The sequence below is a fragment of the Streptomyces sp. NBC_00322 genome, assembly GCF_036147535.1.
GTDB lineage: Bacteria > Actinomycetota > Actinomycetes > Streptomycetales > Streptomycetaceae > Streptomyces.
The window spans coordinates 2,246,300-2,303,492 of sequence record NZ_CP108019.1 but is presented as its reverse complement, the minus strand read 5'-3'; the positions used below and the strand labels follow the sequence as shown (position 1 = coordinate 2,303,492).

At 69.5% G+C, this 57,193-nt stretch carries 52 protein-coding genes (1 of these 52 only partly in view); 29 read left to right on the top strand and 23 right to left on the bottom strand.

Features of this window, described 5'->3' with window-relative positions:
* Nucleotides 1–389, top strand: partial view of an aconitate hydratase AcnA gene (gene acnA / locus OG905_RS10425; protein WP_328667451.1) — the 3' end only. Its footprint begins 2,326 nt before the window's first position; 389 of the gene's 2,715 nt are visible here — the last part of the coding sequence; its start codon lies beyond the left edge, outside the window; its stop codon occupies nt 387–389.
* Nucleotides 390–478: 89 nt separating this feature from the next.
* On the opposite strand, the gene OG905_RS10420 is transcribed toward acnA, so the two are convergent.
* Complete coding sequence (locus OG905_RS10420) at nt 479–4,315, bottom strand: GH92 family glycosyl hydrolase (protein WP_328667450.1); 3,837 nt, start codon at nt 4,313–4,315, stop codon at nt 479–481.
* 574 nt (nt 4,316–4,889) lie between these two features.
* Here OG905_RS10420 and ngcE point away from each other — a divergent pair.
* The 11 genes from ngcE to OG905_RS10365 all read left to right on the top strand — a co-directional run bounded on the left by ngcE (nt 4,890) and on the right by OG905_RS10365 (nt 18,130).
* Nucleotides 4,890–6,338: an N-acetylglucosamine/diacetylchitobiose ABC transporter substrate-binding protein gene (gene ngcE, locus OG905_RS10415; protein WP_328667449.1), complete on the top strand. Its 1,449-nt coding sequence runs from the start codon at nt 4,890–4,892 to the stop codon at nt 6,336–6,338.
* Nucleotides 6,339–6,387: 49 nt separating this feature from the next.
* On the top strand, nt 6,388–7,311 hold the full coding sequence (locus OG905_RS10410) for a carbohydrate ABC transporter permease (protein WP_328667448.1): 924 nt from the start codon (nt 6,388–6,390) through the stop codon (nt 7,309–7,311).
* Between the two features lie 2 nt (nt 7,312–7,313).
* Nucleotides 7,314–8,231, top strand: a complete 918-nt coding sequence (locus tag OG905_RS10405; RefSeq protein WP_328667447.1) for a carbohydrate ABC transporter permease — start codon at nt 7,314–7,316, stop codon at nt 8,229–8,231.
* 146 nt (nt 8,232–8,377) lie between these two features.
* Nucleotides 8,378–8,845, top strand: coding sequence for a MarR family winged helix-turn-helix transcriptional regulator (locus OG905_RS10400; RefSeq protein ID WP_328667446.1), 468 nt, complete (start codon nt 8,378–8,380; stop codon nt 8,843–8,845).
* Nucleotides 8,846–8,847: 2 nt separating this feature from the next.
* Nucleotides 8,848–9,294, top strand: coding sequence for a hypothetical protein (locus tag OG905_RS10395; RefSeq protein WP_328667445.1), 447 nt, complete (start codon nt 8,848–8,850; stop codon nt 9,292–9,294).
* A 234-nt stretch (nt 9,295–9,528) separates the two neighbouring features.
* Complete coding sequence (locus OG905_RS10390; RefSeq protein WP_328667444.1) at nt 9,529–10,728, top strand: ROK family transcriptional regulator; 1,200 nt, start codon at nt 9,529–9,531, stop codon at nt 10,726–10,728.
* A gap of 122 nt (nt 10,729–10,850) precedes the next feature.
* A complete protein-coding gene (locus tag OG905_RS10385; protein WP_328667443.1) occupies nt 10,851–11,963 on the top strand; it encodes a substrate-binding domain-containing protein in 1,113 nt (370 codons plus the stop codon).
* A 182-nt stretch (nt 11,964–12,145) separates the two neighbouring features.
* Nucleotides 12,146–12,934 carry an ATP-binding cassette domain-containing protein gene (locus OG905_RS10380; protein WP_142213160.1) on the top strand — a complete coding sequence of 263 codons (789 nt, stop codon included), beginning with the start codon at nt 12,146–12,148 and terminating at the stop codon, nt 12,932–12,934.
* The gene (locus tag OG905_RS10375; RefSeq protein WP_328667442.1) at nt 12,931–14,220 is read left to right on the top strand and encodes a sugar ABC transporter permease; all 1,290 of its coding nucleotides are present in this window, start codon (nt 12,931–12,933) and stop codon (nt 14,218–14,220) included. The genes OG905_RS10380 and OG905_RS10375 overlap by 4 nt, the downstream gene beginning before the upstream one ends.
* 165 nt (nt 14,221–14,385) lie before the next feature.
* Nucleotides 14,386–16,299: a 1-deoxy-D-xylulose-5-phosphate synthase gene (gene dxs / locus OG905_RS10370; protein WP_328667441.1), complete on the top strand. Its 1,914-nt coding sequence runs from the start codon at nt 14,386–14,388 to the stop codon at nt 16,297–16,299.
* Between the two features lie 313 nt (nt 16,300–16,612).
* Nucleotides 16,613–18,130 carry an amino acid permease gene (locus OG905_RS10365; protein ID WP_328667440.1) on the top strand — a complete coding sequence of 506 codons (1,518 nt, stop codon included), beginning with the start codon at nt 16,613–16,615 and terminating at the stop codon, nt 18,128–18,130.
* A gap of 71 nt (nt 18,131–18,201) precedes the next feature.
* On the opposite strand, the gene OG905_RS10360 is transcribed toward OG905_RS10365, so the two are convergent.
* From OG905_RS10360 to OG905_RS10335, 6 genes are all read right to left on the bottom strand, one after another.
* On the bottom strand, nt 18,202–18,588 hold the full coding sequence (locus OG905_RS10360) for an NTP pyrophosphohydrolase (protein ID WP_328667439.1): 387 nt from the start codon (nt 18,586–18,588) through the stop codon (nt 18,202–18,204).
* Between the two features lie 94 nt (nt 18,589–18,682).
* Nucleotides 18,683–20,809, bottom strand: coding sequence for a 3-hydroxyacyl-CoA dehydrogenase NAD-binding domain-containing protein (locus tag OG905_RS10355; protein WP_328667438.1), 2,127 nt, complete (start codon nt 20,807–20,809; stop codon nt 18,683–18,685).
* The gene (locus OG905_RS10350; RefSeq protein WP_328667437.1) at nt 20,806–22,026 is read right to left on the bottom strand and encodes a thiolase family protein; all 1,221 of its coding nucleotides are present in this window, start codon (nt 22,024–22,026) and stop codon (nt 20,806–20,808) included. Before OG905_RS10350 ends, OG905_RS10355 begins: the two co-directional genes overlap by 4 nt.
* A 434-nt stretch (nt 22,027–22,460) precedes the next feature.
* Entirely contained in the window at nt 22,461–23,735 is a 1,275-nt protein-coding gene (locus tag OG905_RS10345; RefSeq protein ID WP_328667436.1) for a ribonuclease D, read from the bottom strand.
* Between the two features lie 78 nt (nt 23,736–23,813).
* The gene (locus OG905_RS10340) at nt 23,814–24,476 is read right to left on the bottom strand and encodes a helix-turn-helix transcriptional regulator (protein WP_108153209.1); all 663 of its coding nucleotides are present in this window, start codon (nt 24,474–24,476) and stop codon (nt 23,814–23,816) included.
* Nucleotides 24,477–24,844: 368 nt separating this feature from the next.
* Nucleotides 24,845–25,525 (bottom strand): DUF3000 domain-containing protein, encoded by a 681-nt coding sequence (locus OG905_RS10335; protein ID WP_328667435.1) that lies wholly within the window; start codon nt 25,523–25,525, stop codon nt 24,845–24,847.
* A gap of 92 nt (nt 25,526–25,617) precedes the next feature.
* On the opposite strand from OG905_RS10335, the gene hemE reads away from it, so the two are divergent.
* Complete coding sequence (hemE, locus tag OG905_RS10330; RefSeq protein ID WP_328667434.1) at nt 25,618–26,682, top strand: uroporphyrinogen decarboxylase; 1,065 nt, start codon at nt 25,618–25,620, stop codon at nt 26,680–26,682.
* A gap of 19 nt (nt 26,683–26,701) precedes the next feature.
* Nucleotides 26,702–27,829, top strand: a complete 1,128-nt coding sequence (locus OG905_RS10325; protein ID WP_328667433.1) for an acyltransferase family protein — start codon at nt 26,702–26,704, stop codon at nt 27,827–27,829.
* A 21-nt stretch (nt 27,830–27,850) separates the two neighbouring features.
* Here OG905_RS10325 and OG905_RS10320 read toward each other — a convergent pair whose 3' ends face one another.
* Together OG905_RS10320 and OG905_RS10315 are read right to left on the bottom strand one after the other, a co-directional pair.
* Entirely contained in the window at nt 27,851–29,224 is a 1,374-nt protein-coding gene (locus OG905_RS10320; RefSeq protein ID WP_328682157.1) for an FAD-dependent oxidoreductase, read from the bottom strand.
* Nucleotides 29,225–29,257: 33 nt separating this feature from the next.
* The gene (locus OG905_RS10315) at nt 29,258–30,196 is read right to left on the bottom strand and encodes a DUF4349 domain-containing protein (protein WP_328667432.1); all 939 of its coding nucleotides are present in this window, start codon (nt 30,194–30,196) and stop codon (nt 29,258–29,260) included.
* Between the two features lie 128 nt (nt 30,197–30,324).
* On the opposite strand from OG905_RS10315, the gene hemG reads away from it, so the two are divergent.
* Together hemG and hemQ are read left to right on the top strand one after the other, a co-directional pair.
* The gene (gene hemG / locus OG905_RS10310; RefSeq protein WP_328667431.1) at nt 30,325–31,767 is read left to right on the top strand and encodes a protoporphyrinogen oxidase; all 1,443 of its coding nucleotides are present in this window, start codon (nt 30,325–30,327) and stop codon (nt 31,765–31,767) included.
* Nucleotides 31,768–31,771: 4 nt separating this feature from the next.
* Complete coding sequence (hemQ, locus tag OG905_RS10305) at nt 31,772–32,485, top strand: hydrogen peroxide-dependent heme synthase (protein ID WP_328667430.1); 714 nt, start codon at nt 31,772–31,774, stop codon at nt 32,483–32,485.
* Here the strand turns inward: hemQ and OG905_RS10300 are convergent.
* The 7 genes from OG905_RS10300 to OG905_RS10270 all read right to left on the bottom strand — a co-directional run bounded on the left by OG905_RS10300 (nt 32,434) and on the right by OG905_RS10270 (nt 39,956).
* Nucleotides 32,434–34,125: an alpha/beta hydrolase gene (locus OG905_RS10300; RefSeq protein WP_328667429.1), complete on the bottom strand. Its 1,692-nt coding sequence runs from the start codon at nt 34,123–34,125 to the stop codon at nt 32,434–32,436. The two genes, hemQ and OG905_RS10300, sit on opposite strands and share 52 nt — an antisense overlap.
* Before the next feature lie 88 nt (nt 34,126–34,213).
* The gene (locus tag OG905_RS10295; protein ID WP_328667428.1) at nt 34,214–34,975 is read right to left on the bottom strand and encodes a TIGR04222 domain-containing membrane protein; all 762 of its coding nucleotides are present in this window, start codon (nt 34,973–34,975) and stop codon (nt 34,214–34,216) included.
* 64 nt (nt 34,976–35,039) lie between these two features.
* The gene (locus OG905_RS10290) at nt 35,040–35,795 is read right to left on the bottom strand and encodes a DUF4142 domain-containing protein (RefSeq protein WP_328667427.1); all 756 of its coding nucleotides are present in this window, start codon (nt 35,793–35,795) and stop codon (nt 35,040–35,042) included.
* A 94-nt stretch (nt 35,796–35,889) separates the two neighbouring features.
* Nucleotides 35,890–36,903: a TIGR04222 domain-containing membrane protein gene (locus tag OG905_RS10285; RefSeq protein WP_328667426.1), complete on the bottom strand. Its 1,014-nt coding sequence runs from the start codon at nt 36,901–36,903 to the stop codon at nt 35,890–35,892.
* Between the two features lie 5 nt (nt 36,904–36,908).
* On the bottom strand, nt 36,909–38,225 hold the full coding sequence (locus OG905_RS10280) for a DUF692 domain-containing protein (RefSeq protein WP_328667425.1): 1,317 nt from the start codon (nt 38,223–38,225) through the stop codon (nt 36,909–36,911).
* A gap of 145 nt (nt 38,226–38,370) precedes the next feature.
* Nucleotides 38,371–39,132 (bottom strand): DUF4142 domain-containing protein, encoded by a 762-nt coding sequence (locus OG905_RS10275; RefSeq protein ID WP_328667424.1) that lies wholly within the window; start codon nt 39,130–39,132, stop codon nt 38,371–38,373.
* Between the two features lie 107 nt (nt 39,133–39,239).
* The gene (locus OG905_RS10270) at nt 39,240–39,956 is read right to left on the bottom strand and encodes a peptidyl-tRNA hydrolase (protein WP_328667423.1); all 717 of its coding nucleotides are present in this window, start codon (nt 39,954–39,956) and stop codon (nt 39,240–39,242) included.
* Nucleotides 39,957–40,037: 81 nt separating this feature from the next.
* On the opposite strand from OG905_RS10270, the gene OG905_RS10265 reads away from it, so the two are divergent.
* Nucleotides 40,038–40,712 (top strand): AIM24 family protein, encoded by a 675-nt coding sequence (locus tag OG905_RS10265; protein WP_328667422.1) that lies wholly within the window; start codon nt 40,038–40,040, stop codon nt 40,710–40,712.
* 212 nt (nt 40,713–40,924) lie between these two features.
* Nucleotides 40,925–41,104 (top strand): hypothetical protein, encoded by a 180-nt coding sequence (locus OG905_RS10260; RefSeq protein ID WP_328667421.1) that lies wholly within the window; start codon nt 40,925–40,927, stop codon nt 41,102–41,104.
* 183 nt (nt 41,105–41,287) lie between these two features.
* On the opposite strand, the gene OG905_RS10255 is transcribed toward OG905_RS10260, so the two are convergent.
* The gene (locus OG905_RS10255) at nt 41,288–42,118 is read right to left on the bottom strand and encodes a polysaccharide deacetylase family protein (protein WP_328667420.1); all 831 of its coding nucleotides are present in this window, start codon (nt 42,116–42,118) and stop codon (nt 41,288–41,290) included.
* A gap of 126 nt (nt 42,119–42,244) precedes the next feature.
* Nucleotides 42,245–42,757 (bottom strand): MarR family winged helix-turn-helix transcriptional regulator, encoded by a 513-nt coding sequence (locus OG905_RS10250; protein ID WP_328667419.1) that lies wholly within the window; start codon nt 42,755–42,757, stop codon nt 42,245–42,247.
* Between the two features lie 115 nt (nt 42,758–42,872).
* Here OG905_RS10250 and OG905_RS10245 point away from each other — a divergent pair, with 115 nt between their 5' ends.
* Nucleotides 42,873–43,358, top strand: a complete 486-nt coding sequence (locus tag OG905_RS10245) for a cupin domain-containing protein (RefSeq protein ID WP_328667418.1) — start codon at nt 42,873–42,875, stop codon at nt 43,356–43,358.
* Between the two features lie 142 nt (nt 43,359–43,500).
* Nucleotides 43,501–44,823: a S1 family peptidase gene (locus OG905_RS10240; protein WP_328667417.1), complete on the top strand. Its 1,323-nt coding sequence runs from the start codon at nt 43,501–43,503 to the stop codon at nt 44,821–44,823.
* Nucleotides 44,824–44,889: 66 nt separating this feature from the next.
* Here the strand turns inward: OG905_RS10240 and OG905_RS10235 are convergent, their stop codons facing one another.
* Complete coding sequence (locus OG905_RS10235; RefSeq protein WP_328667416.1) at nt 44,890–45,387, bottom strand: MarR family winged helix-turn-helix transcriptional regulator; 498 nt, start codon at nt 45,385–45,387, stop codon at nt 44,890–44,892.
* Between the two features lie 97 nt (nt 45,388–45,484).
* Between OG905_RS10235 and OG905_RS10230 the strand changes: the two genes are divergently transcribed.
* Nucleotides 45,485–45,898 (top strand): organic hydroperoxide resistance protein, encoded by a 414-nt coding sequence (locus OG905_RS10230; RefSeq protein WP_266482246.1) that lies wholly within the window; start codon nt 45,485–45,487, stop codon nt 45,896–45,898.
* 78 nt (nt 45,899–45,976) lie between these two features.
* Here the strand turns inward: OG905_RS10230 and OG905_RS10225 are convergent, their stop codons facing one another.
* The 3 genes from OG905_RS10225 to zapE all read right to left on the bottom strand — a co-directional run bounded on the left by OG905_RS10225 (nt 45,977) and on the right by zapE (nt 48,718).
* The gene (locus tag OG905_RS10225) at nt 45,977–46,870 is read right to left on the bottom strand and encodes a PPK2 family polyphosphate kinase (RefSeq protein WP_328682155.1); all 894 of its coding nucleotides are present in this window, start codon (nt 46,868–46,870) and stop codon (nt 45,977–45,979) included.
* A 316-nt stretch (nt 46,871–47,186) separates the two neighbouring features.
* Nucleotides 47,187–47,612 (bottom strand): OsmC family protein, encoded by a 426-nt coding sequence (locus OG905_RS10220; RefSeq protein WP_142213114.1) that lies wholly within the window; start codon nt 47,610–47,612, stop codon nt 47,187–47,189.
* 35 nt (nt 47,613–47,647) lie between these two features.
* Nucleotides 47,648–48,718 carry a cell division protein ZapE gene (gene zapE / locus OG905_RS10215; protein ID WP_443043920.1) on the bottom strand — a complete coding sequence of 357 codons (1,071 nt, stop codon included), beginning with the start codon at nt 48,716–48,718 and terminating at the stop codon, nt 47,648–47,650.
* A gap of 37 nt (nt 48,719–48,755) precedes the next feature.
* On the opposite strand from zapE, the gene OG905_RS10210 reads away from it, so the two are divergent.
* From OG905_RS10210 to OG905_RS10175, 8 genes are all read left to right on the top strand, one after another.
* Nucleotides 48,756–49,520 (top strand): pyrimidine reductase family protein, encoded by a 765-nt coding sequence (locus OG905_RS10210; RefSeq protein WP_328667415.1) that lies wholly within the window; start codon nt 48,756–48,758, stop codon nt 49,518–49,520.
* Between the two features lie 106 nt (nt 49,521–49,626).
* A complete protein-coding gene (locus OG905_RS10205) occupies nt 49,627–50,097 on the top strand; it encodes an indole-3-glycerol phosphate synthase (RefSeq protein WP_328667414.1) in 471 nt (156 codons plus the stop codon).
* A 44-nt stretch (nt 50,098–50,141) separates the two neighbouring features.
* Nucleotides 50,142–51,539: a UDP-N-acetylmuramate--L-alanine ligase gene (gene murC, locus OG905_RS10200; protein WP_328667413.1), complete on the top strand. Its 1,398-nt coding sequence runs from the start codon at nt 50,142–50,144 to the stop codon at nt 51,537–51,539.
* Nucleotides 51,540–51,560: 21 nt separating this feature from the next.
* Entirely contained in the window at nt 51,561–51,968 is a 408-nt protein-coding gene (gene msrB, locus OG905_RS10195; RefSeq protein ID WP_328667412.1) for a peptide-methionine (R)-S-oxide reductase MsrB, read from the top strand.
* Between the two features lie 153 nt (nt 51,969–52,121).
* Nucleotides 52,122–53,105 carry a branched-chain amino acid ABC transporter permease gene (locus OG905_RS10190; RefSeq protein WP_328667411.1) on the top strand — a complete coding sequence of 328 codons (984 nt, stop codon included), beginning with the start codon at nt 52,122–52,124 and terminating at the stop codon, nt 53,103–53,105.
* 13 nt (nt 53,106–53,118) lie between these two features.
* Nucleotides 53,119–54,111: a branched-chain amino acid ABC transporter permease gene (locus OG905_RS10185; protein ID WP_328667410.1), complete on the top strand. Its 993-nt coding sequence runs from the start codon at nt 53,119–53,121 to the stop codon at nt 54,109–54,111.
* Nucleotides 54,101–54,979 carry an ABC transporter ATP-binding protein gene (locus OG905_RS10180; protein ID WP_328667409.1) on the top strand — a complete coding sequence of 293 codons (879 nt, stop codon included), beginning with the start codon at nt 54,101–54,103 and terminating at the stop codon, nt 54,977–54,979. The genes OG905_RS10185 and OG905_RS10180 overlap by 11 nt, the downstream gene beginning before the upstream one ends.
* 4 nt (nt 54,980–54,983) lie before the next feature.
* Nucleotides 54,984–55,736, top strand: coding sequence for an ABC transporter ATP-binding protein (locus OG905_RS10175; RefSeq protein ID WP_328667408.1), 753 nt, complete (start codon nt 54,984–54,986; stop codon nt 55,734–55,736).
* Between the two features lie 31 nt (nt 55,737–55,767).
* Here the strand turns inward: OG905_RS10175 and OG905_RS10170 are convergent, their stop codons facing one another.
* On the bottom strand, nt 55,768–57,015 hold the full coding sequence (locus OG905_RS10170; protein ID WP_328667407.1) for an ABC transporter substrate-binding protein: 1,248 nt from the start codon (nt 57,013–57,015) through the stop codon (nt 55,768–55,770).
* Nucleotides 57,016–57,193: the final 178 nt, after the last annotated feature.

The following is a 57,193-nucleotide window of genomic DNA, read 5'->3' as shown; positions in this document are numbered from 1 at the left end:
CGCTGGTGATCCTCGCGGGCAAGGAGTACGGCTCGGGCTCGTCCCGCGACTGGGCCGCCAAGGGCACCGCGCTGCTCGGCGTCAAGGCCGTCATCGCCGAGTCGTACGAGCGCATCCACCGCTCGAACCTCATCGGCATGGGCGTCCTGCCGCTGCAGTTCCCGGAGGGCGCTTCCGCCGCCTCCTTCGGCCTGAGCGGCGAGGAGACCTTCTCCTTCACCGGCGTGAGCGAGCTGAACAACGGCACCACGCCGCGCACGGTCAAGGTCACCACCGACACGGATGTGGAGTTCGACGCGGTCGTCCGCATCGACACCCCCGGTGAGGCGGACTACTACCGCAACGGCGGCATCATGCAGTACGTGCTGCGGAACCTGATCCGCAACTAAGCACGGCAGTACGGCAGTAAGGCGAAAGGGCCGCATCCCCCGCGACGGGGATGCGGCCCATTCGTTTGCCCTTTCGTCGGCCCTCGCTGTCAGGAGAGCAGTTCGACCTCTGCGAGCGTCGCCGAGCCCGTCGCCACGAGCCGGTACTTCGCGTAGCTGCCCGGGGCACCGACCGTGAAGACGCGGGTCTGCCTGTCCCAGGCGAAGCTCTGGCCGGACCGTTTGTCCAGGTCCTTCCAGGTCGTCCCGTCCTGCGAGCCCTGCAGCACCCACCCGGCCGGGGCCTTGGCCCGTGCCGACGAGGTGAGCGTGTACTGCACCGCCCGGGTCCCCGGCGCCACCGGCAGCTCGGCCGTCTCGAACGCGGCCTCGGTCGCCGAGGCGTTGTCGAAGAGCGGGCCGCTCCCGGTGATCGCATCGCGGCGGGGGGAGGGCGCCTTGTCGTCCTGGGTGATGGAGACCGGGGCGGCATTCTTGCCCGAGCCCCACGAGGACGGCTTCGAGCCCATGGAGAACTCCAGCGTGCCGCCCCGCGCGATCAGCTCGTGCGGAAGGGCGGTGGAGTTCCACGCCTTGCCGTTCACCCGCAGGCTCTGCACGTAGATGTTCCGCGTGCTGTTCTTCGGGGCCTTGACCACCAGATCGTGGCCGTTCTCCAGATGGACCGTCGCCTTCGTGAACAGCGGCGACCCGATCGCGTACTCGCCACTGCCCATCACCAGCGGGTAGAAGCCGAGCGCGGAGAAGAGATACCAGGCCGACTGCTCGCCGTTGTCCTCGTCGCCGTGGTAGCCCTGCCCGATCTCGCTGCCGGTGTAGAGGCGGGAGAGCACCTCGCGCACCTTCTCCTGGGTCTTCCAGGGCTGGGAGGCGGCGTTGTACATGTACGTGACGTGGTGGGCGACCTGGTTGGAGTGGCCGTACATGCCCATCCGGACGTCACGGGCCTCCGTCATCTCATGGATGACGCTGCCGTAGGAGCCGACGAACTCCGGCGAGGCCGTCTCGGGGGTGGAGAAGTACCCGTCGAGCTTCTCGCCGAGGGCCGCGCGGCCGCCGTAGAGATTGGCGAGGCCGCGGCTGTCCTGGGGGGCGGTGAAGGCATAGCCCCAGCCGTTGGTCTCGGTGTAGTCGTATCCCCACACCCGCGGGTCGAACTGCCCGGAGGGAACCCGCCAGTCGCCCTTGAGGTCGCGGCCCTGGAAGAAGCCGGCCTTGGAGTCGAAGAGGGTGACGTAGTTCCGGGCCCGGTTGAGGAAGTAGGCGGACTCCTCCTGGTAGCGGGCCTTCTTGGTCTTCTTGTAGAGCGCCTGGCCCATCTTCGCCAGGCCGTAGTCGTTGAGATAGCCCTCCAGCGACCAGGACAGGCCCTCATGGGTCTGCGTGGAGGCGTAGCCGAGGAACGGCGAGGTCTCCATGCCCTTGCGGCCCACACCCGACGCGGGCGGCACCACGGTCGCGTTCTTGAGCGCCGCCTCGTACGCCGCCTCGGCGTCGAAGTCCACGCCCTTGACGTACGCGTCGGCGAAGGCCACGTCCGAGCTGGTGCCGGTCATCAGGTCCGCATAACCGGGTGAGGACCAGCGCGAGATCCAGCCGCCGTCCTTGTACTGCTGGACGAAGCCGTCCACCAGCTCGCCCGCCTTCGTCGGGGTGAGGAAGGAGTACGCGGGCCAGGTCGTGCGGTAGGTGTCCCAGAAGCCGTTGTTGACGTACACCTTCCCGTCGACGATCTTCGCGCCGGTACGGGTCGGGGTGTCGGGTCCGGTCATCGGCGAGAACGGGCTCGCGTACTGGTGCTTGGGCCGGCTCTTGGTGCCGGTGTTCTCGAAGCCGGAGTTCGGATACAGGTACAGCCGGTACAGGCTGGAGTAGAGGGTGGTCAGCTGGTCGTGGTTCGCGCCCTCGACCTCCACCGTGCCCAGCAGTTCGTCCCAGGCGTCCTGCGCGCGGTCCCTCACCCGCTCGAAGCGGGTGCCCTGCGGGATCTCGTCGGCGAGGTTCTTCTTCGCCTGGTCGACGCTGATGAGCGACGTGGCGATACGGAGACCGACGGTGCGGTCCTCGCCCGCGCTGAAGCGGAGATGGCCGCTGACGCCCTCCGAGCCCGAGGCGGTGACCGGCGCGTCGAAGACGCCGTACACGAAGAGCCGCGTCGCGCCGGTGGACAGTCCGCTCTTGACGTCCGAGAAGCCGGTGAAGGAGCTGGTGGCCGGATCGAGGGTCAGGCCGCCTTCCCTGGTGACGTTGTCGAAGATGACGCTCGCGTCGTCACCGGGATAGGTGAAGCGCATCATCGCCGCGTGGTCGGACGGGGTGATCTCGGCCTTGAGGCCGTTCTCGAAGGTGACCCCGTAGTAGTGCGGACGAGCGGTCTCCTTCTCGTGCCGGAAGGGCAGGGCTCGCTTGGCCCGGTCGGTGTCCGGGGTGCCCGCCGCCGCCGAGGGCATCAGCTGGAAGGTCTGCCGGTCGCCCATCCAGGGGCTCGGCTCATGGCTGGCGCTGAAGGCCTGCACGGTGGGCAGATTGTCCGCGTTGTTGCCGCGCGCGTACTCGTACAGCCAGCTCTTGGACTCGGAGTTGGTCGCCGGCGTCCAGAAGTTGAAGCCGTGCGGGACGGCGGTCGCGGGGAAGGTGTTGCCGCGGGAGAAGGACCCGCTGGAGTTGGTGCCGCGGACGGTCGAGGCGTAGTCCGAAAGATGGGCGAGCCGCTTCTCGGGAGCCTTCGGCTTCAACGAGACGTCGTCGATCCAGCCCTGGAACTTCGCCGGGCCCTTGGGGGAGTCGTACGCCACCAGGATCCGGTCGACCGTCCGGCCGGAGGCGACCGCGCCGATCCTGGACGAGACCTGGTTCCACTGGTTGACATAGAGCCGCTTGGCCGCGCCCTGGCCCTGCGGAGTCAGCAGACCGCCGTGGGAGTCGGTGGCCCGAAGGTCACTCAGATAGGTGCCGTCCGTGAACGCGAGGTCCACGGACACGTTCGTGGCCGGGTAGCTGAGATCCGTCTCCGGCAGGGAGGGGAAGATCCGGTACGAGAGCTCGGTGTCGCGGCCCACGGCCGTGTTGACGTCGAAGACCTTGTTGTACGAGTAGGCCCGGCCGTCCGCCTTGTGGGTGCCGGCGTACTTCAGCGCCCGCTTGCCGGTGAACCCGACGTTGGACTTGGCGGTGGGGGAGCCGCTGGGCCCGCGGTCGACCTGGCTGCGCATGTCGTCGGGCGTGGGCGTGCTGGTGTCGCCGTTGGAGAACTGCACATCGGCGAGCTGGGTGAGGCCCGCGCCGTTGTTCTTGGTGATCTCCAGCCGATAGTGCGCATAGGCGGTGGCGTTCGCGCCGTCGGCGATGTCGTAGGTCTTGGTCTCGAAGCGCTTCTCGAAGGTCTGGCCCGCACGCGAGTCCAGGACCTTCCACTCCTTGCCGTCGGCCGAGCCCTTGAGGGTCCAGTCCTTGGGGTCGCGCTCTGCGGCGTCATTGGCCGAGGTCATGGCATACGTGACGACCTTGACCGGGGCGTCGGTGTCGAACTCGATCCAGGCGGTGGGCTCGAAGGCCAGCCATTTGGTGCCCGGCTGCAGATCGACCAGGTTCTCCTTGGTCTCGCCGGCTCCGGTGTTCTCGGCGCTGGCGCGAAGCTCTGTCACCTTATCGGTGATATTGCCCGGGATTCCGGCGGAGAATCCGCCGTCGACGCCGGATGACCGCTTCGTTCCGTCAGTGCCGACTTCAACCGTATTGCGCCAGTCCGGTTGAGGCTCGTCCGCTTCGAAGGACGAGGTGAATTCCTGTCCCGCCGAGGGGGATTGGGCGAACTGTGCGGGCAGGGCGACGGCCGCCGACTGGGCCGTCATCACGAGCAGTGAAGCGGCAGCCACGAGGGCTGCCGCACGGAATTGTCTCTGCCGAGGTCGGGTTCTGGGCTGCATCCCGGGGCCTTTCCTGCACTGGAAACCGCGTTGGACAACGTTGTCAGGCGCGATGCGCAGGCTCCAGTAGGGAGGCAAGTGCCATACGGTGTCAAGGGTGTTGGCGGTGCGCGGCGGCTGAATTCCGCCGTTCCGCGCAGAATGCTGTGGTCGGATGGGCGCGCACGGGACTCAGATGTCCGCGAGGTCTCAACTCGGGAAAGACTGCCGTCCAAACTTGCTTTCGATCTTGCTCCCCCGGCCTGAAGTGGACTATACCTGTCGGCGTCCGCATAGCTGTTCCACATGGCAGCGGCTAGGGCGTGTTTGAGAAGTAGCGCCGTCCGCCCGCAGGGCGGGCAGCGGGACTTCTCAAACACGCCCTAGGGGGGTCGGGGGTCGGTGACAGGCGTCTGCGCATCGGCTGCCGCCGCATGGCCCGTTCCCGCTGCCGACCGTGCACGACCCAAGCTTCACTGAGTTTCCCCCCGGGAAGACTCAGCAACTGACCGCGGTGGCGGGGCCCTTCGCCTGAGGCGAGACGGACGGGCGACCGGTACACCGCCTGAGTCCTGGAGAAGGCGAGGACTTGAGCATGGGATCCACCTCCGCCCACAAGAATGACGGCCTCGGCCGTCGTGATCTGATCAAGCGGTCTGCCGCACTCGGTTTGATCACCGTTCCCACGATGAGCTTCCTGTCCGCCTGTGCGAGCAGCGACAGCGGCGGCGACAAAAAGGTCGAGAAGGGCAAGACGTCCGCCAAGAATCCGCTCGGCGTCAATGAGACGGCGCAGCTGGAGGTCGTCATCTTCGACGGCGGATTCGGCCAGCAGTACGCGCTGGACGCCGAGAAGAAGTACCAGGCGGCCTTCCCGAAGGCGCCCAAGGTCAAGCACCGCGCGACGCAGAAGATCCAGTCGGAGCTTCAGCCGCGCTTCAACGGCGGAACCCCGCCGGACCTCATCGACAACTCCGGCGCCCAGCAGATGGACATGGGCGTCCTGGTCGGTAAGAAGCAGCTCGCCGACCTCACCCCGCTGCTGGACGCCCCGTCCATCGACGACCCGAACAAGAAGGTCCGCGACACGCTTCGCCCGGGCATCGTCGAGATGGGCCAGTTCGACGGCGACCCGGTCTGGATCCTCTACTACGCCTACACCGTGTACGGCGTGTGGTACTCCCAGACCGCCCTGGAGAAGCTCGACGCCGCGTACCCAGAGACCTGGGACGAGATGCTCGCCCTGTGCGAGAAGGCGAAGAAGAAGGGCATCGCCGGCTGGACGTACGCGGGCAAGTACCCGTACTACCTGCCGTTCTCGCTGTACCCCTTCATCGCCAAGATCGGTGGCCGTGAGGTCCTCGATGCGATCGACAACCTGGAGCCGAAGGCCTGGGAGCACCCGGCCGTCAAGGCCGCGTTCGAGGCGTACTACGAGCTCTACAAGAAGGGCTACATCCTCAAGGGCACGCCCGGCATCGACCACATCCAGTCCCAGACGGCCTGGACCCAGGGCAAGGCGCTCTTCATCCCCAACGGCTCCTGGGTGGAGAACGAGGCGGCGAAGACCACGCCCAAGGACTTCAAGATGATGGTGTCCGCGCCCTCCAGCCTCGACAAGTCCGACAAGCTGCCGTTCGGCACCATCTGGGCGTCCGGCGGTGAGCCCTTCGTCGTACCGGCCAAGGCGAAGAACGCCGAGGGCGGCATGGAGCAGCTGCGCATCATGCTCAGCGAGGCCTCGTCGAAGAGCTTCACCCAGCAGGTCAAGTCCCTGACCGCGTTCAACGGCGGCACCGACGGCCTCACCCTGTCGACGGCGATGCAGTCCGGCGTCGACGCGCTGAAGAAGGCCGGCGACAACGTCGTGAACCCGCGTCTTCAGGACTGGTACGTGAAGCTCCAGAAGGAGCAGATCGGTGTCGCCGGACTCGGCGAGATGATGGCCGGCCGCGCGACCCCCGCGGAGACCATCAAGAAGATCCAGGGCTTCGCCGACGCGGCGGCCAAGGACCAGTCGATCAAGCACTACAAGCACCAGTGAGCAAGCGTCACCAGCGGCGGCAAACGCCGGAAGATCGGGGTCGGTAACCATGCAACACGGCAAGTACCGGTTCATCGTCGGCTTTTTGGCAGCCCCATTGGCGTTGTACGCAGTCTTCGTCATCTGGCCGTTCATCCAGTCCATCTATTACTCCTTCACGGACTGGACCGGCCTGAGCCCGGACTTCAAGATGGTCGGCTTCGACAATTACAGTCGAATGCTGGACGACGACATCTTCTGGAAATCGCTGCAGCACAGCCTCTGGTTCGCGCTGCTGCTGCCGCTGGTGACGCTCGGCCTCGCACTGTTCTTCGCGTTCATGCTCAATGTCGGCGGGCGGCGCCGAAAGGGCGCCGCCATCGCCGGTGTGCGCGGATCGTCCTTCTACAAGATCGCGTATTTCTTCCCGCAGGTGCTGTCGATCGCGATCGTCGCCCTGCTGTTCCAGTTCGCGTACAACCCCAACGACGGTGCGATCAACGGGGCGTTGAAGGCCGTCGGGCTCGACAGTCTCCAGCCGGACTGGCTCGGCGACCCCGATCTGGCGCTCTGGTCCGTCATGGCGGTCCTGGTCTGGAGCACAGTCGGGTTCTTCGTCGTGCTGTTCTCCGCAGGCATGGCATCCATCCCCAGAGACTTCTACGAGGCGGCGCTGCTGGACGGCGCGAACCGGTTCACCACCTTCTTCCGGATCACCCTGCCGCTCCTGTGGGACACGGTGCAGTCCGGCTGGGTCTACATGGGAATCCTGGCCCTGGGGGCGGAGTCCTTCGCCGTCGTCCAGATCATGACCGTGGGCCCCGGTGGACCCGACTACTCGACCACGGTTCTCACGCTGTATGTCTACCAAACGGCGTTCCGTGACGGCCAGGCGGCCTACGCGACCACGATCGGCGTCGCCCTGCTCGTCGTCACGCTGGCCTTCGCGGCCGTCGTGATGCGGCTGGGCCGACGCGAGCGGCTGGAGTTCTGAGAATGAAGACGACTGACACCCCTCCCGCCGGCCTCTCCGGCGAGCGCCCGGCCGTGGTGAAGGCGAACGCAACACCCGTCAAGGAGAAGAGCAGCGAGGGCGGCGTCCTCAATGTGTTCTCGCACGGCGTGCTCGTCATCTGGGCGATCATGGTCGTCCTGCCGCTGGTCTGGGCGGTGATGACCTCCTTCAAGACTGACAAGGCGATCTTCACCTCGCCGTGGTCGCTGCCCGACTCGCTGCACTTCGAGAACTGGTCGCGCGCCTGGAGCCAGGCGCACATGAGCGACTACTTCCTCAACACCGTTCTGGTGGTGGGCGGTTCGCTGGTCGGCACGTTGCTGTTCGGCTCGATGGCCGCCTATGTCCTCGCGCGCTTCGACTTCCCCGGGAACCGCTTTATCTACTTCCTCTTCATCGGAGGAATGAGCTTCCCGATCATGCTGGCGCTGGTGCCGCTGTTCTTCGTCCTGAACAACATCGCCCTGCTGAACACCCTGCACGGCCTGATCCTGGTCTACATCGCCTATTCACTGCCGTTCACGGTGTTCTTCCTGACTGCCTTCTTCCGAACGCTGCCGACCTCCGTGGCCGAGGCGGCGCTCATCGACGGGGCCTCGCACACCCGGACGTTCTTCCAGGTGATGTTGCCGATGGCGAAGCCGGGCCTGATCAGCGTCGCCATCTTCAACTTCCTGGGCCAGTGGAACCAGTACATGCTTCCCACGGTGCTCAACACCGACCCGGACAAGAAGGTGCTGTCGCAGGGTCTGGTGGAACTGGCCGTGAGCCAGGGCTACAAGGGCGACTGGTCGGGGCTGTTCGCGGGTCTGGTGATGGCGATGCTGCCGGTTCTCGCGGCGTACATCGTCTTCCAGCGGCAGGTGGTCGCCGGTCTGACGGCCGGAGCGCTCAAGTAACTGTCTCGACTCTCTGACACGAACGGCGGAGGCGCTGCGGTGGGTACCGCGGCGCCTTTGCCGTTCGCTCTCGCTCGTTCGCTGTCCCGTCTTCGCCCCCTTGTAAATAGTAGCCATGTACATAGTATCCATGTACCGTATCTGCCATGAGCTCAGCAACCGAAGGTCCGACGCCCGGCTTCCTGGTCTGGCGGCTGTCCATGAAGTGGCGGGCGGCCGTCGACCGGGCCGTCGGGCCGCTGGGGCTGACCCACGCGCAGTACTCACTGCTCGCCTCGCTGTACGGCATGCAGCGGTCCGGCCGGCGGCCCAGTCAGCGCCGGCTCGCCGATCACACGGGCCTCGAACCGCTCTATGTCTCGAAGCTGGCGCGCGCCCTGGAGGCCGCCGGTCTGGTCGAGCGCCTTCCGGACCCCTCCGACACGCGAGCGGTCCAGCTGTCGCTCACCGATCAAGGGCGCGATGTCACGCGCCGCGCGATCGATGTCGTCCAGCAGCTGCTCGACCGGCTCCTGGAGCCGTTGGGCGGCTTGGAGGGGCCTCGCGCCGAAGTGTTCTCCCGCGAACTGGCGGTTCTGCTCGACACACCACTCGACATCCCGGCCAAGGAGTAGTCATGTCCACTGCACCCACCCTGAACGGCCAGGTCATAGGCCAGGCCCACTATGCGACCCGGGCCGTCCTGGACGGCCTGCTGGCCCGCGAGGGCATCACCTTCCACCAGGTGGTGGCCCTCAACGCCACTGCCGGCGGCGGCGGCGACGCCGTCGAGCGTGACGGGCTCGTCGGCAGGATGACCAGCACGCTCAAGATCGACGAGTCGGCCGTGCTCGCGACGATCGCCGAGCTCACCGGGTCGGGGCTGCTTGAGGCCCTGCCCGGGGAAGTGGCGCGCGTCGCGCTCACCGAAATGGGCCGAGCGCTGCAGAGCCGGATCAAGGCCGGCACGGCGAAGATCACTGAGCGCCTCTACGGCGATCTCCCGGACGAGGACCTTCGGACCGCGGGCCGCGTGCTGACGCTGGTCACGGCCCGTGCGAACGCCGACCTGGCCGACGGCTAGGAGGTGTCCGGCGGACGTCGGAAGGCTCCTGTCACCTCCCTGCCGGACCCGCCCCCGGGCCGGCGCCCCCGCGATCGCTCATCCGTGGTTCTCTCCGCTCAAGGTCTTGACGCGATAACGCGCGAGAGTTGTGCTTAGAGTTCACAAGTTGGAGAAACGTCGGGGTTGCCTCACGGTGACTCCGGCCGGGGGCGGTCGTCGTGCCGCCCACCGGGGGCAGGAGTGGATGAGTCAATGGAGACTCCGGGGTCGCAGACATCTCTGCACCGGGCCAACCTCGAGCGGGTCGTGCGCGCCGTGCGCATGGCGGGCTCGCTCACGCAGGCGGAGATCGCGAGGAGTACCGGCCTCTCCGCGGCCACGGTGTCCAACATCGTTCGCGAACTGAAGGACGGCGGGACCGTTGAGGTGACGCCCACGTCCGCGGGCGGCCGCCGGGCTCGCAGCGTCTCGCTCAGCGGCGACGCGGGCATCGTCATCGGCGTCGACTTCGGCCACACCCACCTGCGGGTCGCCATCGGCAACCTGGCCCACCAGGTGCTCGCGGAGGAGTCCGAGCCGCTCGATGTGGACGCCTCGTCCGCAGAAGGCTTCGATCGCGCGGAACAGCTGGTCAACCGCCTGATCGCGGCTTCGGGCATCGGCCCGGACAAGGTGGTCGGAGTGGGTCTCGGTGTACCCGGCCCGATCGATGTCGAGTCGGGCACCCTCGGCTCCACGTCGATCCTGCCGGGCTGGACCGGGATCAACCCCAGCGAGGAGCTCTCCGGGCGGCTCGGCGTGCCCGTGTACGTCGACAACGACGCCAACCTCGGCGCCTTGGGCGAGCTCGTCTGGGGCAGTGGCCGAGGGGTCCGGGACCTCGCGTACATCAAGGTCGCCAGCGGTGTCGGCGCCGGTCTGGTCATAGACGGTCAGATCTACCGGGGCCCGGGCGGCACGGCCGGCGAGATCGGCCACATCACCCTGGACGAGTCGGGTCCCGTCTGCCGCTGCGGCAACCGCGGGTGCCTGGAGACTTTCACCGCGGCGCGTTACGTACTGCCGCTGCTCCAGTCCAGTCACGGCCCGGATCTGACCATGGAGCGCGTGGTCCAGCTGGCTCGCGAGGGCGACCCAGGCTGCCGCCGGGTCATCGCCGACGTCGGGCGGCACATCGGCAGCGGTGTGGCCAATCTGTGCAATCTACTCAATCCCAGTCGCGTCGTGCTGGGCGGAAATCTCGCGGAAGCGGGAGAATTGGTTCTTGGACCGATCAGAGAGTCGGTCTCCCGGTACGCGATTCCCAGCGCGGCACGCCAGCTGTCCGTCCTGCCCGGGGCGCTCGGCGCGCGTGCCGAAGTGCTTGGGTCACTGGCCCTCGTCCTCAGCGAAATGGGCGATTCAACCCTTTTGGACAGCTCGATGCCCGCCGGGGCGCCTGCCTTCACTTAGATAACGAATGGCACCGTTGTCATCTCGTTAAGGATTTACTCCTTGACGATGACACCGGGGCCGAGTTGACTTCCAGCCACCTCGGCCGCAGCGACGCGGCCTCGTCAGGGAGGTTTTCGAAGATGAATACGCGAATGCGTCGTGCAGCCGTAGCCGTAGCCGCCACCACGATGGCCGTTTCCCTCGCCGCCTGTGGCAGCGCCAAGGAGTCGGGCGACAAGACCAAGGAGAGCGGCGCCGGCAAGGGCGACGACATCACCATCGGTCTGCTGCTGCCGGAGAATCAGACCGCGCGCTACGAGCAGTTCGACAAGCCGCTCATCGAGAAGAAGATCAGCGAGCTGACCAACGGCAAGGCGAAGGTCATCTACGCCAACGCCAAGCAGGATGCGACGCTGCAGAACCAGCAGGTCGACACGATGATCACCAACAAGGTGGACGCCCTCATCGTCGACTCGGTGGACTCCAAGGCCATCGCCGGCTCCGTCAAGAAGGCCAAGGACCAGGGCATCCCGGTCGTCGCCTTCGACCGTCTGGCCGAGGGCCCGATCGACGCCTACACCTCCTTCGACAACGAAGAGGTCGGCCACGTCCAGGGCAAGGCGCTGCTCACCGCACTCGGCGCCAAGGCCAAGGACGGCCAGATCGTCATGGTGAACGGTGCCGTCACCGACCCGAACGCCGCCCTCTTCAAGAAGGGCGCGCACGCCGAGCTCGACGGCAAGGTGAACATCGGCAAGGAGTACGACACCAAGGAGTGGAAGCCGGAGAACGCCAACGCCAACATGGAGGCCGCGATCACGGCCCTCGGCAAGGACAAGATCATTGGCGTCTACTCCGCCAACGACGGCATGGCGGGCGGCATCATCACCGCCCTGAAGGCCGGCGGCTTCACCAAGCTCCCGCCGGTCACCGGCCAGGACGCCGAGCTCGCCGGTGTGCAGCGCATCGTCGCGGGTGAGCAGTTCCAGAGCGTCTACAAGCCGTACGCTCCGGAGGCCGCTGCCGCCGCCGAGATGGCCGTCGCGCTCGCCAAGGGCGAGAAGCTCGACGCCGTCGCCAAGGAGAAGGTCTCCAGCCCGACCACCAAGGACATCCCCTCGGTGCTCGTCCCGGTCGTCTCGCTGACCAAGGACAACATCAACGCCACGGTCGTCAAGGACGGCGTCTACACCGTCGCCCAGATCTGCACCCCGAAGTACAAGGCCGCCTGCGACGCGCTCGGTCTGAAGTAAGTCCACAGAGCCTCACGGGACTTACGCACCCATGAAGCCTGTTCGGTGCCCCGCCCCCTTTTCAGCCCCCGCTACCGGGGCGGGGTGCCGGACAGAAACGCTTCTTCCAACTGTTCGCTTCTGCTCAACCTCCGCGCCCGTTCCCCCGGCGCGGCATCCCCGCCGGTCAGGCGGCGAAGGAGATGGTTCACGTGTCCGCTACGCCCGTGCTGGCGTTGCGCGGGGTCTCCAAGCGATTCGGTGCCGTTCAGGCGCTCACCGATGTAGAGCTTGAGGTCCATGCCGGTGAAGTGGTCGCCCTGGTGGGCGACAACGGAGCCGGAAAGTCCACGCTGGTCAAGACGATCGCCGGCGTACACCCCATCGATGAGGGCGTCATCGAGTGGGACGGCAGCAAGGTCCAGATCAACCGGCCGCACGACGCCCAGAACCTCGGCATCGCGACCGTCTACCAGGACCTCGCGCTGTGCGACAACATCGACGTCGTCGGCAACCTCTACCTGGGCCGGGAGATCCGCAAGCGCGGCGTCCTCAACGAGGTCGAGATGGAGCGCCGCGCCCGCGAGCTGCTCGACACCCTGTCGATCCGCATCCCCAGCGTGCGTATCCCGATCGCCTCACTCTCCGGCGGTCAGCGCCAGACCGTGGCCATCGCCCGTTCGATGCTCGGCGAGCCCAAGCTCGTCATCCTCGACGAGCCGACGGCAGCGCTCGGCGTCGAGCAGACCGCCCAGGTCCTCGACCTCGTCGAGCGGCTGCGCGAACGCGGTCACGCGGTCATCCTCATCAGCCACAACATGGCCGATGTGAAGGCCGTCGCCGACAAGGTCGCCGTGCTCCGCCTCGGCAGGAACAACGGCGTCTTCGAGGTCAGGACCACCTCGCAGGAAGAGATCATTTCCGCCATCACCGGTGCCACGGACAACGCCGTGACCCGTCGTGCGGCGCGCACCACGGAGGTTCAGAAGTGAACATCGACAAGACCTCCACTCCCACCGACGTTGTCGTGAACCCGGAGGCCGAGAAGCACGGGGCCGTCACCGCGGTCGACCCGCGGCTGCTGGTGCGTGAGCAGGGCTTCGCCGGTTACCTCGTGGAGTTCAAGCGCAAGCTGCACTCCGGCGACCTGGGCTCGATCCCGGTGGTGATCGGCCTGATCATCATCGCCATCGTCTTCCAGAGCCTGAACTCCAACTTCCTCTCCGCGCAGAACCTCAGCAACATCGCCGTCGCGATGGTCGCCACCGGCATGATGGCCGTCGGCATCATCTTCGTGCTGCTGCTGGGCGAGATCGACCTGTCGGTCGGCTCGGTCAGCGGTGTCTCCGGCGCGATCGTCGCGGTACTGACCGTCACCCACGGCATGAACGAGTGGCTCGCGGTCATCATCGCGCTCGCGAGCGGCGCGGCCATCGGCGCACTCCACGGCTTCTTCTTCGCCCGGATCGGCGCACCCGCGTTCGCCGTCACGCTGGCCGGCCTGCTCTTCTGGCTGGGCTTCATGCTCCAGCTCCTCGGCGACCAGGGCACGATCAACCTGGACAGCGACGGTGTGGTCGGCAAGCTGACCACGTACTACTTCTCCGACGTGGCGGCCGCCTACGGCCTCGCTGCGGTCGCGGTAGCCGGGTTCTTCTTCTCGGCCTTCTTCGACGCCCGTCGCCGTGAGGCCGCCGGCGTTCCGTCGCGGCCGCTCGTCGACATCGTGGTGCGTACGATTCTGCTCGCCGTGGTGGCCTTTGCCGCCGCTGTCATGTTCAACGAGTACAAGGGCCTGCCGCTGGCGCTGGTCCTGTTCCTGGTGGTGCTGGTCGTGACGGACTTCGTGCTCCGGCGCACCACGTACGGCCGAAAGATCTTCGCGCTCGGCGGCAGCGTCGAGGCCTCCCGCCGAGCGGGTATCAACGTCACGGCGGTCCGGATCTCGGTCTTCTCGATCGCGGGCACCTTCGCCGCCGTCGGCGGACTGTTCTGGGCATCCAAGATCGCGGCGGCCAACCAGAGCGCCGGCGCCGGTGACCTGCTGATGAACGTCATCGCGGCGGCCGTCATCGGCGGCACCAGCCTCTTCGGCGGTCGCGGCCGGACGTGGAACGCGCTGCTCGGTGTCATGGTGATCGTCTCGATCCAGTACGGGCTGGCGCTGGAAGGCATCGCCACTCCGATCCAGTACATGATCACTGGCGGCGTCCTGCTGGCGACCGTGGTGATCGACTCCGTCACCCGGAAGACCCAGAAGACAGCGGGCCGCGCCTGACCACGGCCTCGCAGGAGTGCCCGGCACCGCTCGCGGTGCCGGGCACCTCTGTGTAATCACCCGTTTGCGTGATGTAGATCGCACCGCCCGATGACGTCCGCAGCAGGCGGAACATTAGACTCGGCAGACCGGCACGCTAGACCGCTCAACTGCAAGGAGGCACGGGTGGCCCTGCTGACCCGCATCACGGGACCGCGCGACCTGGACCGGCTCAGTCCGGAGCAGCTCGACCAGCTGGCCGCCGAGATCAGGACCTTCCTCGTGGACGCGGTCTCCAAGACCGGTGGCCACCTCGGTCCCAACCTCGGCGTGGTGGAGCTGACGATCGCCCTGCACCGTGTCTTCGACTCGCCGAAGGACAAGGTCCTCTTCGACACGGGCCACCAGAGCTACGTGCACAAGCTTCTGACCGGGCGCCAGGACTTCTCCCGGCTCAAGATGAAGGGCGGCCTGTCGGGCTACCCGGCGCGTGCCGAGTCCGAGCACGACATCATCGAGAACTCCCACGCCTCCACCGTCCTCGGCTGGGCCGACGGTCTCGCCAAGGCCAACGAGGTGCTGAAGAAGGACGACCACGTCGTAGCCGTCATCGGCGACGGGGCACTCACCGGCGGCATGGCCTGGGAGGCGCTGAACAACATCGCGGCCGCCAAGGACCGCCCCCTGGTGATCGTCGTCAACGACAACGAGCGCTCGTACGCCCCCACGATCGGCGGGCTCGCCAACCACCTCGCCACGCTGCGTACGACCGACGGCTATGAGCGCTTCCTGGCCCGCGGCAAGGACATCCTGGAGCGCACCCCCGTCGTCGGGAAGCCGCTCTACGAGACCCTGCACGGCGCCAAGAAGGGCCTGAAGGACTTCATCGCCCCGCAGGGCATGTTCGAGGACCTCGGCCTGAAGTACGTCGGCCCCATCGACGGCCACGACATCGAGGCCCTGGAGTCCGCGCTCGCCCGCGCCAAGCGCTTCGGCGGCCCCGTCATCGTCCACTGCCTCACCGAGAAGGGCCGCGGCTACCAGCCCGCCCTCCAGGACGAGGCGGACCGCTTCCACGCCGTCGGCAAGATCCACCCGGACACCGGCCTGCCGATCTCCACCTCGGGCCTCGACTGGACCTCCGTCTTCGGCGAGGAGATGGTCGAGCTCGGCAAGGAGCGGAGGGACCTCGTCGCGATCACCGCGGCGATGCTGCAGCCGGTCGGCCTCGACAAGTTCGCCAAGGCCTTCCCCGACCGGGTCTACGACGTCGGCATCGCCGAGCAGCATGGCGCGGTGTCCGCCGCCGGCCTCGCGACCGGCGGACTGCACCCCGTCTTCGCCGTGTACGCCACCTTCCTCAACCGCGCCTTCGACCAGGTGCTTATGGACGTGGCCCTGCACAAGTGCGGAGTGACCTTCGTGCTCGACCGCGCGGGTGTCACCGGCACGGACGGCGCCTCGCACAACGGCATGTGGGACATGTCGATCCTTCAGGTCGTCCCGGGTCTGCGGATCGCGGCCCCGCGCGATGCCGACCAGGTCCGCGCCCAGCTGCGCGAGGCCGTCGAGGTGGACGACGCGCCCACCGTGGTGCGCTTCTCCAAGGGCGCGGTCGGCCCCGCCGTGAAGGCCGTCGGCAAGGTCGGCGGCATGGACGTACTACGCAACGCGGGCACCGACCGGCCGGACGTGCTGCTGGTCTCCGTCGGCGCGCTCGCCCCGATGTGCCTGGAGATCGCCGGCCTGCTCGACGCCCAGGGCATCTCGACCACCGTCGTCGACCCGCGCTGGGTCAAGCCCGTCGACGAGGCGCTCGCGCCGCTCGCCGAGCAGCACCGCGTGGTCGTCACCGTCGAGGACAACAGCCGTGTCGGAGGCGTCGGATCGGCCGTCTCCCAGGCGCTGCGCGACGCCGGTGTCGACGTACCGCTACGCGACTTCGGCATCCCGCCGCGCTTCCTCGACCACGCCTCCCGCAAGGAGGTCCTGGTGGAGATCGGTCTGACCGCACCGGACATCGCCCGTCAGGTGACCGGCCTGGTGGCCAAGCTGGACGGCCGGTTCGAGAGCGAGTCGGTGGAGCCCGCCCGCGACTAGGGCCTGTCGTTCGGATCTTGCCGGGCTCGCGTGCCCTGGCACGCACGCTCGCTGCGTTGTCGTCAGTCGCCGACGCTCCGCGTCGGCTTCTTCCTCCGCCTTGCGATCGCACGCACCAGACCCCGCTCCCTGATCCGGCCTGATCCAAACGACAGGCCCTAGGTCCTGGTTTTCGTGGCGCCGATGGGCCGGTGGGTCACCCTGTATGGGTGGTCCGACCGGCCCATTCGCGTGAAATCCACCCGTACGGAGCTCTGTCGGGCCGCCGATGTCCCAATCATGGCGTTCACGACGAGTGCGTGGAGGTACGCCGGTGAGTACGCAGCAGGACACGGGCCCGCGCGGGAACGGGCTGTTCAGGACCAAGACGGTCGAGCAGTCGATCCGCGACACCGAAGAACCGGAGCATGCCCTCAAGAAATCCCTCTCGGCATGGGATCTGACCGTCTTCGGCGTCGGTGTCATCATCGGCACCGGCATCTTCGTCCTCACCGGGAAGGTGGCCAAGGAGAACGCGGGACCTGCGACCGCGCTGGCCTTCGTCGCCGCCGGCATCGTCTGTGCGCTGGCGGCCCTGTGCTACGCAGAGTTCGCCTCGACCGTCCCGGTGGCCGGGTCGGCGTACACCTTCGCCTACGCCTCCATCGGTGAGCTGCCCGCCTGGATCATCGGCTGGGACCTCGTCCTCGAATTCGCGCTGGGCACCGCCGTCGTCGCGGTCGGCTGGTCCGGCTATGTGCGCTCCTTGATGGACAACGCGAACTGGCATCTGGCGAATGCGCTGGAAGGACCCGACGTGCCGGGCGGCACATTCGACATCCTGGCCTTCCTGCTGGTCCTGGTGCTGACCGCGATCCTGGTGGTCGGCATGAAGCTGTCCGCCAACATCACCGCGGTCGTCGTGGCCATCAAGGTGACGGTGGTCATGATCGTGATCATCGCGGGGCTGTTCTTCATCGTGGGCGACAACTACTCGCCGTTCATCCCCGACGCGGTCACCCCGGAGGGCGGGCTGGGCTGGGAAGACGCCCCTATGCTTCAGCTGATCTTCGGTTACGAAGCCACCAACTTCGGTGTCATGGGCATCTTCACCGCCGCCTCCGTCGTCTTCTTCGCCTTCATCGGCTTCGACGTGGTGGCCACCGCCGCCGAGGAGACCAAGCTCCCGCAGCGCGACATGCCGCGCGGCATCCTGGGCTCGCTCCTGATCTGCACCGTGCTCTACGTGGCCGTCGCGCTCGTCGTGACCGGTATGCAGCACTACACCAAACTGTCCGTCAGCGCCCCCCTGGCGGACGCCTTCAAGTCCGTCGGGCACCCCTGGTATGCCGGTGTGATCAGCTTCGGCGCCGCCGTCGGTCTCACCACCGTGTGTCTGATCCTGCTGCTCGGGCAGACGCGTGTGTTCTTCGCGATGAGCCGCGACGGTCTGCTGCCGCGCTTCTTCTCCATCACGCACCCGCGCTTCAGGACCCCGTACCGTCCGACCATCCTCCTTGGCACCATCATCGCCATCATCGCGGGCTTCACCAGCATCAACGAGCTCGCGACCCTGGTGAACATCGGCACCCTCTTCGCGTTCGTCGTCGTGGCCGTCGGCGTGATGGTCCTGCGCCGCACCCGTCCCGATCTGCACCGCGCCTTCCGCACGCCGTGGGTGCCGTTCATCCCGATCCTGTCGATCGCCGCATCGTTCTGGCTGATGCTGAACCTGCCGGGCGAGACATGGCTCCGCTTCGCCGTCTGGATGCTGATCGGCTTCGTCGTGTACTTCCTCTACGGGCGAAGGAACAGCCGCCTCGGCAAGATGGGCAAGGACGCCATGTTCTAGACGGCTCGGCTCCGGATCCTGATGCGCCCGGCCCGTACGCCCTGTTCCAACAGGGCCCGCGGCGCCGGGCGTTACGTACGGTCTCCGGGCGGCTGAACGGCCCGCGGCCCCAGACACTGCGCCCCGTGCGCCTCCACGCGCCGTCTCAACTCCCGGTCCGCCGTGACCACCACACACGCCCGGCCTGTCTCACGGGCGGACGCCAGCTCCACGATCAGGTCGTCACCGCTGCCGGGCGCGGACTCGACTCGTACGTCCGGCACGCTCTCCACTCCGCGGGCCGCGCCCTCCACGACGAGTACCAGCTCCACCGGACCGGGATGCCCCGGCACCCCGGCCGGGGCGAAGGCCGCCAGCCGGTCGCGCAGCCGCTCGGCCGCCCCGCGCCGGTCGCGCCACCAGCCGTCCGGGACCGAGCCGACCACATTCGCCGCGTCGATGATCACCAGCGCACGCATGCGCACAGCTTCGCACGGCACGATCCGTCGCGGGAACGCCGAACGGGCCGTACGGGAAGCCCCGTACGGCCCGTTCGTGCGATGACGGCCGGTGTTACGCCGGGACGCTCGCGACGCCCTGCGCCAGGAACGGCTTGCCGTTCACGCGCTGGGAGACACCCTCACGGTCCAGGTACGGCGTGATGCCGCCCAGGTGGAAGGGCCAGCCGGCGCCCGTGATCAGGCAGAGGTCGATGTCCTGGGCCTCGGCCACGACACCCTCCTGAAGCATCAGACCGATCTCCTGCGCCACCGCGTCGAGCACGCGCTCGCGGGTCTGCTCCTCGGTCAGGACGGCATCGCCCTGCTTGAGGAGAGCGGCGACCTCCGGGTCCAGCTCCGGCTTGCCGGAGTCGTAGACGTAGAAGCCGCGCTTGCCCGCCTTGACGACAGCGGCCAGGTTCTCGGAGACCGTGAAGCGGTCCGGGAAGGCCCGGTTGAGGGTCTCGGAGACATGCAGACCGATGGCGGGGCCGACGAGCTCCAGCAGGACCAGCGGCGACATCGGCAGACCCAGCGGCTCGACGGCCTTCTCGGCCACCTCGACCGGGGTGCCCTCGTCGATGACGTTCTGGATCTCGCCCATGAAGCGGGTCAGGATGCGGTTGACCACGAAGGCCGGGGCGTCCTTGACCAGGACGGCGGTCTTCTTCAGCTTCCTCGCCACGCCGAAGGCGGTGGCGAGGGCCGCGTCGTCCGTCTTCTCGCCGCGGACGATCTCCAGCAGCGGGAGGATCGCGACGGGGTTGAAGAAGTGGAAGCCGACCACGCGCTCCGGGTGCTGGAGCTTGGAGGCCATCTCGGTGACCGACAGCGAGGAGGTGTTGGTGGCGAGGATCGCGTGCGCCGGGGCGACCGCCTCGACCTCCGCGAACACCTGCTGCTTGACGCCGATCTCCTCGAAGACGGCTTCGATGATGAAGTCGGCGTCGGAGAATCCCTCGGCCTTGTCCAGCACACCGGTGACCAGGCCCTTGAGGCGGTTGGCCTTGTCCTGGTTGATACGGCCCTTGCCGAGCAGCTTCTCGATCTCGGCGTGGACGTAGCCCACACCCTTGTCTACGCGCTCCTGGTCGATGTCGGTCAGCACGACCGGCACCTCCAGGCGACGCAGGAAGAGCAGCGCCAGCTGAGAGGCCATCAGACCGGCGCCGACGACGCCGACCTTGGTGACCGGGCGGGCCAGGTTCTTGTCCGGGGCGCCCGCCGGGCGCTTGCCGCGCTTCTGGACCAGGTTGAAGGCGTAGATGCCGCTGCGCAGCTCGCCGCCCATGATCAGGTCCGCGAGGGCGGTGTCCTCGGCGTCGAAGCCGGCCTGCAGGTCGCCGCTCTTGGCGGCGGCGATGATGTCCAGCGCGCGGTAGGCGGCCGGTGCCGCGCCGTGCACCTTGGAGTCGGCGATGAAGCGGCCGCGCTCGACGGCCTGGTCCCAGGCCTCGCCGCGGTCGACCTCGGGACGCTCGACCGTGAGGTCACCCTTGAGAACGGACGCCGTCCAGATCAGCGACTGCTCCAGGAAGTCCGCGCCCTCGAAGATCGCGTCGGCGATGCCGAGCTCGAAGACCTGCTTGCCCCTGAGCTGCTTGTTCTGGTTGAGCGAGTTCTCGATGATCACCGAGACGGCCTTGTCGGCGCCGATCAGGTTCGGCAGGATCGCGCAGCCGCCCCAGCCCGGGACGAGACCGAGGAAGACCTCGGGCAGCGAGAAGGCCGGGATCGCCTTGGAGACGGTGCGGTACGAGCAGTGCAGACCGACCTCGACACCGCCGCCCATCGCCGCGCCGTTGTAGTACGCGAACGTCGGGACCGCGAGGCCGGACAGACGCTTGAAGACGTCGTGGCCGCCCTTGCCGATGGCGAGCGCGTCCTCGTGCCGCTTCAGCAGCTCGACGCCCTTGAGGTCGGCGCCGACGGCGAAGATGAACGGCTTGCCGGTGATGCCGACGCCGACGATGTCGCCGTTGGCCGCCTCGGCCTCGACCTGGTCGACGGCGGCGTTCAGGTTCGCCAGCGACTGGGGGCCGAAGGTGGTCGGCTTGGTGTGGTCCAGGCCGTTGTCCAGCGTGATGAGCGCGAAGTTGCCCGCGCCGGCCGGGAGGTCGAGGTGGCGTACGTGCGCCTGCGTGACGACCTCGTCGGGGAAGAGCTCGGCCGCGCCCTTCAGGAGTTCGGTGGTGCTCACTTGGTGCCTCCGTCGAAGTGCGGGTTCTCCCAGATGACCGTCGCGCCCATGCCGAAGCCGACGCACATGGTGGTCAGGCCGTAGCGGACGTGCGGCTGCTCCTCGAACTGCCGCGCCAGCTGCGTCATCAGACGCACACCGGAGGAGGCCAGCGGGTGGCCGTAGGCGATGGCGCCGCCGTACTGGTTGACGCGCGCGTCGTCGTCCGCGATGCCGTAGTGCTCGAGGAAGGCCAGCACCTGGACGGCGAAGGCCTCGTTGATCTCGAACAGGCCGATGTCGTCGATCGACAGACCCGCCTTGGCGAGGGCCTTCTCGGTCGACGGGATCGGGCCGTAGCCCATGACCTCGGGCTCGACACCGGCGTACGCGTAGGAGACGAGCCGCATCTTGACCGGCAGGCCCAGCTCGCGAGCGACGTCCTCGGAGGCGAGGAGCGAGGCGGTGGCGCCGTCGTTGAGACCGGCGGCGTTGCCCGCGGTGACCCGGCCGTGCGCACGGAACGGCGTCTTCAGGCCCGCGAGCGACTCCAGGGTCGTGCCCGGACGCATCGGCTCGTCGGCGGTGGCCAGGCCCCAACCGGTCTCGCCCGCCTCGGCGTTGGTGCGGCGTACGGAGACCGGCACCAGGTCCTGCTGGATCTTGCCGTTGGCGTACGCCTTCGCGGCCTTCTCCTGCGAGCGCACGGCGTACTCGTCGGCGCGCTGCTTGGTGATGGTCGGGTAGCGGTCGTGCAGGTTCTCGGCGGTCATGCCCATGAAGAGGGCGGACTCGTCGACGAGCTTCTCGCTCACGAACCGCGGGTTCGGGTCGACGCCCTCGCCCATGGGGTGACGGCCCATGTGCTCGACGCCACCGGCGATCACGACGTCGTACGCCCCGAAGGCGATCGAACCGGCGGTCGTCGTCACGGCGGTCATCGCGCCCGCGCACATGCGGTCGATGGAGTACCCGGGAACGGACTGCGGCAGACCCGCGAGGATGCCGGCGGTGCGGCCGAGGGTGAGGCCCTGGTCGCCGATCTGCGTGGTCGCGGCGATGGCGACCTCGTCGATCTTCTTGGGGTCCAGGCCGGGGTTGCGGCGCAGCAGCTCCCGGATGGCCTTCACAACGAGATCGTCGGCACGGGTCTCGTGGTAAATGCCCTTCGGGCCCGCCTTGCCGAACGGGGTGCGGACGCCGTCGACGAAGACGACGTCCCTGACGGTACGAGGCACGATGGCTCTCCTCCAGGGTGCGGGATGGCACTGCTGCGGGCACGCGGCTAAGCGCCCGCTTCCTTCCCTCATGCTACTTGCGGGTAACCATCGTGCACAGCCCCAGCGGCGGGAGCGGCGAACGTCACACGGGGTCCGGGGCGGGGGTCGCCTGCGGCGGGCCTTGTCCCCTACCCGCCCTCCCCCTACGGCCTGGCGGCCGTGGGAGGTACCCCCATCCCGTAACCAGGGCTCCGCCCCGGACCCCGTACGCGACCTTCGGCCGCATGTCCTCAAACGCCGGACGGGCTGAATACTCAGCCCCGTGGGGGTCCCCCCGGACGAAGTCTGGGGGAGTTTGAGGCGCGGGGTCCGGGGGCAGCGCCCCCCACGCGGCGGAGCCGCACAATGTCACAGCGGGAAAGGGCGGGGCGGGGACAACCCCGCCGCAGGCGTCAGGCCTGTGCCGCCAGCGCCTCGACCAGCAGCGGCGCCACCTGCTCGATCTGCCAGCGGCGCGCGCCGTACGAGGCCAGGGCTTCTGCCACGGCATCCTCGCCGATCTCCGCCGGCGGCTCCCAGCACACCCGCCGCACCGTGTCCGGCGTGATCAGGTTCTCCTGCGGCATGTTCAGCTCCTCGGCAAGCGCGGACACGGCCGCGCGCGCCGCGGAGAGCCGGGCAGCGGCCGCCGGGTCCTTGTCCGCCCAGGAACGCGGCGGCGGCGGACCGTTCAGCGGCTGGCCGGGCTGCGGCAGATCGGCGTCGGGCAGCGCCTTCGCACGGTCGACGGCCGCCTGCCACTGCTCCAGCTGACGCCGCCCCATCCGGTGGCCGAATCCCGGCAGTGCGGTGAGCGCCTGCACGTTCGCCGGCACAGCGAGGGAGGCCTCGACGATCGCGGCATCGCTGAGCACCTTGCCCGGCGACACGTCGCGCCGCTGCGCCACCGCGTCGCGGGCGTTCCACAGCTCCCGTACGACGGCCATCTGGCGACGACGGCGCACCTTGTGCATGCCGGACGTACGGCGCCAGGGATCCTTGCGCGGGGGAGCGGGCGGGGCCGAGGCGATCGCGTCGAACTCCTGGTGCGCCCACTCCAGCTTGCCCTGCCGGTCCAGCTCCTTCTCCAGCGCGTCGCGCAGATCGACCAGCAGCTCCACGTCGAGCGCGGCGTACCGCAGCCACGGCTCGGGGAGCGGGCGGGTCGACCAGTCGACGGCCGAGTGGCCCTTTTCCAGGGCGTAGCCGAGGACGGACTCGACCATCGCGCCGAGCCCCACCCGCGGAAAGCCCGCGAGCCGCCCGGCCAGCTCGGTGTCGAAGAGCCGGGTGGGAATCATGCCTATTTCGCGCAGGCAGGGAAGGTCCTGGGTGGCCGCGTGCAGAATCCACTCCGTGCCGGCCAGCACCTCGCCGAGCCCGGAGAGATCGGGACAGCCGACGGGGTCGATCAGCGCACTGCCCGCGCCCTCGCGGCGCAGCTGTACGAGATAGGCGCGCTGGCCGTAGCGGTAGCCGGACGCGCGCTCGGCGTCGACGGCCACGGGGCCGGTGCCGGAGGCGAACGCGGCGATCACCTCGGCGAGCGCGGCGTCGTCCGCGACCACCGGAGGAATGCCTTCGCGGGGCTCCAGCAAGGGAATCGGCGCCGGTTCGACGTCGTCCGGGGGAGCGCCCCCGGTGGTTCGCAGTGCGGTCTCTGCTGCGGTCTCTTGGGCGTCGGTCACGTGTCAAGGGTATCCGTGAACGGAAGGCGCCCGTCGACGGAACGTTCCGTCGACGGGCGCGAAAGAGATGTAAAGCGGTCAATGAATGATGCCCGTGCGCAGTGCGACGGCCACCATTCCGGCGCGGTCGCCCGTGCCGAGCTTGCGTGCGATGCGGGCGAGGTGGCTCTTGACGGTCAGCGCGGACAGGCCCATCGAGACGCCGATCGCCTTGTTGGACTGGCCTTCCGCGACCAGGCGGAGCACCTCGACCTCACGGCCGGAGAGCTCACGGTAGCCGCCCGGGTGGCTCGGGGCGCCCGGGGGGCGGCGGTGCATCCGGCCGGCCGCGGCGCCGATTGGGGCGGCGCCAGGACGGGTCGGGTGCCCGATGTTCGTACGCGTACCGGTGACGACATATCCCTTGACGCCGCCCGCGAGTGCGTTGCGTACGGCGCCGATGTCGTCGGCTGCGGAGAGGGCGAGGCCGTTGGGCCAGCCTGCGGCTCGGGTCTCGGACAGGAGGGTCAGCCCGGAACCGTCGGGCAGGTGGACGTCGGCAACGCAGATGTCGCGCGGGTTGCCGACGCGGGGACGGGCCTCCGCGATGGACGACGCCTCGATGACGTCACGCACTCCGAGGGCCCACAGGTGGCGGGTGACGGTGGAGCGGACGCGCGGGTCGGCCACGACGACCATGGCCGTCGGCTTGTTCGGGCGGTAGGCGACCAGGCTTGCGGGCTGCTCGAGAAGAACGGACACCAGGCCTCCTGGGGGGAAGGGTGCGGGGCGGAGCCGGCTCGGGGCTGAAGCCGGGGCGAACCGTGCAGTTAGGGTCACAGACCTCTTCGGCAGCGAACCCGCCCGGCTTTAGAGAATGATCACGATTTGGTGAGTAACAATTGGGGCAATTCGGACGAGTGATCGATCATCCTAAGAGCGAACTGTCGTGCGCGGGCGCACAAGCACGAGCGCGGGCGCGGGTCCCGGGCCGCGGCTGCGAATGGGAGTTCGGCTTGAGCTCCGGCTCCGAGTTCGGGGACGCCCGGACCCGGCCGCGCTCTCGTCGCGTCCGCGCTGTCCCTGAGCGCCCGCGGCTCAGTGTCCCGGGCGCGGCTCGGGGTGCGGTGTCAGCGCTGCTGCGGACCCCGCCGCTGCGGAAGCGACACGACGCCCGTCGCCGCGTCCGCCTGACCCGTCTGACTCGCCTGCGACGGTGGCAGCCCGGCGATCTGGCAGAGCAGATCGCACCAGGCCGTGAGGTGTGCCGCCGTGTCCGGAACCCCACCCAGACCCTCCCGCGGAGTCCACGAGGCCCGGATCTCGATCTGCGTCGCCGGACGCCGCTCGGAGAGTCCACCGAAATAGTGAGAACCCGCGCGGGTGACGGTGCCGCTCGGCTCCCCGTACGAGAGACCGCGGGCCTCCAGCGCACCCGTCAGCCACGACCAGCAGACCTCGGGAAGCAGCGGGTCGGCCGCCATCTCCGGCTCCAGCTCGGCGCGCACCAGCGTCACCAGCCGGAAGGTGCCCTGCCAGGCTTCGTGACCGGCCGGATCGTGCAGCAGCACGAGGCGCCCGTCGGCGAGATCCTCCTCGCCGTCGACGACCGCTGCCTCAAGCGCGTACGCGTGCGGGGCGAGCCGCTGGGGCGGGCGCGTCGGGTCCAGCTCGATCTCCGGCCGAAGCCGCGCCGCCCGCAGCGCCTCGACCGCCTGCCGGAACGCACGCGGGACGGCATTCCCCTCCGCACTGTCCGTGTCGTCAGTGCCGTTGGAATGATCGGAAAAATGTCCCTGAGCCGCAGCCATGCGGGGAAGAGTAGGCGGAACGGGGGCTTCGCGCAGGGAGGGACACCCGGGCCGGGGCGGCCACTTCCGGACTACGTGCGAAGATTCTGGGCGTGAGTGCCAACGACCGCCCCTCGGGCCAGCCGACGAAGACGTACGACTCCGCGTTCCTGAAGGCATGCAGGCGTGAGCCGGTGCCGCACACGCCGGTCTGGTTCATGCGTCAGGCGGGGCGCTCACTGCCCGAATACCTGAAGGTCCGCGAGGGCATCGGGATGCTCGAGTCGTGCATGCGGCCCGAGCTCGTCACCGAGATCACGCTACAGCCGGTGCGCCGTCACAAGGTTGACGCCGCGATCTACTTCAGCGACATCGTCGTACCCCTCAAGGCCATCGGCGTCGACCTCGACATCAAGCCTGGCGTCGGCCCGGTCGTCGCCGCGCCGATCCGTACCCGCGCCGACCTGGGACGCCTGCGCGACCTGACGCCCGAGGACGTCTCGTACGTCACCGAGGCCATCGGGATGCTCACCGGCGAGCTCGGATCCACCCCGCTCATCGGCTTCGCCGGAGCCCCGTTCACCCTCGCGAGCTACCTCGTCGAGGGCGGCCCCTCGCGCAATCACGAGCACACCAAGGCGCTGATGTACGGCGACCCGCAACTGTGGGCCGATCTGCTCGACCGCCTCGCCGAGATCACCTCCGCCTTCCTCAAGGTGCAGATCGAGGCGGGCGCGAGCGCCGTGCAGCTCTTCGACTCATGGGTGGGCGCACTCGCCCCCGCCGACTACCGGCGCTCGGTGATGCCCGCCTCGGCCAAGGTCTTCGACGCGGTCGCCTCGTACGGAGTGCCGCGCATCCACTTCGGCGTCGGCACCGGCGAACTGCTCGGCCTGATGGGCGAGGCGGGCGCGGACGTCGTCGGCGTCGACTGGCGCGTCCCCCTGGACGAGGCAGCCCGCCGCGTCGGCCCGGGCAGGGCCCTGCAGGGCAACCTCGACCCGGCCGTCCTGTTCTCCACCCGGGAGGCCGTCGAGACCAAGACCCGTGAGGTCCTGGACGCGGCGGCGGGCCTTGAGGGCCACGTCTTCAACCTGGGCCACGGCGTTCTGCCGACGACGGACCCGGACGCGCTGACGCGTCTGGTGGAGTACGTGCACACGCGCACCGCGCGCTAGACCCGGGGGAACGGCTCACGTGACACAGGACTCCCCGACGCTGGCCCTGCCCCGTATGCGGCAGGAGCCGGCGCCGGAGCACATAACCGTGCCCGCGCCCAGGCGCGGGCGAATAGCCGCCCTCGACGGCCTGCGACTGCTCGCCGCGCTGATGGTGGTGGCGTACCACTACCTGGCGCGCGGCGAGGGCTGGTCGGCGTCCGGGCAGGCCATGTTTCCGACCGCTTTCCCCTTCGCCGCCTACGGGTGGCTGGGCGTGGAGCTGTTCTTCCTCATCAGCGGCTTCGTCATCTGCATGAGCTGCTGGGGCCGGTCGGTGGGCGACTTCTTCACCTCCCGGGTGACCCGGCTCTACCCGGCCTACTGGTTCGCCGTTCTCGCCACCACGGCGGTGCTGCTGCTCATACCGGGTGGCCAGAAGCCCCTGCCGTGGCCGGATGTGCTCACCAACCTGACCATGCTTCAGGAGCCGCTCGGGGTCCGCATGGTCGACGGCGTGTACTGGACCCTCTTCGCCGAGCTCCGCTTCTATCTGCTGTTCGCCCTCGTGGCCTGGTGGGGCCTGACCTACCGGCGGGTCGTCGTCTTCTGCTGCGTGTGGGCGGTGGCGGGCATCGCCTTCAGTAAGTTCGGCGACGACGCCTTCCGGCTGATGGTCATGCCGAACCACTGCTGGTACTTCATCGCCGGTATGGCGTTCTACCTCATGTACCGGTTCCGGCCGACGCTGCTGCTCACGGGCATCGTGCTGGTGTGCTTCGGGGCGGCGGTGCCGGCCGCACGCAGCACCTTCAGCCGTACGCTCGGCTACTTCGACCACCCTGTCCCCTTCTGGCCGGTCGTCGCGGTCCTCGCGGTGTGCTTCGGCGTGATGGGGCTCGTGGCGACCGGGAAGCTGTCGTGGATGACCTGGCGCTGGCTGCCGTACGCGGGCGCGGCCACGTACCCGCTCTATCTGCTGCACCAGAACATCGGCTGGGAGCTGATCAGGCGGCTGGAGACCCACGTGCCGGCGTATCCGCTGGTCGGCCTGCTGGTGGGCGGAATGCTGCTCGCCGCCTGGCTGGTGCACCGACTGGTGGAGCGGCCGCTGGCCCGGCCGCTGCGGCGACGCCTCGACAAGGCGCTGGCTGACGCGCGGCTGTAGCGCTGCTGCCCAGGGGGTGTCCTAAAGCCCCTCCCGGCGGACCGCCGTCACCGCCTTGCGGGCCGCCACCAGGACCGGGTCCCAGACCGGGGAGAACGGTGGGGCGTAGCCGAGGTCCAAGGTCGTCATCTGTTCCACGGTCATGCCCGCCGTGAGCGCCACCGCCGCGATGTCGACGCGCTTCGCCGCGCCGTCGGTGCCGACGATCTGGACGCCGAGCAGCCTGCCCGTGCGGCGTTCCGCGAGCATCTTCACCGTCATCGGCGCGGCGCCGGGGTAGTAACCGGCGCTGTTCGTCGACTCGATCGTGGCCGTGACGTACCGCAGGCCCACCGCGCGCGCGTCCTTCTCGCGCAGGCCGGTGCGGGCGATCTCCAGGTCGCAGACCTTGCTGACGGCCGTGCCCACCACGCCGGGGAAGGTTCCGTAGCCGCCGCCCACGTTCGAGCCGATGATCTGGCCGTGCTTGTTGGCGTGCGTGCCGAGCGCGACATGGCGCTCGCGGCCCGAGACCAGATCGAGGACCTCCACACAGTCGCCGCCCGCCCAGATGTTGTCGTGGCCGCGGACCCGCATCGCCAGGTCGGTGAGCAGCCCGCCGTACTCCCCGAGCGGCAGGCCCGCGGCGCGGGCGAGGGTGGTCTCCGGTTCGACGCCGATGCCGAGGACCACGACGTCCGCCGGGTACTCGGCGTCCTCGGTGGCCACCGCGCGGACCCGGCCCCTCTCGCCGGTGAGGATCTTGGTCACCTCGGCTCCGGCCACCGTCGTGATGCCCATGCGGTCCATCGACCGGTGGACCAGGCTGCCCATGTCCGGGTCGAGTGTGGCCATCGGCTGTTCGCCGCGGTTGAGGACGGTCACCTCGAAGCCGTGCTTCAGCAGCGCCTCCGCCATCTCGACGCCGATGTAGCCGGCGCCCACGACGACCGCGCGGCGGCCCTCGACGCTGTCCAGGGTGGTCAGCAGGTCCTGGCCGTCGTCGAGGGTCTGCACCCCGTGCACACCGGGCGCGTCGATGCCGGGCAGCGGCGGGCGGACGGGTCGCGCGCCGGTCGCGATGACCAGCTTGTCGTAGCCGGTCCACGTCTCGGTGCCCGTCTCCAGGTCACGGGAGCGCACCCGCCCGCCCTGGACGTCGATCTCCGTCACTTCCGTACGCATCCGCAGATCGATCGCGCGCTCGCGGTGCTCGGCCGGCGTACGGGCGATCAGGTCGTCGCGCTCGGGCACATCACCGCCGACCCAGTACGGAATACCGCACGCCGAGTACGAGCTGAAGTGCCCGCGCTCGAACGCGACGATCTCCAGCTCGTCCGGGCCCTTGAGCCTGCGTGCCTGCGATGCGGCGGACATGCCCGCCGCATCGCCCCCGATGACCACCAGTCGCTCCATCGCCATGGGAACACGCTACGGGGGAACGGCGGTTCAGTCCTGGTCGGGCCCGGGGTAGGGCGTGTGCCCGGGCCCGGGCCCGGTCGCCGTCGCGGGAGCCGTGGCCTCGGTGGCCGGACGCCTGGGCAGCCGCGGGCGCCGCACCCAGCGCCACAGCGCGTACAGCACCGCGACGACCGCCGCGAACGGAGCCACCGCACCGACCACCACGGCGATCCACCCGCCCGTCGCCACCAGGGCGTCCCAGCCGCCGCCGAGCGCGTCCAGGAAGCCGGGGTCGTCGTCCTCCTTGTGCTCCTGCTTCTCGGGCTCCGAGAGCGAGAGGGTGATCGTCGCCAGCGTCGTACGGTCCTTCAGCGCGGCCTGCTGGGCGAGCAGCGACTCCAACTCCGCCTGGCGACTGCTCAGTTGACCCTCCAGCGTGACCACGTCGCTGAGCTTGACCGCCCGGTCCATCAGCGCGCGTACGCGGTTCACGCTCGCCCGCTGGGTGGCTGTCCGGCTCTCCACGTCGACAACCTGGTCGGTGACGTCCTTGGCGTCGGCCTTGCGGGAGAGCAGCTTTCCGGCACCGGCCAGCTCGGCGAGGACCTCGTCGTACTTCTCCTGCGGGACGCGCAGGACGACGCGCGAGGTCACATGGGTGTCGTCGATCCGCTCGGTGGACTCGTTGGCGACGTGGCCTCCGGCGTTCTCGGCCGTCCTGCGGGCGGCTGCGAGCGCCTTGGGGGCGTCCTTGACCTCGACTTCGAGCACGGCCGTGCGGATGATGTGAGCCGGCAGCAAGGGCTGCTTGGGCTGATTCGGCTGGGCCTGCCGGGCGCCGGAGTCCTTGTCTGCGGCGTACCCCGAGCCCGCCGCCCCCTCCGCCGCGGGCTTCGGGGCCGACTTGTCGTCCGCCCCGCCGCTGCACCCCGCGAGCGCGAGTGAAGCGGTGAGAAACAGTGCCGCGACCGTACGACGTGCACGCATGCAGGCCCCCCGGGGACAGATGGTGAGTGTTGCCGGTTCGACGTACGAGGCACCTGCGCGGGTTGCCCCCTTTGGATCCCGAAGCGGTCACGGTCAGGACTCGGTACGGCGTTTGAGAGAGTTGGCTCATGCAGCGCTCTCTCAACCGCGTGGACACACGCACGGGTCATGTCGTCGTCATCGGAGGCGGCATCGCCGGTCTCGCGGCCGCCCACCGGCTGCTCGACTCCGGTGTACGCGTCACCCTCCTCGAGGCCACCGACCGTCTCGGCGGCAAGCTCGAGGCGGGCGAGATCGAGGGCGCCCGCGTCGACCTCGGCGCCGAGTCGATGCTCGCCCGCCGCCCCGAAGCCGTCGATCTGGCCCGTGCCGTCGGACTCGCCGACCGGCTCCAGCCGCCCGCGACCGCCACCGCCTCGGTGTGGACCCGCGACGCGCTGCGCCCGATGCCCAAGGGACATGTGATGGGTGTGCCGGGCGACCCGGCGGCCCTCGCGGGGCTGCTCTCGCCCGAGGGCATCGCCCGTATCGCCCGGGAGCGCGACCTCGCGCCCGCCGAGCTCGGCGACGATGTCGCGGTCGGCGCGTATGTGGCCGAGCGCCTCGGCCGCGAGGTCGTCGACCGGCTGGTCGAGCCGCTGCTCGGCGGGGTCTACGCGGGCGACGCGTACCGCATCTCCATGCGCGCCGCCGTCCCCCAGCTCTTCGAGGCCGCGAAGACCCATGACTCGCTGCTCGACGGCGTACGGGACATCCAGGCGAAGGCCGGCGGGCAGCAGGGCGCAGGGCCCGTCTTCATGGGCATCGAAGGCGGCATCGGCATACTGCCCGGCGCCGTCGCCGACGCCGTACGCGCCCAGGGCGGCGAGATCCACATGGAGACGCCCGTCCTCGGCATGACCCGCGGCGCCGGGGGCTGGGAGATCCGCACGGACCAGCGCGTGATCGCGGCCGACGCGGTCGTGCTCGCGACCCCCGCCTGGTCCGCGTCCGCGCTGCTCGTCTCCGAATGCCCGGCCGCCGCGGCCGAGCTCGGCCGGGTCGAGTACGCCTCGATGGCCCTGGTCACCATGGCCTTCCGGCGCACTGACCTGGCCGGCCTGCCGGACGGCAGCGGCTTCCTGGTGCCGCCCGTCGACGGCCACACGATCAAGGCGTCCACCTTCTCGACCCGCAAGTGGGGTTGGGTGGACCAGGCGTCCCCGGACCTCTTCGTCCTGCGCACCTCGATCGGGCGCTACGGCGAGGAGGAGCATCTGCACCGCGAGGACGCCGAGCTCGTCGGCCTGTCCCTGAGCGATCTCGGCGAGGCCACCGGACTGGCCGCCCGGCCCGTGGCCACCGAGGTGACCCGGTGGATCGGCGGACTGCCCCAGTACCCCGTGGGGCATCTGACGCGCGTCGCCCGGATCCGCGAGGAGGTCGCCAAGCTGCCGGGCCTCAGGGTCTGCGGCGCGGCCTACGACGGCGTCGGCATCCCCGCCTGCATCGCCGGCGCCCGGCGCGCGGCCGACGAGATCCTCGCCACGCCGACCCTGGCGCGGGGCACGGATCACGACGCGGGAGAATAGCCCCATGAGTGCGCCCGAAAAGATCCCGAACGCAGGCAAGAAGGCCAAGGACCTCAATGAGGTCATCCGGTACACGCTGTGGTCCGTCTTCAAGCTGCGCGATGTACTTCCCGAGGACCGGTCCGGCTACGCCGACGAGGTCCAGGAGCTGTTCGACCAGCTCGCCGCCAAGGACGTCACCGTGCGCGGCACGTACGACCTGTCCGGGCTGCGCGCCGACGCCGACGTCATGATCTGGTGGCACGCCGAGACCGCGGACGAGCTGCAGGAGGCGTACAGCCTCTTCCGCCGCACGAGGCTCGGCCGCGCTCTGGACCCGGTCTGGTCGAACATGGCGCTGCACCGCCCCGCGGAGTTCAACAAGTCGCACATCCCGGCCTTCCTGGCCGACGAGACGCCGCGCAACTACGTCTCGGTCTACCCCTTCGTGCGCTCCTACGACTGGTACCTGCTGCCCGACGAGGACCGCCGCCGGATGCTCGCCGACCACGGCAAGATGGCCCGCGGCTACCCGGACGTGCGCGCCAACACGGTCGCGTCGTTCTCGCTCGGCGACTACGAGTGGATCCTGGCCTTCGAGGCGGACGAACTGCACCGGATCGTCGACCTGATGCGTCATCTGCGTGCGTCCGAGGCGCGGATGCACGTCCGCGAAGAGGTGCCGTTCTACACGGGGCGGCGGAAGTCCCTCGCGGAGCTGGTGTCGGGGCTCGCCTGACCCGCGACTCCCCAGGGATCCCGACCCGGAAGATCAGACGGCGTGCGGCACCTTCGGGGCGCCCGCGCGCCGCGCCGCTCCAGCGACACCGGGTCCGGCTCCGGGTGCGGCGCGCACGAAGCGCGCCGCACCGGCGTCTCACCGCTGAGCAGATAGTTCTCCAGGTGGGCGTTGACGCAACTGTTGCCGCCGCCGCCGATGCCGTGGTTACCGGCGTCCTCCTCGGTGATCAGCGCGGCCCCCTTCAGCCGCCGCGCCAGCTCGCGTGCCCCCTCGTACGGTGTCGCCGCGTCCCGCTCTGCGGCCAGGATCAGCGTCGGCGGCAACGCGCCCCTCTTCGTACGCACATCCAGCGGCTGCTGCCGGGGCGCCGGCCAGAACGCGCACGGCAGGTTCATGAAGGCGTTGTCCCAGGTCTCGAACGGGGCCCGGCGCGCGAGGGCGGTGTTGTCGTGGTCCCAGACCTCCCACTCGGTCGGCCAGGGAGCGTCGTTGCACTCCACGGCGGTGTAGACGGCGTTGGCGTTCTCCGCTTCCCGCGCCTCCTCCGGCCGGGGTGCGGCCTGGCTGATCAGCGGCTTCTCATTGCCCTTCAGATACTCGGAGAGCGCGGTGGCGCGCGGGATCCAGTACTCGTCGGTGTACCCGGCCGCCAGGAACGCCGCGTGCAGCTGGCCGGGGCCGACGACGCCGCCCGCCGGCTCCAGGGCGAGGCCGGCGCGCGCCTTCTCGTAGCTGATCGCCACCTCTTCGGGCGTGGCGCCAAGGTGGAAGGTGCCGTCGTGCTTGGCGATCCAGGCGCGGAAGTCCGCCCAGCGGCTCTCGAAGGCGAGCGACTGGTCGAGGTTGCTGCGGTACCAGATCTGCTTGGGCTCCGGGTTGACCGCAGAGTCAAAGACCATGCGGCGCACATGCGAGGGGAAGAGCGTCGCGTACAGCGCGCCGAAGTAGGTGCCGTACGAGGCGCCCATGAAGGTCAGCCGCGGCTGGCCGAGCGCCGCCCGCAGCACATCGAGGTCGCGGGCGTTGTTGAGCGAGGTGTAGTGGCGCAGTGCCTCGCCAGCGTTGAGGGCACAGCCCTGCGCGTACGCCTGTGCCCGCGCGATCCGCTCCTGCTTGTACGACGGCGAGGGATACACCGGGGCCAGGGTCGGTGCCTTGCCGAAGTCGGCCGGGTCCTGGCAGGACAGCGGGGCCGAGCGGCCCACACCGCGCGGGGAGTAGCCCACGATGTCGTACGCCTCGGCGATCCGCTTCCACTCGGGCAGCCGGGCGGCCAGCGGGAAGTACATGCTGGATGCGCCGGGGCCGCCGGGGTTGTAGACGAAGGCGCCCTGGTGCTGGGCGGCGCTCCCGCTCGCCTTCACGCGGCTGACGGTCAGGGAGATCTGACGGCCCGACGGCTCGGCGTAGTCGAGCGGGACCTTCACCGTGCCGCACTGGACGGGGGAGGGGAGCATCTCGGCCTTGGGGCAGCGGCCGAAGGAGATGCCCGCGGCCTCGGCGCGCCCGGCGGCGACGGCCGTGCCGTACGACTCGGCGTCCGCGGTGCTGGTGCCCCCGGCCGGGGCGACGGCCAGTGCGGTGATGACCAAGGAACTGAGGCCTGTCACTGCCCCGTACATCGTCACTGCTCTCATCGCGTTCCCTTCGTGCGGAGGTCAGCCGTGCGGCAAAGGGAACGCCAGAGCATTTGTCGTTGTAAAGGACCGATGTCCGGTGTCGGGTTCAATGACTCCGATGCGCCGTACGGCCGCTCGTGAACGCCGCCCGCAGCTTCGGATCGTCGAGCGCGCGGACGCCGCCCACCGCGAGAGCCGTGAGCGAGTCCTCGGTGGACAGCGCGCCGAGCAGGCGCTGACCGTCGGGCGAGGCCCAGCGGGTGTACGGATGCACCTCGATGCGCGCGATGGCCAGAGCGCCGAGGGTGAGCAGCAGGGGCAGCGCGAACCAACCGAGCACCGGTGCCGTCGTGTCCTGTCCCTGAGGGAGCAGCAGCGCGGCGGCGGCCGCCATCGCGACCGTGAGCACGCTCGCGCCCTGCACCGCGCGCACGGCCGCCGCGACACCCGACCTGGCGCCGTCCGGGACGGCGAGCCCGGCGCTGACGAGCCGGTCGGCGACGGACCGTACGGCATCGGCTGCGGCGGCGGCCGCCCGTACCGGCGCTATCCGCGCCTGGCCCGCGGGCCCTATCGCGCCGATGACCGAACGCTCCAGGTCGTCCTCGCCCTCCGGGTCGACGACCGTGGCCCAGCCGGTGTGCGCGAGCAGCAGCATGCGGCGGCGGTGCATCGAGACCAGGGTGAGCTCGGCGACCCGGCGCGGGCCCCCCGACAGGAACGCCGCCTCGTACAGGCTCAACTCCCGCTTTCCTGCCCCTCCTTGGGGGGACGGCGGGCGGGCGGCTTCGAACGCGGCGATGCAGAGCCGGGCACAGCTGATGCCTGCCGCGGCCCAGGCCACCAGCACGAACAGGACCCAGAGCATGGCTGGTTTCTACGCGAGATGTCCGCGGGAGCGCCATGGGCTGTTCACCATGCGGACCGTGGCGTTATCCGTTCGTGATGTCGGGGCGCGGCCGGGAGGCCGCGGGCGGCAGCGAGAACGAGGGGGTCGGGGTGGGTGTGACGGGCCGGGCCGGTGGCGGTGTCGCACCCGGTACGGGCGGCGGCGGTCCGGTCGGGCTCGCGGTCCCGGCGCCCGCCGCCCCGTTGGCGATGGTGTCGAAGTCGACGAGACCGGTCGCTTCAAGGATCTTGATGTGGTCGAGGACGGTGGTGTTGGCGTCATCGGCGAGTGCGCGCACCAGCGTGTTGCGCGTGCTGTTGCGTATGTCCGCGACGAGCGAGAAGACCTTGCCGTGGGCCCGGCGCAGGATATTGGCGAACTTCGTCTCGTACTCCTGGCCGCGCGCCTTGGTGAACTCCTTCAGCCAGCCCTGCTGCTGGGCGGTCGGCTGGTTCGGCAGCTCCAGGTTCAGCCGGGACGCGACCTCGCGGACGCGGGCGTCGAGATACGTGTGGCCCTGTACGAGATGCTCGCCCGCCGTCCTGACCGCGACGCTGGGGGCGCGGCCCACGGCCTGCTGGCCTGCGGGCAGCTCCCACAGGCCGGCCAGTCTGACCCGGACGACGAAGTCACGGTCGGCGGCGGACAGCGGGCCCCAGGGGGTGGGGACGGAGCCGGCCCGTAGGTTGGCCTCGGCGGTTCCTGAACGGTCGTCGTACGACCAGAGAGGGAAAAGAATCGCGGCGACGGTCGCCGTCAGGGCGACGACGATCAGGCCGGTGCCGGTGAGGAAACGCATAGTGCCTCCTGCGTGCGGTCCGCACGCTAGTCGGCTGCGTGATGATCCGGTGGGCGGTTGGCGAAAGTGCGAGGTGGGGCGCGTGGAGGCGGGGTCAGGAGCTGCTGCCGCAGCTGGAGCCCGAGGATGATCCGCAGCTGGACCCGGACGATGATCCGCAGCTGGACCCTGACGAACTGCCGCAGCTGGAGCCACCGGACGATCCGCCGCAGCTCGACCCGCTGCTGCAGGCCGAGCCGGAGCCGCCCGATGACCCGCCGCCTGCCCCGCAGCCGGCGCTGCCGCAGCCCGATCCCGGGCTCGACCCGGCACACCACACGGCCACATAGTCCGTGGACGACGGTGAGTGGCCGTCGGTCCGGGCCGCCGGGTTACGGGCTGCGGCGATCAGCTGTGCCTGGAGCGCGGGGTCCGGCACAGCGCGCAGACCGTGCAGCGCGACGAGATGGGCTGCCGAGAACGCCTGCGCGTGCTGGGTCGCGTACGAACGCATGGCATGCTGCCCGGCCGTGGTGATCCGGCGTCTGCCGCGGCCCGCCACGACGAACCCGGTCACGCTGCCGGCGATCAGGGCCGGGAGGACCATGACGATGAACGGAACGCCGGGGTCGTCGTCCCTGACGAAGCTGATGACGGTGAGAGCGAAGGCGACCGGCAGAGCGAGCAGGCTCAGAACGCCCTGCGTGACGCCCCATACCGTCAGCCCGCGGTTCTGCCCCGGCGGTGTCATCAGACCGCCGGCGGCGAGGCCGTCACCGATCTCCTGCACGGCGGGGTGCCGCATCACCGCGATGCGCAGCGTGTGCAGCGCCCCGGTCGGGGCGGCGGCCAGCTGCTCGAACACCGCGCGCTCGACGGGGTCATGGGCGAGCGGGTGGCGTACGGAGACGATGCCCGGGCCGCCGATCGCCAGCCGGCCGTCCGCATGCAGAGCGGCGATCGCCGAGTCGACGACCCTGGCCGGGCCGCCGCTGAGGAAGGCGGCCTCGTAGACATGCTGGACGGGCCCGGCCGCGGGGTGGCTCCGCCGGGCGGAGGACGAACGGACGATCAGCGCGGCGGAGGACGCGCCGACGACGAGATAGACGAGAACGGCGAGCAGGACCATCGAGTTCACCTCCGGGTGAGGGCGGCACGGGCGGCGCGTACGAGCCGGGTGGCACGCCGCGGCGGATGCGGGGCGGCGCGCTCCTCCCACCAGCGGGTCAGCAGTTGGCGGGCGGTCTCGTCCTCGGGGCGCCCCGCGATGAGCAGCTGCTCGGCGAAGTCGAGGGCGTCACGGCGGTAACCGGCCTGCATGGGCCTGGACTTGGCGTACGCGAGGAACGCCTCGCGGTACCCGCGGCCGAGGATCTCGGGCAGCTCGGGAGCGACCTTGGCGACGACATCGGCGCGCTTGGCGGCGAGCGCACGGCTCTGGACGCGCAGGCGCCGGGAGTCGAAGCCTTCGGGGGTTGGGGTGCCTGCGACGAGGGCGGACAGGAGAGCGGCCTGACCGAGCGCGAGCCGCTCGCGCGCACCGGGGTCGTTCTCCCATCCGGCTCCTCCCCGCTCCTGGGGGCGGGCCCCGCTGGGCTCGTTCGCGCCCGCACCCCGCCGTACCGGCGCCGTCCCCGCCCCCACCGTCGTGCGGATCGCTGTCAGTTCCGCCGCGAGTTCCTCCGCGGGGGGAAAGTCGTCGTCCCGTTCCAGCAGCACTCCCGGCGGCGTCACCCGGTCCCGCAGCGCCGACAGGATGTCCAGCACCGGTTGGGTGACCGGGTGGGCGTGGGTGTCGTGCCAGATGCCGTCGCGTTCGATGCCGCCCGCCACGTGGACGTACGCGATCGCCTCCATCGGGAGTTCGTCCAGTGCCTTCACCGGGTGCTCGCCGCGGTTGACGTGGTTCGTGTGGAGGTTGGCCACGTCTATCAGCAGGCCCACGCCTGTCCGGTCCACCAGTTCCGCCAGGAACTGGCCCTCTGTGAGTTCCTCGTCCGGCCAGGAGATCAGGGCCGCGATGTTCTCCAGTGCCAGCGGCACCGGGAGCGAGTCCTGCGCGATGCGGACGTTCTCGCAGAGCACCTTCAGCGCGTCCCAGGTGCGCGGCACCGGCAGCAGGTGGCCCGCCTCCAGCTGCGGGGACGCGGTGAGCACGCCTCCGGCCCGTACGAACGCGATGTGTTCGGTGACCAGCGGTGCCCCCAGCGCCGTCGCGCGCTCCGCCAGGTCCGCGAGCCGCTGCTGCGACGGGCGGTCCGCGCCGCCCAGGCCGAGGGAGACGCCGTGCGGGATGATCCGGGTGCCGCGCGAGCGCAGCCGGGTCAGGGCGGCGGGCAGATGGCCCGGGCAGATGTTCTCGGCGACGACCTCGACCCAGTCGACGCCTGGCAGTTCCTCCACCGCGTCCGCGATCTCCGGGCGCCAGCCGATACCGATACCGAGTTCCATGGGTCCCCTCCTCTGCGCCGTGTGACGGTGCGTGCAGGGCCTATGGCCCCGCCGGACGGCGGTGAATCCAGAGGAGGGGACGTTCAGAGGTTGATTTGAGGTTCCGCCTTTGGCCGCCCGGGTCGCCCGGCGGCGGAACCCCGCGCTACGGGCGGTTCGTGTTGATCGCTGTCGGCGCCCCCGGCTGTGTCGACGGCCGCGAGGTGAACGACTGGTCCCCGGACGGCGACACCGGCGCAGGCTGCGGCGGCAGGTTGCCGTCCGGCGGCGGCGGACCGGACGGGCTGGCCGTCGCCCCGCCCGCCGCTTCGTTCGCCATGGCGTCGAAGTCGACGAGACCGGTCGCCTCCAGCATGGTGATGTGGTCGAGCACCGTCTGGTTCGCGTCAGTCGCCAGCTGGCGTACCAGCGTGTTCCGGGTCGTGTGCCGGACCTGGGCGACCAGGGCGAAGACCTTGCCGTGCGCATTGCGCAGCAGATTCGCGAACTTGCGCTCGTAGTCCTGGCCGCTCGCCGCGGACAGCTCCCGCAGCCACCCCTGCTGCTGCTCGTTCGGCTGGTTCGGCAGCTCGACACCGAGCTTCGCCGACACATCGCGTACCCGCTTGTCGAGGTCGGTGTGGCCGACGACGAGATGGTCGCCCGCCTCCTTGATCGCCTTGGACGGCGCGCGTTCGATCGCCTGCTGCCCCGCGGGCAGCTCCCAGAGCCCGGCCAGTCGGACCCTCACCAGGAAATCGCGGTCCGTGGCCGACAGCGGCCCCCACTGGGTCGCCACACTCGCGGCATTGAGGTTGTCCTGACCGGTGCCGGAACGGTCCGCGTATGACCACACGGGGAACGCCAGCGCTCCTACCGTGGCGACCAGAGCCGCGATGATGAGTGCTGTCCCGTTGATGCGCCGCAACAATGTGCCTCCAGAGCCGATGCGTTACACGGCAACCAACCGCCCGTTGAACCGCGGTTCAAAATAATCGGCGGTACTGGGAAGTACGTAAGGGGGGTCCCCGGTGTTCAGCCGCGCAGCGACGGATGATCGGCGACCACCGTGCAGGACCCCGGAGCGATCTCCGTGAAGCCCGCGTCACGGACCACCGGTAGGCCGCTGACCGTGAGTTCTTGCCAGTGCGCGGGCTCCGCGGTGCGCACCGCCAGCGGGAAACCGGCCTCCCGCCAGGCCTTGCGGTCCGCCTCCGACAGCTCCCACCAAGCGAGTTGGGCGCCGTGTCCGGCCTGCGCCATCGCCTTGCCCGCCGACATGTCCAGACCGGGGCTGAGCCACAGCACCGGACCCGCGAGCTCGGGCGCGGCGGGCGGTTCGGGATCGTCCAGGTCGGTGCCCGAGACCTGGAGTTTGGCCAGCTCCTTGGGCCAGCCGTCCAGCGGGACGGGCGGGAAGACCCGCACTTCGGCCGTCCCCTGCGTGACCGTGATGCCGGGCAGCGCCGCCGCCTTGCGCCACTCCGCGCCGCGCGCCCTGCGCACCACCTTGCGGATACGGGCGTCCTGCCAGTCCCGCATCGCCTGCGCCCACTGTCCGTCGCCCAGCGAACGCTCGTCGGCGAGGATGACGAGGACGGCGCGGGCCGCGGCCTCCAGCGCGTCGGTACGGGCCGGGGGTTCGGCCTTCTCGATCCTTACGACGAGCGGCAGCACGTACTGAGGGGCCTCGTCACGGGCGGTGTTCTCGTGCCGGAAGGGACTGTCGGTTGCGGGTTCTTCGCTGCTCACACCGGCCAGTCTGCCAGCCGCCCGCGCCGCGCCTTGAAGGACTGTTGGCGGAACGGAGTCGTCCGGGCGACGATGCTCCCCATGAAAAGTGAGCTCTTCGCCTCCGAGAACATGGCACAGCAGGCCACCGTGCCCGGTATGAGCCTGCAGAACGCCAAGTCGATCAAGTACGCCGTCAACGGCGAGATGCACGCGCGGCAGGGATCGATGATCGCCTTCCGCGGCAACCTCCAGTTCGAGCGCAAGGGCCAGGGCATAGGCGGCATGCTCAAGCGCGCCGTCACGGGGGAGGGCCTGGCCCTGATGGCGGTCCGCGGCCAGGGCGAGGCATGGTTCGCGCACGAGGCGCAGAACTGTTTCATCGTCGACATCGACCAGGGCGACGCGCTCACCATCAACGGCCGCAACGTCCTGTGTTTCGACGCCACTCTCTCGTACGAGATAAAGACCGTGAAGGGCGCCGGCATGACCGGCGGCGGCCTGTTCAACAGCGTCTTCACCGGCTACGGAAAGCTCGCCGTCATCTGCGACGGCAACCCCATCGTGATCCCGGTGACCGGCCAGCAGCCCGTGTACGTCGACACCGACGCGGTGGTCGGCTGGAGCGCTCAGCTCAACACGTCGCTGCACCGCTCGCAGTCGGTCGGCTCGATGATCCGCGGTGGTTCGGGCGAGGCCGTCCAGCTGATGCTCCAGGGCGAGGGTTTCGTGATCGTCCGGCCCAGCGAGCTCACCCCGCAGGCGTCGGCAAGCTGAAGCTCGGCGTGGCGGCCGAGGCGCCCGGCCGCCGCGTTAGGGGGTGTCCAGCGGATCAGGCTGGGCTCGCGGCGTCATGCGACTCCGTCTCCGGCGTTGTCGTCGGTCGGCATGGCTCCGCCATGCCTCCCTCCTCCGCCTTGGATCCGAAGCCGCATGACGCCGCTCCCTGATCCAGCCTGATCCGCCGGACACCCCCTAACCTCGTACGCATGGACGAGCCGTACTGCGAGACGCCTGCCCCCGCCCCCGTGGCGGCAAGCGGGCCGCCGCCCTTCGCCGAGTGCGTGCTGTGCCGGAAGCCCACTCAGTACCCGGAGTCGGTCAAGGGCGTGACGCTGTGCCCGGTCTGCGAGTGGCAGGAAGCCCAGCGGACGTCCTGCTCCGGTTAGGGGGTGTCTTTCGGATCTTGCCGGGCTCGCGTGCCCTGGCACGGCACCTCGCTGCGTTGTCGTCAGTCGCCGACGCTCCGCGTCGGCTCCATCCTCCGCCTTGCGATGCACCACGCCAGACCCCGCTCACTGATCCGGCCTGATCCAAAAGACACCCCCTGACCCGCCCCCGACCACGGGCGATCACCGCATCAGATCCGAGACCTTCACCAGGCGATAGCCCCGCCTGCGCAGCTCGGGCACGATCCTCCTGACCGCCTGCTCCGTGACCGGCGCCGCGCTGCGCGTGCAGTGCATGACCACCAGGGACCCCGGCCGGACCCCCGCCAGCACCTGCTCGGCGACCGCGTCGGCGTTTGTCGCGAAGGCGTCGCCGCTGACGACGTCCCACTGGACCGCGGTCACTTTCGTGGGGGCGAGGGCGCGCAGGGCTTCGTCGTTGTAGCAGCCGCCGGGGAAGCGGAAGTACGGGACCACATTGCGCGCCCCGGCCTTCCTGAATGCGGCGAAGGCCCGGTCCACATCGGCCCGCATGGCGTTCTTCGCCACCACCGGCAGGCCGTAGCAGGGGGACGTGAAGGCGTAGTGGCTGTAGGAGTGGTTGGCGATCTCGAAGAGCGGATCGTTGCCGATCGCCTTCGCCTGGTCCGGGTACTGATCGGCCCAGCGGCCCGTCATGAAGATGGTCGAGGGGACGTTCAGCTTCCGCAGCGAGGCGATGAGGGCGGGGTTGTCGAAGTGTTCGCCACGCGCGGCCCGCGGCCCCTGGCCGGCGGTCATGTCGGCGTCGAAGGTCAGCGCGACCGTCTTCTCGACGCTGGTGGCCGACTTGGCTGCGCGCTCGAAGACGGGGGTCAGGCCACCGGGCCCGGGTGCCACGGTCGGCGCCGTCCGCACCGCGTCCGTCAGCGGCTTCCCGGGCTTGGGTGCGGCGGGGGCGCGCTTCGCGGGACCGCCGCCGTTGCCGCCGGAGCAGCCGACGAGCACGGCGCCCACCACGACAGCGGTCGCCATTCTTCGTACAAAAGTGATCACTGACGGAAAATATCCGATCAGTGTGACTATCGGAGTGCGTGGCGTCCGTGCGTCAGGGTTACGTTCCGTCAGGGCGCGGGCCCAGGCTGCGTCTCGGGCTGCGGCTCAGGTTCCCGTCCAGCCCAGCGGGTGCAGTCCGCCGGGGCGGTCCGGGAGCTCCGGCTCCCCGCCCGCCTCGGTGAACGCGGTCAGCGCGGCGATCAGGGCGGCGCGCTGCCCGGGTGCCAGCCGTTCGACGATCGACGCGATCTCCTTGTGGCGCCTGGTCATGACGTCCTCGACGATCCGTACGCCCTCCGGCGTCAGCCGCAGTACGGTTTCGCGCCGGTCGTCCTGATTGGTCTGCCGGTCCACGAGGCCGACGGCGATCAGGCGGTCCACCATGCGCATCGCCGTCGACGGGCTGACCGCGAGCCGCTCCGCGAGCGCGACGAGCTTGGCGGCACCGTGCGTGGACAGCACGACCAGCAGCCGGAACTGGGGGAGCGTCACCCGGTCCTCGACGGAGGTGAGGGAGCGCGCGGACACCGCGACCAGCAGCCGGGACGCGGTCAGCACTGCGCGGGTCACCGCCTCCACGTCGTCCATGGCGCCGACGGCGCGCCTCTGCTCGGCCATGGCCCCTTTCTATCCTGCGCGGATGCCGGCCCCCGCATCGAGTTCACCTGCCCGTTCCTTTGCACTGTGCAATGATGCCCGGGCCCGGAGGGACGCCGTGCTCAGGAGGAATGACATGCCTATGCCCCCTGCGGTGGGCGTGCTCGCCCGGGTAGCTGAGCTGCTGCACGAGGAACCCACCGACCGCGGCGGCGCCCTGTGGCGGCTCTCCGCCGAAGGGCGGCAGCTGGACGCGAATGTCATCCGCATGCTGCCCGGCACCCGGGTCACCGGCCATGTCGACCCGGATCTCGATGTGTTGCTCTGCGTGCTGGGCGGCAGCGGCCGGCTGGAGGTCGACGGCAGCCGTCAGTCGCTGGAGACCGGGTGCGTGGCGTGGCTTCCGCACGGCACCCGCCGCGCGCTCTTCGCCGGCGAGGACGGACTGGTCTACGTCACGGCGCACCGCCGTCGTCCGGGCCTCGCCATCCGCAGTGCCGCGCAGGCGGAAGGGGGCGAAGCGGCGTGTCTGCTGGACCGGGTCTGCCCCGGCTGCGACCGCCCTGCCGCGGAGATCGGTGCACGCTACTGCAGCCGCTGCGGCAGCCAACTGCCCTCGTAAACCTTGGCCTTACGGTCCGTCAGAAGACCTTTTTCGCACTGTGGGTGAGTACAACTCCCGCCCCATCCGTATCTAGGGGCGGACGCGTCCCCCCGGTTTCCGTCGGCAACCGGACTCCGTACCCCCATCAGGAGGCGACGAGTTGAGTCACAGGCGAATACCCAAACGGAAGGCCGTTCTTGCGGGAGCCGGGGCGGTGGGCATCGCCGCAGCGGCCATCCTGCTGCCCCACGCGAACGCTTCCCAGTCCGGATCCGACACACAGTCGCAGGCCGGTTCGGCCCCCAGGACGATGAGCGCCGCATCGGCGGCCGAACTCGTCTCGCAGCTGGGCAAGAAGCTCGGTGAGGCCTACGGCGGGGCCTACTACGACGCCGAGAAGCAGCAGCTCGTCGTCAATGTCGTGGGCGACAGCAACAACGCTGCCGTCGAGGTCAGCAAGGCCGGCGCCGTGGCGCGGAGTGTCGAGAACAGCACGGGCGAACTGAAATCAGCCGCGAGCACGCTGGCCGCGAAGGCCACCATCCCGGGAACCGCGTGGGCCGTCGACCCGAAGACCAACCAGATCCTCGTCACGGCGGACCGCACGGTCTCCGGCGAGCGCTGGGACAGACTTGAGACGGCAGTGAAGTCCCTCGGCGACGGTGTGGCCCGGATCCAGAAGTCCACGGGTGAGTTCAAACCGTTCCTGGAGGGCGGCGACGCCATCTTCGGCGGCGGCGCCCGCTGTTCGCTCGGCTTCAATGTGACCACCCAGGACGGCAGCCCCGGCTTCCTGACCGCGGGCCACTGCGGTGTCGCGGCCGAGAAGTGGTCGGAGGCTGCGAACGGTCAGGCCATCGGCACGGTCCAGGAGGCGACCTTCCCGGGCAACGGCGACTTCGCGCTGGTGAAGTACGACGACCCGGCGACCCAGGCCGCGAGCGCGGTCGACCTGGGCAATGGGCAGACCGTGGCGATCACGCAGGCGGCCGAGGCCGCGGTCGGCCAGCAGGTGTTCCGTATGGGCAGCACCACCGGCCTCAAGGACGGCGCGGTCACCGGGCTCAACGCCACGGTCAACTACCCGGAGGGCACCGTCAGCGGGCTCATCCAGACCGATGTGTGTGCGGAGCCGGGTGACAGCGGCGGTTCGCTGTTCACCAAGGACGGGAGCGCGATCGGCCTCACCTCGGGCGGCAGTGGAGACTGCACCCAGGGCGGCGAGACGTTCTTCCAGCCGGTGACGACGGCGCTGGCCGCGGTGGGCGCGCAGATCGGCGACGGCGGCGGTGGCGGTCAGGGCGACGGCCAGGGTGGCGGCGCCGATGAGAACAACGGCGGCGCGGCCGACGACGGCGCGGGCCAGAACAACGGCGGCGCGGCCGACGACGGCGCGGGCCAGAACAACGGCGGCGCGGCCGACGACGGCGCGGGCCAGAACAACGGCGGCGCGGCCGACGACGGCGCGGGCCAGAACGGCTGATCCTTTACGGACGGACACACGGGCCCTGGGCGTCCTCGGATGCCCAGGGCCTTTGTGTCTGCCGCCTCAGTCGTCGGCGCCGGCGCAGGCGGAAGGGTCCGGGCCGCCGCCGTCCAGCGTCGCGGTCAGGGCTTCGAGGTCGGCGCGCAGCTGCCGGATCCGCTCCAGGGACAGGCCCGTGGCCGCGGCGATCCTGCGCGGTACGCCCAGCGCCTGCTCGCGGAGCCCGGCGCCCGCGGCTGTGGGGCGTGCGGTGACGGAGCGCTCGTCCTCGGGGCTGCGCCGCCGCTCCACGTAACCCGCCGCCTCCAGTCGCTTGAGAAGGGGCGACAGGGTGCCCGAGTCCAGGCGCAGATACTCGCCGATCCGCTTCACCGGCAGCTCGCCGTGCTCCCAGAGCACCAGCATCACCAGGTACTGCGGATAGGTGAGGTTCAGATCCTTCAGCGCGTCCCGGTAGACACCGTTGAAGGCGCGGGACGCGGCGTGCAGCGAGAAGCAGATCTGGTGTTCCAGGCGCAGGAAGTCCTCGTCCGGCACGGTCGTCAGTGTCGTCTTCTCCATGGAGACAGCATACCCGCGCATCACTGAGTTGTGTACAACTGAATTGTGTGATGTAGTTACGGCATCGGTTCCCCACGGACGAAGAGGGATGCAACTCATGGACGCGCTCTACACCGCTGTCGCCACCGCCAATGGCCGTGATGGCCGCGCTGTCAGCTCCGACGGCCACATCGACCTTCCGCTGGCCTTCCCCCAGGCCCTGGGCGGCAACGGACAGGGCACCAACCCCGAGCAGCTCTTCGCCGCCGGGTACGCCGCCTGCTTCGCCAGCGCCATGGGTGCCATAGGCCGCCAGGAGAAGATCGACGTCAAGGACGCCTCGGTGACCGCCGAGGTCAGCATCGGCAAGGACACCGACGGCGGCTTCGGCCTCTCCGTGATCATGCGTGTCGAGCTGCCGGACCACCTCCAGGGCGAGGCGGGCCGTGACCTGCTGGAGAAGACCCACGCGTACTGCCCGTACTCCAAGGCGACCCGCGGCAACCTGCCGGTCGAGCTCGTCATCGAGTAGTCACCCGGAGCCCCTCAGTGCCCTGAGCCCCGTCGCCACGATTCGGCGACGGGGCTCAGTGTGTCCGGCGGACACCGGCTAAGGCATCTCCACCAGCCGTTTGCGGCACTCGTCGACATCGAAGTCGGCTTCGGGGTACCGCGGATCCATCGCCTCGAGATGTTCGAGGAGCAGCTTGCTGATCGCCCAGTTCCGGTACCACTTGCGGTCGGACGGCACGAGATACCAGGGCGCCGCCTCCGTCGAGCAGCGCTCCAGAGCGATCCCGTACGCCTTCTGGTAGTCGGGCCACACGGCCCGCTCCTCGATGTCGCCCGGGTTGAACTTCCAGTGCTTGTCCGGGTTGTCGAGGCGCGCCAGCAGGCGGCGGCGCTGCTGTTCGTAACTGATGTGCAAGAACACCTTCACCATCGTGACCCCGTCCTTGACCAGGCCCTCCTCGAAGCGGTTGATCTCGGCATAGCGGGGGCCGAGCTGCTTGCGCGGTACCAGCTCACGGACCCGGGCGATCAGTACGTCCTCGTAGTGCGAGCGGTCGAAGATCCCGATCTCGCCAGGCTGCGGCAGGGCGCTGATGATCCGCCAGAGGTAGGGGTGGTTCTTCTCCTCCGGCGTCGGGTCCTTGAAGGCCTTGATCCGGCAGCCGGACGGGTTGAAGAGGCCGACGACATGCCTGACCGTGCCGCCCTTGCCGCTGGTGTCCATGCCCTGGAGCACGAGCAGGATGCGACGGCGGTCGCCCGCCGTGCTCGACGCGAAGAGCCGGTCCTGGAGACTGGCGAGTCGTTCAGCCATCCGGGCGGTCGCGGCCAGGCCGGCGGCCTTGTCCTGGGGGCCGGCCGGGGTGGCGTCGGCCTCGTAGACGGAGAGGTCGACGTGCTCGCCGCCGGGGACGCGCAGCAGCTCACGGAGCAGTGCCGGAGGCTTCTGCTGCTTCGCCCCGTCCTTCCCCGTGTGGTCCTCCGGCTCCATGGCCGGCTCCTGCTCGTCCTTCGCGGCCACAGTGCACCCCTTCCGGCTCCGGTCCGTTCCCTCGATCGTCCGACGGAACACCGGTTGCCGCGAGCGTGGTGTGGTGGACGAGCAGGTTCAGCGCGGAGGCGGTAACCACGGCGCCGGTGATCCCGCTGCCCGTGTGTGCCCGCCGGGTGCCGATCGTGGCGGTGCAACTCCCTGTCGGACGAGAGGAGATGTGACCCGCACGCGGGTATCACGAAGATTCGTGACACACCTGACCGTGCGGGCCACTGTGCCTCGTGGTGTGGCTGGGCCGAGCGGGGGCCAGGCGTCAGGCGAGTTCGGCGGTCAGGGTGATCGTCGTACCGGCGAGCGCCTGGCTCACGGGGCAGTTCTTCTTGGCGTCCTCGGCCAGCTCGAGAAAGCGGTCCTTGTCCAGGCCCGGGACCTCGCCGCGCACGGTGATGTGGCTGCCGGTAATGCCCTCGCCGGGCACGAAGGTGACGTCGGCCTTGGTGTCCAGGCGGGTCGGCGCGTGGCCGGCCTTGGCCAGGATGTTGGAGAACGCCATCGAGTAGCAGCTGGAGTGGGCGGCCGCGATCAGTTCCTCCGGGCTGGTCTTGCCGCCGGGCTGCTCGGTGCGGGCCGGCCACGAGACGGCGAAGGTGCCGTTGCCGGAGGAGTCGAGGGTGACCTCGCCCGAGCCCTTGAGGAGGTCGCCCTCCCAGATGGTGTGGGCGGTACGCGTAGCGGCCATGATGGTTCCCTTCGGTCGGGGTGACGGCCCCAAACCTACTGCTCCACAAGCCCCTTCGCGTCCCTAGCCAGGGCGGTCAGGCGGGAGATCGCCCGGAAGTACTTCTTGCGGTAGCCCCCGTTCAGCATTTCTTCGCTGAACAGCCGGTCGAAGGGCATCCCGGACGCGAGGACCGGAACCTCGCGGTCGTACAGCCGGTCGGCGAGCACCACCAGACGCAGCGCCGTCGACTGGTCGGGAATGGGCTGGACATCGGTGAGACAGACGGCGCGCAGACCGTCGGTGAGCGCCCCGTACCGGCTGGGGTGCACCTTCGCGAGATGTTCCAGCAGCTGCGGGAAGTCGTCGAGGGACGCGCCCTCGGTGGCGTACGCGGCCTTGTTGACCTGTTCCTCGGAGTACGGGGGAGGAGCCTCGGGCAGACCGCGGTGGCGGTAGTCCTCGCCGTCGATCCGCAAGGGGCGGAAGTGCGCCGACAGACCCTGGATCTCGCGCAGGAAGTCGGCGGCGGCGAACCGGCCCTCGCCGAGCTTGCCGGGCAGGGTGTTGGAGGTGGCGGCCAGGGCCACGCCCGCGTCGACCAGCTTTCCGAGAAGCGTCGACACGAGGACGGTGTCGCCCGGGTCATCGAGCTCGAACTCGTCGATGCAGAGCAGCCGGTGCCCGCTCAGGGTGCGCACGGTCTGCTGGAAGCCGAGGGCGCCGACCAGATTCGTCAGCTCCACGAAGGTGCCGAAGGCCTTGAGGGACGCTTCCGCGGGGGTGGCGTGCCACAGGGACGCCAGCAGATGCGTCTTGCCGACGCCGTAACCGCCGTCGAGGTAGACACCGCGCGGGGCGGCGGGGGCCTCGGGCTTCCTGGCGAACCACCTGCGCCTGCCGGAGCCGCTCGCGTGCGCGCCGCCCAGGCCCGCCGCGAAGGAGCTGAGGACCGTGACTGCCTCGTGCTGGCTGGGCTGGTTCGGGTCCGGGACGTACGTGTCGAAGCGCACCGAGTCGAAGCGCGGCGGCGGCACCATCTCGGCGACCAGCCGGTCGGCGGGGACATGCGGCTCGCGGGCGCAGAGGGACAGTGGGGCCGCTTCGGTTATGGCACTTGTCGACACAGTTCTTAACTGTAAGGGCCGTGGAAGACTGCACGGTATGCGACGCCTGCTCCCTGTGACCGACCCGACAGCCACCGAGGACCACGAGTGGTCCCTGGACGAGCTGGCCGACGCCTATGCGTACCCGGACGGCGCGGACGGCCCCTGGCTGCGGGCGAACATGGTCAGCTCGCTGGACGGGGCGGCCCAGCACGAAGGCCGCTCGAAGGCGATCTCCTCCGACACGGACATGCGGATCTTCGGCACGCTGCGGGGGCTCGCCGACGCGGTGGTGGTCGGCGCCGAAACGGTACGGCTTGAGGGTTACCGCCCGGCCCGCGCCCGGGAGGCGTTCGCGGCCCGGCGGGCGGCCGCCGGCCAGGGTTCCGCACCCGCGATCGCCGTGGTCAGCGCCTCGCTCGGCCTCGACTTCTCGCTCCCGCTGTTCGCCGAGCCGGTCGTGCCGACGCTGGTGCTGACGGGGGCCGCGGCGCCCCCGGACCGTATCCGCGAGGCGGAGAAGGCGGGCGCGGAGGTGGTGATCGCCGGGGACGGGCCTGGCGTGGAGCCGGCCAGGGCGGTACGGGCGCTGGCGGAGCGCGGCCTGGCACGGCTGCTGACCGAGGGCGGCCCGCGGCTGCTCGGTCAGTTCGTGGCGGCCGGAGTACTGGACGAGCTGTGTCTGACCCTGTCGCCGACGCTGACGGCGGGGGACGCGCAGCGCATCGCGGGCGGACCGGCGCTGGCCGTTCCGGAGCGGTTCGCCCTGGCGTCGGTGCTGGAGGAGGCAGGGTTCCTTTTCACCCGCTACCGTCGCATCTGACAAGGGGTGGAACTTGCCATTCCGGTTAGCTTCCGCCGGGCACACTTACTCTCGCAGACCCCGTGCGGGCACGGGGAAGGATGGTTTCCGCAGAAGGGCTCCTGACGTGTTCACAAGCGTATTGATGATCGAGAAGCCCCTGACGTCGGAAGACGTGGAATTCGTCACGAGCCTGCACGGGGACGAGCGCGTGTCCTTCATCGTGCTGATGCAGCCCCGCGGTGATCAGGCCGATGTCCTGCTACGGGCGATCGACGATGTCGCACTCGGCGAACTGAAGGAAGCCGTCCGCGAGGGCGACGAACCCGAGGGCAGGGACGCCGAGGCTCCCGCCCGGCTGGCCCTGGAGCACTCGCTGGCGGCCCTGCGGGCGGCGGGCAGCGAAGCCGTGGGTGAGGTCGTCGAGAAGCATCCGCTGGACAAGCTGACGTCCGTGGTGGACCAGTCCGGCGCGGACGAGGTGATCGTGCTGACCGAACCGCACTACGTGGAGGAGTTCTTCCACCGTGACTGGGCCTCCAGGGCCCGCCACAAGGTCGGAGTACCGGTGCTCAAGCTCTTCGCACACAGCGAATAGGCTGGACCCTCGCACGTACTCGTACATCTTGGGGAGACACGCACATGGCACCCGCCATCCCTAGCGCCATGGAACGCCCGCACTTCATCGGCATCGGCGGCGCCGGGATGTCGGGCATCGCCAAGATCCTCGCCCAGCGCGGCGCGAAGGTCGCGGGAAGCGACGCGAAGGAAACGGCGACCGCCCAGTCCCTGCGCGAGCTCGGCGCCACCGTCCACATCGGGCACGCCGCCGAGCACCTGGCCTCCGACGCCAGCTGTGTCGTCGTCTCCAGCGCCATCCGCGCGGACAACCCGGAGCTCGCGCGCGCCGCCGAGCTGTCCGTCCCGGTCGTGCACCGCTCGGACGCGCTTGCCTCGCTGATGACCGGCCTGCGCTCGATCGCCGTCGCGGGCACGCACGGCAAGACGACCACCACCTCCATGCTGGCCGTGGCCCTGACCGAGCTCGGCCTCGCCCCCTCGTACGCGATCGGCGGCGACCTCGCAGGACCGGGGACGAACGCCCGCCACGGCGAGGGCGACATCTTCGTCGCCGAGGCCGACGAGAGCGACCGCAGCTTCCAGAAGTACGACCCCGAGGTCGCGATCGTCCTCAACGTGGAGCTCGACCACCACGCCAACTACGCCTCGATGGACGAGATCTACGACTCCTTCGAGACCTTCGTCGGCAAGGTCGTCCCGGGCGGCACCCTCGTGATCGCCGCGGACCAGCCCGGCGCCGTCGAGCTCACCTCCCGCGTCCGTGACCTGTCGACGCTCAAGGTCGTCACCTACGGCGAGTCCCCGTCCGCCGACGTGCGCGTCCACAAGGTCACCCCGCGCGGCCTCACCAGCGAGGTCACGGTCCTGCTGGACGGCCGCTTCCTGACCTTCACGGTCTCGGTCCCCGGCCGCCACTACGCGCACAACGCCGTGGCCGCGCTCGCCGCCGGAGTCGCGCTCGGCATCCCGGCGCACAACCTCGCGTCGGCGCTCGGCAAGTACACCGGCGTCAAGCGCCGCCTCCAGCTCAAGGGCGAGGCCGCGGGCGTCCAGGTCATCGACTCCTACGCCCACCACCCGACCGAGATGACCGCCGACCTCGAAGCGATGCGCGGCGCCGCCGCGGCCGCACGGCTGCTGGTGGTCTTCCAGCCCCACCTCTTCTCCCGCACCCAGGAGCTGGGCACCGAGATGGGCCAGGCCCTCGCCCTGGCCGACGCGTCCGTGGTCCTGGACATCTACCCCGCCCGCGAGGACCCGATCCCGGGCATCACCAGCGCCTTGATCATCGACGCGGCCCGGGCGGCGGGCGCGGACGTCACCCCGGTCCACGACAAGGCGAGCGTCCCCGACGTCGTCGCGGGAATGGCGAAGCCCGGTGATCTGGTTCTCACGATGGGCGCGGGCGACGTCACGGACCTCGGTCCCGACATCCTCGCCCGCCTGACCGGTCCGTAGAACCTGAGGGAGCCGAGTTACATGTCGTACGACGTCGAAAAGCCGGACGAGCAGTGGCGCGCGGAGCTGTCCCCCGCCGAGTACAAGGTCCTGCGCCAGGCCGGCACCGAGCCCGCCTTCGTCGGTGAGTACACCGACACCAAGACGGAGGGCGTCTACTCCTGTCGGGCGTGCGGCGCCGAACTCTTCCGCTCCGACACGAAGTTCGAGTCGCACTGCGGCTGGCCGTCCTTCTTCGACCCGAAGGACACCGACGCCGTCGAGCTGATCGAGGACCGCTCGCACGGGATGCACCGCACGGAGGTCCGGTGCGCGCGGTGCGGCTCGCACCTTGGCCACGTGTTCGAGGGGGAGGGGTACGCGACCCCGACCGATCAGCGGTACTGCATCAACAGCATTTCGCTGCGGCTGACGCCTGACGAGGGCTGACGGCGCGGGGCTGTCGGCGTCCACGCCTTCGGCCCCGCCCGACGTGCGCCTGCGAATTTCCTGTGCTAACACTGGGTAACAGAGCGTGGTTGTCACAGACCGGAAGTTCTCAGACCGTAAGCACAGACCGGACGTACCGTGCGCCATAAGCGTGTGTTGATCCCGGCACTCGCCCTGCTTCTTGTGATGCTGCCCGCGGCCACCGCGGCGGCGCAGGGTGAGGAGGAGGTACCGCATGGCCCGGGCTTCGGTGCCCGTGCCCTGCAGGCACTCCTCGACGGGATTCAGTTCGGCGTCATCATCGCGATCTGCGCGGTGGGCCTCTCCCTGATCTTCGGGACCATCCACCTGATCAACTTCGCGCACGGCGAGCTCGTGACGATCGGCGCCACGTTCGCGTTCTTCCTGAATGTCTCGCCGGCCGGTCCCGGCTGGCATCTGATCCCCGCCGCGATCGTCTCCGTGGCCTTCGGCGCCCTGCTGGGCCTGGGCATCGACCGCGGCCTCTGGCGGCCGTTGCGGGCCCGCGGCACGGGTCTGATCAACATGTTCATCGTCACGATCGGCCTTTCGCTGCTGCTGCGGCACATCGTGCTCGTGCTGTACGGAACCCGGCCCGGCTCCTTCGCCCAGTACGACATCCAGAAGGCGTACGACCTCGGCCCGGTGGGCATCACTCCACGGGATCTCACCGTCACCCTGCTCTCGGTGGCGACCCTGCTCGGTGTCGCCGCCATGCTCCAGAAGACCCGGATCGGCACAGCCATCCGTGCCGTCTCCGAAAACCGCGACCTCGCCGAGGCTTCCGGCATCGATGTGCAGCGGGTCGTCTCGGTGGTCTGGATGCTCGGCGGTGCGCTCGCCGCGCTTGGCGGGGTGTTCTTCGGACTGGTCGAGATCGTCACCTGGGACATGGGCTTCAAGCTGCTCCTGCTGATGTTCGCCGGAGTCATCCTCGGCGGTCTCGGCTCCGCTTACGGCGCGATGGTGGGCAGCCTCGTGATCGGCATCGTCGCCCAGATGTCCACGCTGTGGTTCCCGGTCGACCTGCAATACGCGTGGGCGCTGCTCACGCTCATCATCGTTCTGCTCGTCCGGCCGCAGGGCATCCTCGGCCACCGCGAACGCATCGGTTGAGGGGTGGTGTGACATGGAGTTCGACACGATCCTCTCCGACGCCATCCGGTCCGGCATCGGCCCCATCGCCGCCATCTACGTGATCGCCGCCATGGGCCTGAACCTCCACTTCGGCTACACCGGGCTGCTGAACTTCGGCCAGGTCGGCTTCATGCTCGTCGGCGGTTACGGGCTCGCGATCACCGTCGCGACCTGGGGCGGCTCGATGTGGCTCGGCGTCCTGGTCGGACTTGCCTCATCGATCGTGCTGGCCCTGCTGCTCGGCCTGCCCACTCTGCGGCTGCGCGCCGACTATCTCGCGATCACCACGATTGCCGCGGGGGAGACGCTACGGCTGTTCTACCGTTCCAGCTGGGCCGAGCCGACCACCGGCGGTGTGTTCGGGCTGCAGCGGTTCGCCAATGACTTCTACGACCTGAACCCCATCCCACGGGGCACATACGGCTTCTGGACGGTCAAGTTCAGCGCCCGGGACCTGTGGGTGATGATCATCGCCTGGGCCCTTGTGGTGATCGTCGGGGTGCTGCTCGCCCTGCTGATCCACAGCCCGTGGGGCCGTGTCATCCGGTCCATCCGCGACGACGAGACCGCCGGACGCAGCCTCGGCAAGAACGTGTACGCGTACAAGATGACGAGCCTTGTGCTGGGCGGTGTGCTCGGCGGGGTCGCCGGAATGCTGCAGGCCATCCAGGTGCAGTCGGTGAGCGCCGACAGCTTCGATCCGGCCGTCACCTTCTTCCTCTACACCCTGCTCGTGCTGGGCGGCGCCGGGACGATGCTCGGCCCCGTCGTCGGCTCGATCCTCTTCTGGTTCGTGCTCTCCTTCATCGACAGCGCACTGCGGCAGGCCATCGACGCCGACTACATCTCGTCCGCCGTGATCAGCACGTCGGAGATCGGCGCCGTCCGCTTCGCCCTGGTCGGACTCGCCCTGATCCTGCTCATGGCGTTCAGACCGCAGGGGATCCTCGGCAGCCGGAAGGAGATGCTGCTCAGTGGCCGCTGATACGCACCCCTCGTCCGCGCCCGAGCCCGGGCCCCGGTCCGGGGCGGGGCTCGAGCCTGTGCCCGGCGTGCGCAAGCCCGACCCGCTGCTCGTCCTGGACGGTGTGACCCGCACCTTCGGCGGCCTCGTCGCCGTACAGGTGGATCACCTGGAGGTGCAGCGCGGGACCATCACGGCCCTCATCGGGCCCAACGGCGCCGGCAAGACGACGCTGTTCAACCTGGTGAGCGGGTTCGACCGGGCCGACGGCGGCGAGTGGTCGTTCGAGGGGCAGCCGCTCAGCGGACGCCCGCCGCACCGGATCGCCCAGCGCGGACTGGTCCGTACCTTCCAGCTCACCCGGACCCCCGCCCGGCTCACCGTGCTGGAGAACATGCTGCTCGCGGCGACCGGGCAGCGCGGCGAGCGGGCGTTGCCGGCGCTGCTGCGGCCGCTGTGGCGCGGACAGGAACGGGAGATCGTGGTCCGGGCCGACGAGCTGCTCAACCGCTTCCGGCTCACCAAGCTGCGTGACGAGTACGCGGGCACCCTCTCCGGCGGCCAGCGCAAACTGCTCGAACTGGCCCGCGCGCTGATGGTCCGCCCCGTCATGATCCTGCTGGACGAGCCGATGGCCGGGGTGAACCCCGCACTGACCCAGTCCCTGCTCGGTCACATCACCGCGCTGCGCGACGAGGGGCTGACCGTGTGCTTCGTCGAGCACGACATGGACGTGGTGATGGGCATCAGCGACTGGGTGGCCGTCATGGCGGGCGGAAAACTCGTGGCCGAGGGACCGCCGTACACGATCGGCCGGAACCGCGCCGTCGTGGACGCCTACCTCGGCAAGCGGCACGACGAACCCGAAGCGACCGGCGAGGAGACGTGAGCCCATGCCTGAATACGGAAACGGGCCCGTGGACGAGCCCGTGCTGGTGGCCGACGAGATCGTCGCCGGATATGTGCCGGGCGTCGATGTACTGCGCGGCTGCAGCGTCGAGGTGCGGACCGGCGAGCTGGTCGGAGTGATCGGCCCCAACGGTGCCGGAAAGTCGACACTGATCAAGGCGGTCTTCGGCCTGCTGCGCGTGCGCGGTGGAACCGTGCGCCTGCACGACGACAACGTCACCAACCGCCCCGCGCACGAGCTGGTCCGCCGGGGCGTGGGGTATGTGCCGCAACTGCAGAACGTCTTCCCGGCGCTGACCGTCGAGGAGAACCTGCGGATGGGCATCTATCTGCGGCCCAAGGCATTCATACGCCGGACCGCGGCGGTGGAGGAGATCTTCCCGCTGCTGGGCACCCGCCGGAAGCAGAAGGCCGGATCGATGTCCGGCGGTGAGCGGCAGATGCTCGCCATGGCCCGGGCACTGATGATGGAGCCGAAGGTTCTGCTGCTGGATGAGCCGTCGGCGGGACTGTCCCCGATCTTCCAGGACCAGGTGTTCGAGCGGGTGAAGGAGATCAACGGCGCGGGCGTCGCCGTGCTCATGGTCGAGCAGAACGCCCGCAGGTGCTTGCAGATCTGCGACCGTGGCTACGTCCTCGACCAGGGCCGCAACGCCCACACCGGCACCGGTATGGGCCTGCTGCACGACCCGAAGGTGATCGAGTTGTACCTCGGCACCCTCGCCCGCGTCCGCTGAACCCGCGTCCGCTGAACTCCGGTTTCCTCCCTCACTGCTGGCCCTTGCTCACCTGTGTGCTGACGGTCTGCAGCTGGCCCTTCGCGTTGTACGTGTACACCTCGATCGTCGCCTGACCGGGCTCACCGGCGTCGGTGAAGTCGAGCGGACCGCTCACGCCGTCGTAGTCGATGTCCTTGCCGTCGGCGATCAGCTTCTTGCAGGCGGCGAACGTGGTGCACTTCTCGCCGTCCTTGGTGACTCCGACGATCTCCTTCGCAAACTTCCCGGGGTCGTCGGACTTGGCCTGCTCGGCGGCGAGCGCGATCGTCGTCACGCAGTCGAAGACCTGCGGTGCGAACTGCAGCTCCTTCAGACTCGGGGCGAACTTCTTCAGCTGCGCCACGAACTGCGGGTTGGACGCCGATGCCGGAGCCGTCCCCTTCATCCCGGCAAGCGCGGCGGGATTGGCCGGAGAGACGAGCTTGGGCAGTTCCGCGCTCCGCAGCCCGTCGGCTCCGTACACACCGATCTGCTGGGGCCCGATTCCTGCCTCGATCATGGCCTGGAGGATCTGCGTGCCCTCCTCGAAGCCGATCACCACTGCGGCATCCGGCTTCGAGTCCTTGGCCTTCTGGACGATCTGGTCGTAGTTGGTGGCCTTCGTGTCGTACGTCTCGGCGAGCGTCACGGTGGCGCCGCCGTCCTCCAGCGCCTTCTTGGTGGACTCCATCAGCCCCTTTCCGTAGTCGTCGGCACGCGCCATCAGGGCCACCCGCTTGTGGCCGTCGCCCTGGATGGTCTTCGCCAGGATCGGCCCCTGGAGCGCGTCACTCGGCGCGGTACGGAAGTAGAAGCCGCCGTCGTCGTAGTCGGTGAAGGTAGGCGCTGTGTTGGAACCCGAGCACTGGACGACACCGTCACCGGTCACCCGGTCGATGAACGCCAGCGACATTCCGGAAGCCGCGGCACCGATGATCGCATCGACACCCGCGTTCAGCACGCGGTCCGCCGACTGTGCCGCCACAGCCTCCTGGCCTGCCTCGTCGCCCCCGACCACGGCCGGTATCGGCTTGCCCAGCACTCCACCGCCGGCGTTGATACCAGAGATCGCGAACTTCATCGCCTCGATCTGTGGCGGGCCCAGGAAGGCCAGCTGCCCGGTCTCCGGGAGGACATAGCCGAGCTTGAGCTGACCATCGCCGTCCGACGATTCAGCGCTGCCACTCGTGCCGCATGCCGCCAGCAGCAGCACGGCCGCGCTGGTGAAGATCGTGGACCGCCGTATCGACGTTCTCATGTCCGCCTCCTATCAGTGGAGGCCGGCGGCAGGTCGACAGGTTGCCTTCCGCCTGCCTTCTGTAAAAAGAGTAGAACGATCAGACGCTGTTGGGGCAGTCGAGGCGGGACGTGACGTCGAGAAGGATGAATCGTCAACGTTCGCGTCCGGGCGTGGGCGCCGCCGGTCGCTCACGCCG

Bases quoted from the DNA above. Each gene is read 5' to 3' on its own strand.
- OG905_RS10420 (WP_328667450.1), bottom strand. From the start codon at position 4,315: ATGCAGCCCAGAACCCGACCTCGGCAGAGACAATTCCGTGCGGCAGCC.
- ngcE (WP_328667449.1), top strand. From the start codon at position 4,890: ATGGGATCCACCTCCGCCCACAAGAATGACGGCCTCGGCCGTCGTGAT.
- OG905_RS10410 (WP_328667448.1), top strand. From the start codon at position 6,388: ATGCAACACGGCAAGTACCGGTTCATCGTCGGCTTTTTGGCAGCCCCA.
- OG905_RS10405 (WP_328667447.1), top strand. From the start codon at position 7,314: ATGAAGACGACTGACACCCCTCCCGCCGGCCTCTCCGGCGAGCGCCCG.
- OG905_RS10400 (WP_328667446.1), top strand. From the start codon at position 8,378: ATGAGCTCAGCAACCGAAGGTCCGACGCCCGGCTTCCTGGTCTGGCGG.
- OG905_RS10395 (WP_328667445.1), top strand. From the start codon at position 8,848: ATGTCCACTGCACCCACCCTGAACGGCCAGGTCATAGGCCAGGCCCAC.
- OG905_RS10390 (WP_328667444.1), top strand. From the start codon at position 9,529: ATGGAGACTCCGGGGTCGCAGACATCTCTGCACCGGGCCAACCTCGAG.
- OG905_RS10385 (WP_328667443.1), top strand. From the start codon at position 10,851: ATGAATACGCGAATGCGTCGTGCAGCCGTAGCCGTAGCCGCCACCACG.
- OG905_RS10380 (WP_142213160.1), top strand. From the start codon at position 12,146: ATGGTTCACGTGTCCGCTACGCCCGTGCTGGCGTTGCGCGGGGTCTCC.
- OG905_RS10360 (WP_328667439.1), bottom strand. From the start codon at position 18,588: ATGCGTGCGCTGGTGATCATCGACGCGGCGAATGTGGTCGGCTCGGTC.
- OG905_RS10335 (WP_328667435.1), bottom strand. From the start codon at position 25,525: ATGGCTGCGGCTCAGGGACATTTTTCCGATCATTCCAACGGCACTGAC.
- OG905_RS10320 (WP_328682157.1), bottom strand. From the start codon at position 29,224: ATGGAGCGACTGGTGGTCATCGGGGGCGATGCGGCGGGCATGTCCGCC.
- OG905_RS10315 (WP_328667432.1), bottom strand. From the start codon at position 30,196: ATGCGTGCACGTCGTACGGTCGCGGCACTGTTTCTCACCGCTTCACTC.
- hemG (WP_328667431.1), top strand. From the start codon at position 30,325: ATGCAGCGCTCTCTCAACCGCGTGGACACACGCACGGGTCATGTCGTC.
- hemQ (WP_328667430.1), top strand. From the start codon at position 31,772: ATGAGTGCGCCCGAAAAGATCCCGAACGCAGGCAAGAAGGCCAAGGAC.
- OG905_RS10300 (WP_328667429.1), bottom strand. From the start codon at position 34,125: ATGAGAGCAGTGACGATGTACGGGGCAGTGACAGGCCTCAGTTCCTTG.
- OG905_RS10295 (WP_328667428.1), bottom strand. From the start codon at position 34,975: ATGCTCTGGGTCCTGTTCGTGCTGGTGGCCTGGGCCGCGGCAGGCATC.
- OG905_RS10290 (WP_328667427.1), bottom strand. From the start codon at position 35,795: ATGCGTTTCCTCACCGGCACCGGCCTGATCGTCGTCGCCCTGACGGCG.
- OG905_RS10285 (WP_328667426.1), bottom strand. From the start codon at position 36,903: ATGGTCCTGCTCGCCGTTCTCGTCTATCTCGTCGTCGGCGCGTCCTCC.
- OG905_RS10280 (WP_328667425.1), bottom strand. From the start codon at position 38,225: ATGGAACTCGGTATCGGTATCGGCTGGCGCCCGGAGATCGCGGACGCG.
- OG905_RS10265 (WP_328667422.1), top strand. From the start codon at position 40,038: ATGAAAAGTGAGCTCTTCGCCTCCGAGAACATGGCACAGCAGGCCACC.
- OG905_RS10260 (WP_328667421.1), top strand. From the start codon at position 40,925: ATGGACGAGCCGTACTGCGAGACGCCTGCCCCCGCCCCCGTGGCGGCA.
- OG905_RS10255 (WP_328667420.1), bottom strand. From the start codon at position 42,118: ATGGCGACCGCTGTCGTGGTGGGCGCCGTGCTCGTCGGCTGCTCCGGC.
- OG905_RS10250 (WP_328667419.1), bottom strand. From the start codon at position 42,757: ATGGCCGAGCAGAGGCGCGCCGTCGGCGCCATGGACGACGTGGAGGCG.
- OG905_RS10245 (WP_328667418.1), top strand. From the start codon at position 42,873: ATGCCTATGCCCCCTGCGGTGGGCGTGCTCGCCCGGGTAGCTGAGCTG.
- OG905_RS10235 (WP_328667416.1), bottom strand. From the start codon at position 45,387: ATGGAGAAGACGACACTGACGACCGTGCCGGACGAGGACTTCCTGCGC.
- OG905_RS10230 (WP_266482246.1), top strand. From the start codon at position 45,485: ATGGACGCGCTCTACACCGCTGTCGCCACCGCCAATGGCCGTGATGGC.
- OG905_RS10225 (WP_328682155.1), bottom strand. From the start codon at position 46,870: ATGGAGCCGGAGGACCACACGGGGAAGGACGGGGCGAAGCAGCAGAAG.
- OG905_RS10220 (WP_142213114.1), bottom strand. From the start codon at position 47,612: ATGGCCGCTACGCGTACCGCCCACACCATCTGGGAGGGCGACCTCCTC.
- OG905_RS10210 (WP_328667415.1), top strand. From the start codon at position 48,756: ATGCGACGCCTGCTCCCTGTGACCGACCCGACAGCCACCGAGGACCAC.
- murC (WP_328667413.1), top strand. From the start codon at position 50,142: ATGGCACCCGCCATCCCTAGCGCCATGGAACGCCCGCACTTCATCGGC.
- msrB (WP_328667412.1), top strand. From the start codon at position 51,561: ATGTCGTACGACGTCGAAAAGCCGGACGAGCAGTGGCGCGCGGAGCTG.
- OG905_RS10185 (WP_328667410.1), top strand. From the start codon at position 53,119: ATGGAGTTCGACACGATCCTCTCCGACGCCATCCGGTCCGGCATCGGC.
- OG905_RS10175 (WP_328667408.1), top strand. From the start codon at position 54,984: ATGCCTGAATACGGAAACGGGCCCGTGGACGAGCCCGTGCTGGTGGCC.
- OG905_RS10170 (WP_328667407.1), bottom strand. From the start codon at position 57,015: ATGAGAACGTCGATACGGCGGTCCACGATCTTCACCAGCGCGGCCGTG.